At 46.5% G+C, this 57,671-nt stretch carries 54 protein-coding genes and 3 pseudogenes (1 of these 57 running past the window's edge); 32 read left to right on the forward strand and 25 right to left on the reverse strand.

Annotated elements, in window-relative coordinates; genetic code table 11:
• Positions 1-301: 301 nt before the first annotated feature.
• From psb34 to psbU, 4 genes and pseudogenes are all read right to left on the reverse strand, one after another.
• A complete protein-coding gene (gene psb34, locus RID09_RS26825) occupies positions 302-514 on the reverse strand; it encodes a photosystem II assembly protein Psb34 (RefSeq protein WP_446338974.1) in 213 nt (70 codons plus the stop codon).
• Positions 515-780: 266 nt separating this feature from the next.
• A pseudogene (locus RID09_RS26830) lies at positions 781-972 on the reverse strand (NAD(P)-binding domain-containing protein); the annotation flags it as partial.
• 125 nt (positions 973-1,097) lie between these two features.
• Positions 1,098-2,792, reverse strand: coding sequence for an L-aspartate oxidase (nadB, locus tag RID09_RS26835; protein WP_446338975.1), 1,695 nt, complete (start codon positions 2,790-2,792; stop codon positions 1,098-1,100).
• Between the two features lie 202 nt (positions 2,793-2,994).
• Entirely contained in the window at positions 2,995-3,450 is a 456-nt protein-coding gene (gene psbU, locus RID09_RS26840; protein WP_446338976.1) for a photosystem II complex extrinsic protein PsbU, read from the reverse strand.
• 229 nt (positions 3,451-3,679) lie between these two features.
• Between psbU and RID09_RS26845 the strand changes: the two genes are divergently transcribed.
• The 3 genes from RID09_RS26845 to RID09_RS26855 all read left to right on the forward strand — a co-directional run bounded on the left by RID09_RS26845 (position 3,680) and on the right by RID09_RS26855 (position 5,638).
• The gene (locus tag RID09_RS26845) at positions 3,680-4,318 is read left to right on the forward strand and encodes a peroxiredoxin (protein ID WP_446338977.1); all 639 of its coding nucleotides are present in this window, start codon (positions 3,680-3,682) and stop codon (positions 4,316-4,318) included.
• A gap of 50 nt (positions 4,319-4,368) precedes the next feature.
• Positions 4,369-4,584, forward strand: a complete 216-nt coding sequence (locus tag RID09_RS26850; RefSeq protein ID WP_446338978.1) for a hypothetical protein — start codon at positions 4,369-4,371, stop codon at positions 4,582-4,584.
• A 76-nt stretch (positions 4,585-4,660) separates the two neighbouring features.
• Positions 4,661-5,638, forward strand: a complete 978-nt coding sequence (locus RID09_RS26855; RefSeq protein WP_446338979.1) for a cysteine synthase A — start codon at positions 4,661-4,663, stop codon at positions 5,636-5,638.
• 94 nt (positions 5,639-5,732) lie between these two features.
• Here the strand turns inward: RID09_RS26855 and RID09_RS26860 are convergent, their stop codons facing one another.
• Positions 5,733-6,050 (reverse strand): DUF3082 domain-containing protein, encoded by a 318-nt coding sequence (locus RID09_RS26860; RefSeq protein ID WP_446338980.1) that lies wholly within the window; start codon positions 6,048-6,050, stop codon positions 5,733-5,735.
• A 145-nt stretch (positions 6,051-6,195) separates the two neighbouring features.
• Here RID09_RS26860 and RID09_RS26865 point away from each other — a divergent pair, with 145 nt between their 5' ends.
• On the forward strand, positions 6,196-8,667 hold the full coding sequence (locus RID09_RS26865) for a heavy metal translocating P-type ATPase (protein ID WP_446338981.1): 2,472 nt from the start codon (positions 6,196-6,198) through the stop codon (positions 8,665-8,667).
• On the opposite strand, the gene RID09_RS26870 is transcribed toward RID09_RS26865, so the two are convergent.
• The gene (locus RID09_RS26870; RefSeq protein ID WP_446338982.1) at positions 8,658-8,804 is read right to left on the reverse strand and encodes a hypothetical protein; all 147 of its coding nucleotides are present in this window, start codon (positions 8,802-8,804) and stop codon (positions 8,658-8,660) included. The genes RID09_RS26865 and RID09_RS26870 overlap by 10 nt on opposite strands.
• A gap of 418 nt (positions 8,805-9,222) precedes the next feature.
• Here RID09_RS26870 and RID09_RS26875 point away from each other — a divergent pair, with 418 nt between their 5' ends.
• Positions 9,223-9,708 (forward strand): IS200/IS605 family accessory protein TnpB-related protein, encoded by a 486-nt coding sequence (locus tag RID09_RS26875; RefSeq protein WP_446338983.1) that lies wholly within the window; start codon positions 9,223-9,225, stop codon positions 9,706-9,708.
• Between the two features lie 352 nt (positions 9,709-10,060).
• A complete protein-coding gene (locus RID09_RS26880) occupies positions 10,061-10,495 on the forward strand; it encodes an FHA domain-containing protein (protein WP_446338984.1) in 435 nt (144 codons plus the stop codon).
• 127 nt (positions 10,496-10,622) lie between these two features.
• Here RID09_RS26880 and RID09_RS26885 read toward each other — a convergent pair whose 3' ends face one another.
• A complete protein-coding gene (locus RID09_RS26885; RefSeq protein WP_006104062.1) occupies positions 10,623-10,970 on the reverse strand; it encodes a hypothetical protein in 348 nt (115 codons plus the stop codon).
• Positions 10,971-11,148: 178 nt separating this feature from the next.
• Here RID09_RS26885 and tmk point away from each other — a divergent pair, with 178 nt between their 5' ends.
• Both tmk and holB read left to right on the forward strand, forming a co-directional pair.
• Positions 11,149-11,814 carry a dTMP kinase gene (gene tmk, locus RID09_RS26890; RefSeq protein ID WP_446338985.1) on the forward strand — a complete coding sequence of 222 codons (666 nt, stop codon included), beginning with the start codon at positions 11,149-11,151 and terminating at the stop codon, positions 11,812-11,814.
• Between the two features lie 21 nt (positions 11,815-11,835).
• Positions 11,836-12,774 (forward strand): DNA polymerase III subunit delta', encoded by a 939-nt coding sequence (holB, locus tag RID09_RS26895; RefSeq protein WP_446338986.1) that lies wholly within the window; start codon positions 11,836-11,838, stop codon positions 12,772-12,774.
• Here the strand turns inward: holB and RID09_RS26900 are convergent.
• Positions 12,759-13,130, reverse strand: coding sequence for a hypothetical protein (locus tag RID09_RS26900; protein ID WP_446338987.1), 372 nt, complete (start codon positions 13,128-13,130; stop codon positions 12,759-12,761). The two genes, holB and RID09_RS26900, sit on opposite strands and share 16 nt — an antisense overlap.
• 342 nt (positions 13,131-13,472) lie before the next feature.
• Here RID09_RS26900 and gorA point away from each other — a divergent pair, with 342 nt between their 5' ends.
• Positions 13,473-14,810: a glutathione-disulfide reductase gene (gorA, locus tag RID09_RS26905; protein WP_446338988.1), complete on the forward strand. Its 1,338-nt coding sequence runs from the start codon at positions 13,473-13,475 to the stop codon at positions 14,808-14,810.
• 23 nt (positions 14,811-14,833) lie between these two features.
• Here gorA and RID09_RS26910 read toward each other — a convergent pair.
• Positions 14,834-15,760: pseudogene (locus RID09_RS26910) on the reverse strand (permease); the annotation flags it as partial.
• 480 nt (positions 15,761-16,240) lie between these two features.
• Positions 16,241-16,384 (reverse strand): hypothetical protein, encoded by a 144-nt coding sequence (locus RID09_RS26915; RefSeq protein WP_446338989.1) that lies wholly within the window; start codon positions 16,382-16,384, stop codon positions 16,241-16,243.
• Positions 16,385-16,779: 395 nt separating this feature from the next.
• Here RID09_RS26915 and rppA point away from each other — a divergent pair, with 395 nt between their 5' ends.
• The 6 genes from rppA to RID09_RS26945 all read left to right on the forward strand — a co-directional run bounded on the left by rppA (position 16,780) and on the right by RID09_RS26945 (position 23,332).
• Entirely contained in the window at positions 16,780-17,475 is a 696-nt protein-coding gene (gene rppA / locus RID09_RS26920) for a two-component system response regulator RppA (protein ID WP_446338990.1), read from the forward strand.
• A gap of 157 nt (positions 17,476-17,632) precedes the next feature.
• The gene (gene rppB, locus RID09_RS26925; RefSeq protein WP_446338991.1) at positions 17,633-19,027 is read left to right on the forward strand and encodes a two-component system sensor histidine kinase RppB; all 1,395 of its coding nucleotides are present in this window, start codon (positions 17,633-17,635) and stop codon (positions 19,025-19,027) included.
• A gap of 278 nt (positions 19,028-19,305) precedes the next feature.
• Positions 19,306-19,728, forward strand: coding sequence for a CsbD family protein (locus RID09_RS26930; protein WP_446338992.1), 423 nt, complete (start codon positions 19,306-19,308; stop codon positions 19,726-19,728).
• A 134-nt stretch (positions 19,729-19,862) separates the two neighbouring features.
• On the forward strand, positions 19,863-20,516 hold the full coding sequence (locus tag RID09_RS26935) for a Uma2 family endonuclease (RefSeq protein WP_446338993.1): 654 nt from the start codon (positions 19,863-19,865) through the stop codon (positions 20,514-20,516).
• A 153-nt stretch (positions 20,517-20,669) separates the two neighbouring features.
• Entirely contained in the window at positions 20,670-22,112 is a 1,443-nt protein-coding gene (locus RID09_RS26940; protein WP_446338994.1) for a hypothetical protein, read from the forward strand.
• A gap of 449 nt (positions 22,113-22,561) precedes the next feature.
• Entirely contained in the window at positions 22,562-23,332 is a 771-nt protein-coding gene (locus tag RID09_RS26945; protein ID WP_446338995.1) for a transporter, read from the forward strand.
• A 3-nt stretch (positions 23,333-23,335) separates the two neighbouring features.
• On the opposite strand, the gene RID09_RS26950 is transcribed toward RID09_RS26945, so the two are convergent.
• On the reverse strand, positions 23,336-23,473 hold the full coding sequence (locus RID09_RS26950) for a hypothetical protein (protein WP_446338996.1): 138 nt from the start codon (positions 23,471-23,473) through the stop codon (positions 23,336-23,338).
• 1,107 nt (positions 23,474-24,580) lie between these two features.
• On the opposite strand from RID09_RS26950, the gene RID09_RS26955 reads away from it, so the two are divergent.
• The 5 genes from RID09_RS26955 to RID09_RS26975 all read left to right on the forward strand — a co-directional run bounded on the left by RID09_RS26955 (position 24,581) and on the right by RID09_RS26975 (position 29,481).
• Positions 24,581-26,902 (forward strand): heavy metal translocating P-type ATPase, encoded by a 2,322-nt coding sequence (locus RID09_RS26955; protein WP_446338997.1) that lies wholly within the window; start codon positions 24,581-24,583, stop codon positions 26,900-26,902.
• A 116-nt stretch (positions 26,903-27,018) separates the two neighbouring features.
• On the forward strand, positions 27,019-27,255 hold the full coding sequence (locus RID09_RS26960) for a hypothetical protein (protein WP_446338998.1): 237 nt from the start codon (positions 27,019-27,021) through the stop codon (positions 27,253-27,255).
• A 523-nt stretch (positions 27,256-27,778) separates the two neighbouring features.
• Positions 27,779-28,441, forward strand: coding sequence for an acetoacetate decarboxylase family protein (locus RID09_RS26965; RefSeq protein WP_446338999.1), 663 nt, complete (start codon positions 27,779-27,781; stop codon positions 28,439-28,441).
• Between the two features lie 662 nt (positions 28,442-29,103).
• Complete coding sequence (locus RID09_RS26970; RefSeq protein WP_446339000.1) at positions 29,104-29,298, forward strand: hypothetical protein; 195 nt, start codon at positions 29,104-29,106, stop codon at positions 29,296-29,298.
• Between the two features lie 60 nt (positions 29,299-29,358).
• Complete coding sequence (locus tag RID09_RS26975; protein ID WP_446339001.1) at positions 29,359-29,481, forward strand: hypothetical protein; 123 nt, start codon at positions 29,359-29,361, stop codon at positions 29,479-29,481.
• 56 nt (positions 29,482-29,537) lie between these two features.
• On the opposite strand, the gene RID09_RS26980 is transcribed toward RID09_RS26975, so the two are convergent.
• Positions 29,538-31,172 carry a chemotaxis protein CheB gene (locus RID09_RS26980; RefSeq protein WP_446339002.1) on the reverse strand — a complete coding sequence of 545 codons (1,635 nt, stop codon included), beginning with the start codon at positions 31,170-31,172 and terminating at the stop codon, positions 29,538-29,540.
• 530 nt (positions 31,173-31,702) lie between these two features.
• Here RID09_RS26980 and RID09_RS26985 point away from each other — a divergent pair.
• From RID09_RS26985 to RID09_RS26995, 3 genes are all read left to right on the forward strand, one after another.
• Positions 31,703-33,700, forward strand: coding sequence for a glycoside hydrolase family 10 protein (locus RID09_RS26985; RefSeq protein ID WP_446339003.1), 1,998 nt, complete (start codon positions 31,703-31,705; stop codon positions 33,698-33,700).
• A gap of 49 nt (positions 33,701-33,749) precedes the next feature.
• A complete protein-coding gene (locus tag RID09_RS26990; protein ID WP_446339004.1) occupies positions 33,750-34,322 on the forward strand; it encodes a Uma2 family endonuclease in 573 nt (190 codons plus the stop codon).
• Positions 34,323-34,493: 171 nt separating this feature from the next.
• Complete coding sequence (locus RID09_RS26995) at positions 34,494-35,066, forward strand: Uma2 family endonuclease (RefSeq protein WP_446339005.1); 573 nt, start codon at positions 34,494-34,496, stop codon at positions 35,064-35,066.
• A gap of 31 nt (positions 35,067-35,097) precedes the next feature.
• Here RID09_RS26995 and RID09_RS27000 read toward each other — a convergent pair whose 3' ends face one another.
• Positions 35,098-36,192: a hypothetical protein gene (locus tag RID09_RS27000; RefSeq protein WP_446339006.1), complete on the reverse strand. Its 1,095-nt coding sequence runs from the start codon at positions 36,190-36,192 to the stop codon at positions 35,098-35,100.
• Between the two features lie 195 nt (positions 36,193-36,387).
• The gene (cobA, locus tag RID09_RS27005) at positions 36,388-37,998 is read right to left on the reverse strand and encodes a uroporphyrinogen-III C-methyltransferase (protein ID WP_446339007.1); all 1,611 of its coding nucleotides are present in this window, start codon (positions 37,996-37,998) and stop codon (positions 36,388-36,390) included.
• Between the two features lie 165 nt (positions 37,999-38,163).
• On the opposite strand from cobA, the gene RID09_RS27010 reads away from it, so the two are divergent.
• A complete protein-coding gene (locus RID09_RS27010; RefSeq protein ID WP_446339008.1) occupies positions 38,164-38,517 on the forward strand; it encodes a hypothetical protein in 354 nt (117 codons plus the stop codon).
• Between the two features lie 275 nt (positions 38,518-38,792).
• Here the strand turns inward: RID09_RS27010 and thiL are convergent, their stop codons facing one another.
• From thiL to RID09_RS27025, 3 genes are all read right to left on the reverse strand, one after another.
• A complete protein-coding gene (gene thiL / locus RID09_RS27015; protein ID WP_446339009.1) occupies positions 38,793-39,800 on the reverse strand; it encodes a thiamine-phosphate kinase in 1,008 nt (335 codons plus the stop codon).
• 20 nt (positions 39,801-39,820) lie between these two features.
• Positions 39,821-40,114 carry a hypothetical protein gene (locus RID09_RS27020; RefSeq protein WP_446339010.1) on the reverse strand — a complete coding sequence of 98 codons (294 nt, stop codon included), beginning with the start codon at positions 40,112-40,114 and terminating at the stop codon, positions 39,821-39,823.
• A 107-nt stretch (positions 40,115-40,221) separates the two neighbouring features.
• Positions 40,222-41,346 (reverse strand): peptidylprolyl isomerase, encoded by a 1,125-nt coding sequence (locus tag RID09_RS27025; RefSeq protein ID WP_446339011.1) that lies wholly within the window; start codon positions 41,344-41,346, stop codon positions 40,222-40,224.
• Positions 41,347-41,603: 257 nt separating this feature from the next.
• On the opposite strand from RID09_RS27025, the gene RID09_RS27030 reads away from it, so the two are divergent.
• The 4 genes from RID09_RS27030 to RID09_RS27045 all read left to right on the forward strand — a co-directional run bounded on the left by RID09_RS27030 (position 41,604) and on the right by RID09_RS27045 (position 44,822).
• Complete coding sequence (locus RID09_RS27030; RefSeq protein WP_446339012.1) at positions 41,604-42,845, forward strand: RNA-guided endonuclease InsQ/TnpB family protein; 1,242 nt, start codon at positions 41,604-41,606, stop codon at positions 42,843-42,845.
• A 243-nt stretch (positions 42,846-43,088) separates the two neighbouring features.
• Positions 43,089-43,646 carry an elongation factor P gene (gene efp / locus RID09_RS27035; protein WP_446339013.1) on the forward strand — a complete coding sequence of 186 codons (558 nt, stop codon included), beginning with the start codon at positions 43,089-43,091 and terminating at the stop codon, positions 43,644-43,646.
• A gap of 200 nt (positions 43,647-43,846) precedes the next feature.
• Positions 43,847-44,380, forward strand: a complete 534-nt coding sequence (gene accB, locus RID09_RS27040) for an acetyl-CoA carboxylase biotin carboxyl carrier protein (RefSeq protein WP_446339014.1) — start codon at positions 43,847-43,849, stop codon at positions 44,378-44,380.
• A gap of 88 nt (positions 44,381-44,468) precedes the next feature.
• Positions 44,469-44,822: an ArsR/SmtB family transcription factor gene (locus RID09_RS27045; RefSeq protein WP_446339015.1), complete on the forward strand. Its 354-nt coding sequence runs from the start codon at positions 44,469-44,471 to the stop codon at positions 44,820-44,822.
• Between the two features lie 105 nt (positions 44,823-44,927).
• Here the strand turns inward: RID09_RS27045 and RID09_RS27050 are convergent, their stop codons facing one another.
• Together RID09_RS27050 and RID09_RS27055 are read right to left on the reverse strand one after the other, a co-directional pair.
• Complete coding sequence (locus RID09_RS27050; protein ID WP_446339016.1) at positions 44,928-45,536, reverse strand: GerMN domain-containing protein; 609 nt, start codon at positions 45,534-45,536, stop codon at positions 44,928-44,930.
• 188 nt (positions 45,537-45,724) lie between these two features.
• Positions 45,725-46,513: an LmeA family phospholipid-binding protein gene (locus RID09_RS27055; protein WP_446339017.1), complete on the reverse strand. Its 789-nt coding sequence runs from the start codon at positions 46,511-46,513 to the stop codon at positions 45,725-45,727.
• A gap of 381 nt (positions 46,514-46,894) precedes the next feature.
• On the opposite strand from RID09_RS27055, the gene RID09_RS27060 reads away from it, so the two are divergent.
• Positions 46,895-48,406 carry an FAD-dependent oxidoreductase gene (locus RID09_RS27060; protein WP_446339018.1) on the forward strand — a complete coding sequence of 504 codons (1,512 nt, stop codon included), beginning with the start codon at positions 46,895-46,897 and terminating at the stop codon, positions 48,404-48,406.
• Positions 48,407-48,516: 110 nt separating this feature from the next.
• Here the strand turns inward: RID09_RS27060 and RID09_RS27065 are convergent, their stop codons facing one another.
• The 4 genes and pseudogenes from RID09_RS27065 to RID09_RS27080 form a co-directional block, all read right to left on the reverse strand.
• Complete coding sequence (locus RID09_RS27065; protein ID WP_446339019.1) at positions 48,517-49,044, reverse strand: hypothetical protein; 528 nt, start codon at positions 49,042-49,044, stop codon at positions 48,517-48,519.
• Between the two features lie 26 nt (positions 49,045-49,070).
• Complete coding sequence (locus RID09_RS27070) at positions 49,071-49,544, reverse strand: hypothetical protein (RefSeq protein ID WP_446339020.1); 474 nt, start codon at positions 49,542-49,544, stop codon at positions 49,071-49,073.
• A gap of 46 nt (positions 49,545-49,590) precedes the next feature.
• Positions 49,591-50,034 carry a hypothetical protein gene (locus RID09_RS27075; RefSeq protein WP_446339021.1) on the reverse strand — a complete coding sequence of 148 codons (444 nt, stop codon included), beginning with the start codon at positions 50,032-50,034 and terminating at the stop codon, positions 49,591-49,593.
• Positions 50,015-50,227, reverse strand: a pseudogene (locus RID09_RS27080) (Uma2 family endonuclease); the annotation flags it as partial. The pseudogene RID09_RS27080 and the gene RID09_RS27075, both read right to left, overlap by 20 nt.
• Positions 50,228-50,356: 129 nt before the next feature.
• On the opposite strand from RID09_RS27080, the gene RID09_RS27085 reads away from it, so the two are divergent.
• Entirely contained in the window at positions 50,357-51,529 is a 1,173-nt protein-coding gene (locus RID09_RS27085; RefSeq protein ID WP_446339022.1) for a GTPase, read from the forward strand.
• Positions 51,530-51,925: 396 nt separating this feature from the next.
• Here the strand turns inward: RID09_RS27085 and RID09_RS27090 are convergent, their stop codons facing one another.
• On the reverse strand, positions 51,926-54,367 hold the full coding sequence (locus RID09_RS27090; protein WP_446339023.1) for a putative PEP-binding protein: 2,442 nt from the start codon (positions 54,365-54,367) through the stop codon (positions 51,926-51,928).
• A gap of 238 nt (positions 54,368-54,605) precedes the next feature.
• Here RID09_RS27090 and RID09_RS27095 point away from each other — a divergent pair, with 238 nt between their 5' ends.
• Positions 54,606-55,049 (forward strand): SufE family protein, encoded by a 444-nt coding sequence (locus tag RID09_RS27095; protein WP_446339024.1) that lies wholly within the window; start codon positions 54,606-54,608, stop codon positions 55,047-55,049.
• A gap of 25 nt (positions 55,050-55,074) precedes the next feature.
• Here the strand turns inward: RID09_RS27095 and rlmN are convergent, their stop codons facing one another.
• Entirely contained in the window at positions 55,075-56,154 is a 1,080-nt protein-coding gene (gene rlmN, locus RID09_RS27100) for a 23S rRNA (adenine(2503)-C(2))-methyltransferase RlmN (RefSeq protein WP_446339025.1), read from the reverse strand.
• A gap of 327 nt (positions 56,155-56,481) precedes the next feature.
• Between rlmN and kaiC the strand changes: the two genes are divergently transcribed.
• Positions 56,482-57,671, forward strand: partial view of a circadian clock protein KaiC gene (gene kaiC / locus RID09_RS27105; protein WP_446339026.1) — the 5' portion only. The gene runs 505 nt beyond the window's last position; 1,190 of the gene's 1,695 nt are visible here — the first part of the coding sequence; its start codon is at positions 56,482-56,484; its stop codon lies off the right edge, out of view.

Raw genomic sequence — 57,671 nt, forward strand, 5'->3', positions numbered from 1 at the left:
CCATCATCAATACTCCATGTTTGTCTAAAAATGAACAAAAAAGCAACAGAAACGCAAGAATTGTTGGACTGATTGATTTTGTCGGAGTAAAATTTTTATTCCTTCCTAATGCTGTCCGTCAGGATCTGCGGAATGTAGGTTGCAACTGAGGCTCTCTTCTAGTCCTGCCGAAGCAAGGGTTTTCGTTATCCCAAATTCCAAGGGTTAGGAGGACTTAAAAAACTTTATTCGCTGGCGCTACCCGTAATAATTTTGGGATACAATCATCTTGGGTTAACGACAGGTGGATGAGGCGTTAATACTAGCTTACAGCCAGTGCTTTCAGAATTAGGACATTGACCAATAAAATCGCGCACGCCCCTTGAAAGGCATAGCGGCGCTGTTGTTCACTATTAGGATATTCAGAATAATATACAGGGGTTTCGATCGCGTAGTTGTTCAGTTGTCCATTTAATGCCTCTTGGCAACTGTCTGATAGGGCTACCTGTCGAATCGCATTAGCGTCCGCCAACATTAAACTGAAGTTCCCCCAGCCAAAAAATCAAAACTGCCTCACCGTGCGGCTTTCGGCGATTTTTAAGCCGCTCTACATGGGTACGATCGCTGAAACCTTGATGTAGCGTGGGTTTCCGTCGATCTCTTGTCTACTGCAAAAATAGCGCGATCGCACTATTTTTGCAAGGGCTACATGGGTACGATCTTTGAAGGGGTTGAGCGCTCAAACTACTACGGGATAAGGCTTTAGCCTTGGTGTAGTACATCCGCACGGGGGGAACTTCAGATTAAAATAACGCAATCGGCAGCCGCGATCGCATCCGCCGCTGAGTCAGTCGTTTGGGCGCCTGAAGTCCTCAGAGGTTCTAGCTTAGACAATGTGCGATTGTACGCCACGACTGGTATTTTCGCCTCCAGTAGCCGTTGCGCCATGGGTTGTCCCATTAATCCTGTACCGAGAAATCCGACCTTAACCATGCACTTGTCTTGGAGTTGACGACATCAAAACACTCTTTTTCAGTCTCACACCCATTCTTGCCTCTGACACCTATCTGTTGAGGGATTTCTCTATCTGTGAACATAAGACATAAGAAATAAGACATTTATCCTTTCCACCAACGCTCCCCTTGCACAAGGGTATGCATTTGCCAATTCGGATCAGGTTGGGGATAATCGAAGCGGTAATGTCCGCCGCGACTTTCTGTCCGAAACAGGGCGCTTTTCAAAATTAAGTAAGCTACATCTAATAAGTTAGATGTTTCTCCCCAAGTTCGCACCAGGTAATCGGCATTGGGGACATCAAGTTGAACCGTTTTCTGTGGCGTTAAATCCCGTAACTGTTGGCTTAAAGGCAATGTAGCAAATTCAGACTGCCAGACTTCCACCTGCTTTGTCGCACGCTCTAGCATCTGGGCGGATCGAGAAATCCCGGCACTTTGCCACACTAAGCGTTTTAACTGATCTTGCATCGCAACTATTTTATCCGTTTTAGTGGCTTCATCGGATAAGGTTAATGGGGAAATAGAAACAGGGAACTGAGAACCTGATTCCTGATGCAAGACAGATTGATCCGGTGTCAATTCCCCCAACTGAGCCCCAAACACAATACATTCCAATAACGAATTACTGGCTAGACGGTTGGCACCGTGAACACCCGTACTCGCCGTTTCACCCACGGCATATAAGTTAGGAATAGAGGTACAAGTCATTAAATCTGTAGCAATTCCCCCCATCCAATAGTGGGCGGCGGGGGTGACGGGAATCATATCCCGAAATACATCAATTCCCCATTGCTGACAAACCTGGATAATATTCGGAAATCGGTGGCGAATGCGATCATCGGGAATAGGTCGTAAATCTAAATAGACATGACTGGAGGCTGGATCAGGTTTAGTTTTCTGTAAATGACTATAAATCGCCCGACTCACCACATCTCTGGGCGCGAGCTCGCCATCGGGATGATACTCAAAAGCAAAACGGTGTCCCTGATCATCCACTAGATGCGCCCCTTCTCCCCGCACCGCTTCGCTGATCAGAAAATGAGGCGCTCCCGGTTTAGTTAAAGCTGTGGGATGAAATTGGACAAATTCCAAGTCTTTGAGAATCGCACCCGCCCGCCACGCGATCGCGACTCCATCTCCGGTACTCACATCGGGATTCGTCGTCTGGGCAAAAACTTGACCACCGCCTCCCGTAGCCAGAACAACCGCACCCGCCCGTATCCAACTGATTTGACCTTGATACATGAGTTGGACACCCTGACAATGACCCGTCTCAGGATTGAGCCATACAGACAAGGCAAACGCCTGCTGAAGCACCGTAATATTAGCTTGGCGCAAGACTAAGGCAGTCAGCGTACTCACCACCGCCCGCCCTGTGGTATCCGCTGCATGGAGAACCCGGGGACGAGAATGAGCCGCCTCTAAGGTTAACGCTAACTGCTCCCCCCGTCGATCAAACGTCACCCCCATCTCCACTAACGAGCGAATCCGATCTGGCGCTTGTTGAGCCAGAAACTTGACAGCATCAGCGTCACAAAGCCCTGCACCTGCCCGAAGTGTATCCTCAACATGCAACGTCGGTGAATCTCCTGGGGCAATAGCCGCCGCAATACCGCCCTGCGCCCAGTCACTGGCACCGATGGATAGAGTATCTTTGGTAATCAGTCCCACATTTAAGGTATCGGGTAGACAAAGGGCGGCATAAAGTCCAGCCGCACCAGCGCCTACGACGACAACATCAAACTGGGTCGGTTGATGGAGTGGCTGCGATTGAGAATTGTCGGGAACAGAAATCATAGTTAGTCAAAATATAGTCAAATAGTTTAGCAGACGTGGGAATCTTCATCACCCCAAGGGCAACGTAGAGACGTAGCATGGCGCGTCTCTACACCGGACAGGTTGTCATCCCTGTACCATCTACCATCTGCCTTTATGTGTAAAAAATCACCCACCCCCAACAGGAGTGGGTTGAACTAGGAATTTTCTGAATTATCCGAGTTTAGTAGACGCCAGGATTAAAGCGGTCGTCACCTTCGTTGTAAACGTCCGCTGTCTCGGTCACCGTAAAATTGTCCAGGTTATCTTTTAGGATCTGTTTTTGCCGCTCAGTCAATCCTGGAATCTCAAGCACTTCCTCTACATTGTCGTAGGGGGCATTTTGAATAATTAATGCCGCTACCGTCGGGAACAGCCCCCGATACTGCCGAAACGCTCGGATATGAGTATTGTTCAAATCAAGCTTTTGACCAAACTCCGTTTCCAGCTTGGCATCGGCTGGATTGCGTAGAGTTGTCTCGGCAAGTAACATCGGTGACCCATTCTCGATCGCGTTACTCAAAGACATGCCCGGAGTCCAGGACATTGGTGCTGCGATCGCGTTTTGGGAGAAACCCAACCATCCCCAGCAGCCCACTAACAGTCCCAATACCACTAACACACTAACCAATCGTTTCATTAACTCTCCTCCTTACTCAGACACATTGAAGACCGAGAGAGAACTGCCCCTCTCTTCGATTACTTTAACTTTTGTTTTCTATCCTCTCATCTTATCTGGCTCTACCTCAAGAGTTTAGGCGCTCATCCCCCCACAATTATGAAAAAAGCTAAAAGCCTACCGGAAAATCGGTGTTTTGTGGGAAAATTTAAAATTGTCTCTTTTGACGATAAGGATCAGGAAATTAGCTATGGCTCTGCGATTAGGCGATACCGTCCCCAACTTCACTCAATCCTCTAGTGAAGGCGACATCAACTTTTATGACTGGGCAGGGGATAGCTGGGTCGTGTTATTCTCCCACCCAGCTGACTATACACCCGTTTGCACCACAGAGTTAGGCGAGGTTGCCAAGCTCAAACCCGAATTCGACAAGCGCAATGCTAAAGTCATCGCCTTGAGTGTTGACGATGCGGATTCTCATCAGGGTTGGATTCAAGACATTAACGAAACCCAGAATACTACCGTCAACTACCCAGTATTGGCAGATGCTGATAAAAAAGTGTCTGATCTGTATGACATGATTCATCCCAACGCCAATGCTAGTGTTACGGTACGCACAGTCTTCGTCATTGATCCCCAGAAAAAACTGCGCCTGACCATCACCTATCCTCCCAGCACCGGTCGCAACTTTGACGAAATCTTACGGGTGATTGACTCCCTACAGTTGACGGATCACCATCAAGTGGCAACTCCCGTGAATTGGAAAGATGGGGATGACTGTGTGATTGTCCCCTCTCTCAAAGATCCCGAAGTCTTAAAAGAAAAATTCCCCAAAGGTTACACCGAAGTCAAGCCTTACCTGCGGATGACCCCTCAACCCAACAAGTAGAGACTTAAGGTGGGGAACGTCTCGGAGATGGGGTGTGTTCCAGACGTAGCATGCTACGTCTTTTAGCAGGGGGAGTTCCTCCTGTAGGGGCGGGTTTTACTGATAACGTTTTGGCACAAACCAATAACTTGACTAAACCCGCCCTTCTCGGTGAACAGGGAAAAATAGGGAAGATAGGGGAATTAATTCTTGCACTTGATCGGGGCGGGTTTAGTTACATCTGGGTAAGGGAAGAAACCATAACAGTGAAACCCGCCCCTACATAAAACTTTACATTACCCTATATTTCCAACCGGGAGAAATGTCAACTTAAAAATTAGAGCAGAATACTCAATTGAGCAAATGGATATTAAAGACGGCTTTGTCGGCACAGTAGGGAATACACCTCTAATTCGGTTAAATAGCTTCAGCGAAGAAACAGGCTGCGAAATCCTGGGAAAAGCTGAGTTTCTTAATCCTGGCGGTTCTGTCAAAGACCGCGCCGCCCTCTATATTATTCAAGATGCTGAAGAAAAAGGCTTACTCAAGCCCGGTGGTACAGTTGTTGAGGGAACGGCTGGTAATACGGGTATTGGTCTAGCGCATATTTGTAATGCTAAGGGATATAAGTGCCTAATTATCATTCCTGAAACTCAATCCCAAGAGAAAATGGATGCTTTGAGGACGCTAGGTGCTCAAGTGCGTCCGGTTCCGGCTGTGCCGTATAAAGACCCAAATAATTACGTTAAGCTATCTGGACGAATTGCCGAAGAGATGGAAAATGCGATTTGGGCAAATCAGTTTGATAATTTAGCGAATCGACTGGCACATTACGAAACCACAGGACCCGAAATTTGGCAACAAACCAACGGTAACGTTGATGCTTGGGTGGCGGCGACAGGGACAGGGGGAACATTCGCTGGGGTTTCCCTGTTCCTGAAAGAAAAAAATCCCCAAATTAAATCGATTGTGGCTGACCCCATGGGGAGTGGGTTGTACAGTTACGTGAAGACGGGGGAAATTACTACAGAGGGGAATTCGATTACGGAAGGGATTGGTAACAGCAGAATTACCGCCAATATGCAAGGGGTTCCCATTGACGATGCCATTCAAATTGATGACAAAGAAGCCGTGCGGGTGATTTATCAACTGCTGGAAAAGGATGGTTTGTTTATGGGCGGTTCTGTAGGAATTAATGTCGGTGCAGCCGTAGCCTTAGCGAAAGAAATCGGACCGGGGCACAGGATTGTTACGGTGCTTTGTGATAGCGGTTCCCGTTATCAATCGCGGCTTTATAATCGGGAGTGGCTGGCGCAAAAGGGTCTGTTACCTGAAAGTTAGTACATGATTAAATTTGTACGGTGATGCATTAACACGACCGGGCGTATGCCCCGTTTGTCCAGGGTTGTACAGCGTAACACCGTCAGGTAAAGTCTCATTTCGTCCCTTGGGTGAAGCGTTGCACAGTCAATTGGATGGCTAAAGCGACTAAACCAACAGCCACGAGACTAAAGACAGCCGTGGCGAGAGTACTGATACCAACAACTAAAGTACGAACCGCGATCGCAATATTAACCGCCGTCACATTCCCAGAGGGTAGAGGTTTATTCGCCAAGGATTGTGCAATAGCGGTTGTCAGCCAGTAACCTGCGATCGCGAAGGAACCCGATATCAAGGCTGAAGCCAAGCAGCGCCAGGGACTCGGTAACGTTTGATCGGTAGTCGTGGGTTGGTTATCGGGATTAGTCGTCATGAGTCTGATATCCTTTGTCATTGATCTTAGTACGAATGTCACCGAGGGTTCAGCCACGAGCCAATTATCCTTATTATCCTTATCATTGAAGAGAATTTACTAGAGCTCAGCCTTCAGGCATCCCCTGTCCGTATCCAAAACATCTATGCAAATTTCTCCAGAAAAAGCCGTCGATATCCCCACCCCAACAGTTGAGCAAATGACGCTAGATGTTGGGGGGATGAAATGTGCAGGCTGTGTCAGTGCGGTGGAACGACAGCTAGAACAGCAACCTGGGGTGATTTCTGCCCGGGTCAACTTGGTGACAGAAGTGGCGGTGGTTGAGTATGAAGTCGGTCAAGCTGATCCAGCCGCCCTAGCGGAAAAATTAACCGCGACAGGGTTTCCCTCCCAACCCCGTTATTCCCAAGCAGGAGAAACTTCACAAGAACACCTCACCCCGACTCAACGCCATGAACAACAGGCAAAGGAACAACTGCGGCAATTAATAATTGCGGGTGTTCTAGTCATTCTCTCGACCATCGGACATATCGGTCATTGGTTTAATGGACCAATGCTACCTGTGTTTAGCACGATCTGGTTTCACTGGGGACTGGCAACCTTAGCACTCCTTGGACCTGGACGTCCCATTATCAGCGATGGCTGGCGCGGATTGCGGCATCAAACCCCGAATATGAACACCTTGGTGGGACTGGGAACCTTGGCGGCTTATGGAGCTAGCTGTGCGGCATTCTTCTTGCCTCAATTAGGCTGGGAATGCTTCTTTGATGAACCAGTGATGTTACTCGGCTTTATCCTGCTAGGGCGTACCTTGGAACAACGGGCAAGGCGTCAGGCATCAGCTGCTTATGAATCATTATTGGCATTGAAGCCCAAGGTAGCCCGGTTAATTGGTAAATCCACACCCGCCGCCACAGAAGTGGGCATCGAAATTCCTGTGGAACAAGTTCGTGTGGGCGAATGGTTGCGCGTTTTGCCGGGAGAAAAAATACCCGTTGATGGCGAAGTGATGGCGGGTCAGTCGTCGGTAGATGAGTCAATGTTGACAGGGGAACCCTTACCTGTCCTCAAGCAACCCGGAGATCTGGTTACGGCTGGCACCTTGAATCAATCGGGTGCGATCGCGATTCAAGCGACGCGCATTGGACAGGAAACCACCTTAGCGCAAATTGTCGCCCTAGTGGAAGAGGCGCAAACGCGCAAAGCACCGGTGCAGAATTTAGCGGATACAGTCGCCGGATATTTTACTTATGGAGTATTGACAATAGCCATCCTCACCTTCCTGTTTTGGGATCTGGTTGGGACAAAAATCTGGACTCAGGTGTTAGGGGAAGGAGACTCGCTGATGGGTGATTCAATATCACCATTACTATTGAGCTTAAAATTAGCGATCGCGGTATTAGTGATTGCCTGTCCCTGTGCCTTGGGATTAGCCACCCCGACAGCAATTCTAGTCGGCACCAGCCTAGGGGCAGAACGGGGCTTATTGATTAAAGGAGGTGACATATTAGAACGAGTCCATCACCTCGATACCATTGTCTTTGACAAAACAGGTACTCTGACCCAAGGAAAACCCACTGTAACTGATTGTCTGTCTATTAGGGAATGGGCAGATGAAGAGTACACAGGAGGTGTACAGGAGAAATTATCCCCATCCCCATTCCCCATTCCCCATTCCCAACTCAAAACTCCACACTCAACACTTCTACAACTTGCCGCAGCAGCGGAACGAGGCACAACTCATCCCCTCGCAGAAGCGATTTGTACGGCGGCGGCACAACAACAACTCCCCCTATTAGCTGCCCAAGATTTTTATACCGAAGCTGGACTAGGAATATCTGCCCTCGTCGAAAATCAACGGGTATTACTGGGGAATGAAGACTGGTTACGTCAGCAAGGTGTGACCATTAATGATACCGCCCAAGCACAAGCCCAACACTTAGCGGCTGTGGGTAAAACCGTGGTGTATATCGCCGTGGATGGAGAATTGGCTGGACTCCTCGCTTTAACAGATTTACCCAAACCCGATGCTAAAACAACAGTCGAACAGCTACAGGCGATGGGACTGCGCGTGATGCTGCTAACCGGGGATCAACTGGATGCCGCAACAAACGTGGCACAACAGCTTGCCATTGATCCAGCCAATGTTATGGCAGGTATCCGTCCCGATGGGAAAGCTGCCGCGATCGCACAATTGCAAGCCCAGGGAAACTGCATCGCCATGGTTGGAGATGGAATTAACGATGGTCCAGCCTTAGCCCAAGCTGATGTTGGTATCGCCCTGCAAGCGGGAACAGATGTTGCCCGGGAAACGGCGGGAATTATTCTCATGCAACCTAGCGCTACCAGTCCCCAAGCTGGCGGCTTAATGGATATTGTCAAAGCCATCAAACTGTCTCGCGCTACCTTTAACAAAATTCGCCAAAATCTCTTCTGGGCTCTAGGATATAACACTTTGGGTATTCCCGTAGCGGCAGGTGTACTGTTACCTGGATTTGGTATCGCTCTCAATCCGGCTGTAGCGGGCGCCTTGATGGCATTTAGTTCAGTCACTGTCGTCAGTAACTCTTTGCTATTGCGTCGGGGTTGGAACTCCACCGGGGTGATTCACCAGTAGAGAGCATGTCCCCTTTGTCGGTTGGGTAGAGCGTAAGCGTTACCCAACAGGCTCACCCCCTGGCGTTGGGTTTCGTTCCCAGGACTAAACCGACAAACGTTTTGCACTGTTCCCCGTTGCCCGTTGCCCGTTCCCATAAATTACCCTTGCCAATGTAGTAGAATACGAAGTAATGGTAGTGCTTAGGTGATTCTTTTCAAGTCTCGCTAACAAAGCAGCGAAGGCTGGTAAGTGGGTTTTTAGATAGGGGTCAAGCATTTAAGCGCCATAGTTATGCAACTTATTGCTATCCTGTCTCCGTAAATGCTTCTTCCCGTACACCCCACCATAAAAACCAGAGCAAGCTATTGTTGTGATAGCCACATTGAGAAAGTTTTATCAATATGAATTCACAGCCGGCTTGTGGGGTCTTCTCGACCGGGATTGTAACGCAGCTATTAAGATAAACATAGAGGGGTTTTGAACTGTTGCGGGGAAAATTGTAGAAAATTGTAGATATATAGTAAAATCTAAGAAACTTCTGCCAATGGGGAGGGGTAAGCAGCAACACAAGCCTTGCTGGAAACTCTTACTTATCACCGTAATCGCTATGTGGAGAACTATCTGCACAATACCAGCCGACTAATAGCCAATAGGCTAAAACAGCTTGGGATCGCAACTTTAGTCATCGGCAAAAATGAAGGCTGGAAACAAGAGGTTAATCTGGGCAAACGGAATAATCAAAAGTTTGTTAATATTCCTCATGCCAAGTTAATCGACCAGATTACCTATAAGTGTGAATTAATAGGCATCAAGGTAGTCATTCAAGAGGAAAGTTATACTTCAAAAACATCAGCCTTAGACTTAGAGGCTCCCTATAAGCAATCAGCCTATTTGGGGAGACGAGTCAAAAGAGGTTTGTTTAAGTCAAGTGAGGGACGTTTGATTAATGCGGACATCAATGGAAGTATCCAAATTATCCGCAAGTATCTCCCAGAGGCATTCAGCGTCGAGGGAGTAGTGAGCTGCGCCGTGCCGCCAATACTGGTCAATCCAGTGTGAAAGACTGAACCCATAAGTTTCTACAAGTTCAGTCTACACGGTTATTGCATATTCCTCACTATAAAAAGCCAAAAGCACCGCCAATTAGCGGAACCCCAACGGAAGCCTATCGGCTCTTCCGTAGGGTCAGTGCCAAAGGATGTCACAAAATTGTAACATTGGAGTCTGTGCCATTATCTGCATTAATGCTTATGATGATTGAATGGGGGAAGACCAAATTGGAGGTCGGCAATTTAGGTCGTTTCTTCTTGATCCGTTAAAGAAAATGATTAAGCAGTTTGCTAATGTAAGAAAGCATAGACACAGCGACAGTGAATGAACTGCACTCTCTATCCCTATTTTTCGATGTTCAATGCCTGCAAAATCCTGTTCAAACCATCTGTTAATTATTGAAGACGAAAAAGGGCGCAAGGAATATACCTTGGAGGAACCCGTTTATTCCATAGGCAGAGATCCGGATGTGGATATTCGTCTGTTCTCACAATTTGTGTCTCGCCGACACGCTACTCTAGTGCGGCGAGAACGGGAGGACGGCAGTTTCTACTACCGTATTGTCGATGGTAACCTCAAAGGGAAAACCAGCGCCAATGGACTGGTAATTAACGGTCGTAAACTTCCAGCCCATGATCTTGAAGATGAGGACGAAGTCGTCTTCGGTCCTCAAGTTAGTGCCAAATATTACATACTCAAGCGCGACTCTGTTCCCACCGGACCTCCCGATGAGTTTGACATCACCCTGATTAGCCCAAATATGATGGGGGGAGATCCAGATGACTGGACACCCTGATTATTAGCCCAACTTTGATCAGGGAAGTCCAGATGATTGAAACCAGGGGATTGAAACGAAAGGAAACGAAACAAACCCAACCATGGAATAAAGGAAAACAAAATCTGACTACAGGGTAAGTCGGGATTTATCCAGCAACACTTTCTAAGAGTTGCCAATGGCGGTTTTGGGCAACCGCCTCTTGAACTTCATAAAACTTATCGTGGCAGTGGTTGTCTACCTGTAAAGGTAACTCTTCATTTTTGATCACGAAATTCATGCGAATTTCCTGATCGGTAGCCATCGATTTGTCAATCAAAACCTCCACTGTCACGAGTTTGGCAAAGGCAACATGACCGGGAATCTCCCGTGCCATGATATAGTCTCCCGTATCATAGATAATGTCAAAATCGCAGGATTGTAAAACCTCAATCAACGATGGCTGAAGGTGATCGGGAGAAACTGCAACCGTAAATGAACAAGTGTAGCGAGCCATATTTAACCCTAGGCGTCAGATAGCTAGACCTTCTTATCATATCGAACCTCTGTTAAGGCTCATGAGCAGAAGGCTAAAAAAAATAAACTGATGCTCAGTTGTTTATCAGCTACCAGTATCTTAGCGGCTGATCCGGATAAGATGATCAATAAATCAGATTAGGGGTGGAGAAGGGGAAATGCTGATCGTGTTTGAGGGGGTCGAAGGTAGCGGCAAAACCACCCAAATCAAGCGATCGCGGGATTGGTTCCTCACCAGTGGCGTACTAGACACCCTGGGTAATTGTGGTAAGCAGCCACCTGTGATCATCACCCGAGAACCCGGAGGAACCACCCTAGGAATAAAACTACGTCAACTCTTACTCCAAGAAAACTCCTCATCCCTACAACACCGAACCGAACTCCTACTCTATGCCGCTGATCGATCGCAGCATGTTGAAGAATTGTTACAGCCTCAGCTCACCGCCGGGGCGATTATTTTGTGCGATCGCTACACCGACTCAACGATTGCCTATCAGGGGTATGGGCGAGGAATTGATCTAGCCCTGATTGAGCAAATCAACCACATCGCCACAGGAGGAATAGAAAGTGATTTGACCTTGTGGTTAGATGTTGATGTCACAATTGGTTTACAGCGAGCTAAAGAACGGGGAGTCGCTGATCGCATGGAACAAGCGGAGTTAACCTTTCACCAGCGAGTACAGCAGGGTTTTGCCCAATTAGCCTCCCATCATCCCCAGCGAATTGTCAGGATTGACGCCAATCAAAGCCCTGACGCCGTACAACTAGATATTCAGACGGTTTTGCGTCAACGAATTGGACACAAGCATGTCATAGATGTTTGACATAAGACGAATGACGAACAAATGACCATAGTTGCACAAAAACAAGCGATCGCACTCTTAGAGGGGGCAATTACAGCCAACCGCATCGCCCCAGCTTATCTGTTTGCCGGTTCTCCTGGAGTCGGGCGGGGTCTGGTCGCCCGGTGGTTCATTGAACGGTTGTTTTGTCAAGATATCCCACCCCAGAAGCAACCATTAGTCAAGAAACGCCTACAACAGGGGAACCATCCCGATCTCCTCTGGATCGAACCCACCTATCTGCACAATGGCATTCGCTTATCCGCCAAGGAAGCGGCAGAAAAAGGACTCAAGCGCAAAACCCCCCCTCAAATTCGCCTGGAACAAATTCGAGAAATTAGCCAATTTTTAGGACGTTCTCCCCTAGAAGCCTCTCGTCAAATTGTGGTGCTCGAACAGACGGAAACCATGGCAGAATCAGCCGCAAATGGCTTGCTCAAGACGCTAGAAGAACCCGGAAACGCCACGTTAATTTTAATTGCTCCCAGTCCCGATGCCTTATTACCCACCTTAGTGTCCCGTTGTCAACGGATTCCCTTTTATCGATTAGCACAAGACGACATGGCACAGGTGCTACAGCAAACAGGTTATGAGCAGATTCTCCAAGAACCCTCTATATTAGCCATTGCCCAAGGAAGTCCCGGAGAAGCGATCGCGGCGTTTGAACAACTCCAAGCCATTCCCCCAGAATTACTGGCAAAGCTGAACCAATTGCCCAACTCATCCCGCATGGCGCTAGAACTTGCCAAGGAAATTGATCAAACCCTTGATCCCCAAGCTCAATTGTGGTTAGTGGACTATTTACAGCATAGCTACTGGCAACACCAATCCCATACCCAGATTATTCACCAATTAGAGCAAGCGCGAACCTACCTTCTCGGCTATGCTCAACCTCGATTGGTTTGGGAAGTGACGCTTTTAGAGTGTCAATCAGTTTCATGAGAATGTCCTGAATCGTCTTGGTGTCCATGTTCAGTTTCTGACCCTTGATGATGATCGCCCGATTCTGTAGCATCATTGGGGAGTAAAAATTGCAATTGTGAGCGAACTTCTGTGTGTCTAATTATTCCTCCCTGAAGTCCCGTCCATGACACCAAACCTGTAGAAATAACTGCCACGACTAACAAGGTTATGGAAAACCAGGATGGAGTATTCTTTGTCCCTCGGAACAAGCCAAATAAGCTGATTACTCCTAATATCTCTAAAGCAATGAGAGCTTGCTCGGCAATGTTTCTATGGGCGTGAATCAACGAATGGGGAACTTGAGGAAGAGCGCTAACCACTTCTTCCGCTTGCATCCCTGCCCAAAAAACGGGGATCGTAATTAGGGCAATGATAAAAAAGCACCAATAACTTGCTTTTTTCAAATCTTCACTATCTTTGGCTAGGGCATAAATTAGTAATAGTAAACCAAATATATTCCTTAAAAATTGATAGATTGATCACCTCGATTTCATCCTATGAGACTGTCCATAAGATTCAATCTACCTAAAGAAGTATAAAACGTTAATTTGTGTAAATTATCGAAGTATTCGTCTATACTTTACTGAATTACTCTCGGCGAGGTTAGCATTTACTTTACTGAGCAATAAAATGCTTTCCTGAAAGATAGCTATTGTATTTTTTTACAAGGTTTTGTTATGGACTGGGATTACGAACTTTTGGTTATTGGCGCGGGACCCGGTGGTTTAGCGGCGGCTGAAAGCGCGGCTGGATATGGCGTCCGGGTGGCGATCGCGGAGCAAGATCAAGTCGGTGGCACTTGTGTGGTACATGGTTGTATCCCCGAAAAACTAATGACTTATGCGGCTGGTTTCTCCAAAGTGTTTGAACGGGCGGATGAATATGGATGGGGTCATGTTTCGAGGAACTTTGATTGGTGTCAATTTATGGAAGCCAGAAACCGCGACATTCAGCATTTGTGCCAAAGGCATACCCAAAAGCTGGAAAAAGCTGGCGTTGAATTGCTCAAAGGACATGCTAAATTTTTAGATGCTCACACGGTAGATATTGATGGACATCCGTACAAGGCGAAGCATATTTTGATTGCGGTTGGTCGAAAAGCAATAAAACCCCAGGTTCCCGGAATTGAATATGCGATTACAACCCGGAAATTTCTCGAACTTAAGCATCAACCCAAACACCTGGCTATTATTGGCAGTAACTATATTGCTGTGAAACTGGCGGGGATTATGAATGGGTTGATCTCAAAAGTTACTCTAGTCATCGCAGAGGAGAAAATATTGCCCGGTTGTGATCAGGATTTGCGGACAACGGTTCAAGACGAGATGACTCGGTTGGGAATTAGAATCTGCACCAATAGCCAGGTTGAGAAAATTGAACGAGTGCAAGATTGTCTGAATTTAAGGTTATTGGGTAATAGTGAACCCGTAGAAGTGGAAACCGTTGTCTGGATTACCGATCGCGTTCCTAATTGGGATGGATTGGGTTTAGAGAAAGCTGGGGTTGAAGTCAAGCAGGGAGCGATCGCGGTTGATGAGTACAGCCGTACCAGTCAAGCTAATATTTTCGCTGTAGGTGATTGTACCGCTAGACCCCCATTTACCCCAGTTGCGATCGCGGCGGGTCGAGCTTTCGCCGATACAGAATTTGGTGATCATCCTCGAATTGTCGATTATGACTATGTTCCCTACGTTGTTTCTTCCCAACCTGAAGCCGCTACCGTCGGGTTAACTCAAGCTCAAGCACAAGCACAGTTGGGCGAATCGGTGCGTTGTTATCAAAAAACATTCCAATCCCTTTTAGATATGAGGGCAGAATCACCGGAAAAAACACTACTGAAGCTAGTAGTTGATAGCAACTCAGATCGGGTTTTAGGCGCTCAGATGGTAGGAGACTGTGCCTCCGAGATTATTCAGATGATTGCTTTAGCCATTAACGCCGGGGTGACTAAGGCAGATTTTAATCATGCAATTGGCATTCATCCTTCCATCGGTGAAGAATTTTTCTGTTTATAACCGTAGGGGTTTGGTCTCCAAACTAAAAAGACGCCCAGGATATAGGATGCCATTTTCCAGCCGTAGTATTTGGCATTAATCCGAATTATCGGGAACACGACTAAATCACTAAAAATAAACGCGATAACCCCAGCAAAACTCACCCCATTGGCATAGAGAACCGAAGCCAAAGGAATATTCCCCATAGAACCGATAAACGTAAAAAATGCCGCAACGGGTCCAACAATCGTATTTTCTAGAATCGCCAAAAATCCGGGATTCCCATCTTGTCCAGAACCAATAAACAGGAACTGAAAAAACGATCGCGGCACAAATACAGCAATAGCCCCCGCCACAGTAAAACCGATGGTTACGTCTTTCCAAACCATCTTCCATTCCATGAAATATTTACGAGCAACCTGTTTCCATCCCTGTAGAGTTTGAATCTTCTCCTTCCAGTCGGGAGGATCTTCCCCATCATTTTGCTCGCCTTCATCTTCCCGTTCCCGCAGTCGTTTGCGTACCTTTCTAATTAGCTTGGTGGGGCGCGTAAACCGCACAATCAACCACGTAAAAATAATCAGCAGAAGTCCGCCCAAATACTCGCCGACGACGAACTGCCAACCGAGGAAGACGGCGATGATAAATCCTAACTCAATTACTAAATTGGTTGAGGCGAGTAAGAAAGCCAGGGAAGGAACAAACCCGGCTCCTTTTTTAAATAAGGATTTCGTTGTCGCTAGGGCGGCAAAACTACAGGAACTAGAAATAAACCCGAAAAAGGTTCCCAAGGCGACGCTACCTTTTCCCGCTTCACCCATTGTCTTTTGCATACGTTCGCGGGTCACAAAAACCTGGATAGCGCTGCTAATGACATAACCCAAGATGAACGCCCATAACGCTTTCCAGAAAAAGCCGAGTGAGGTTAACACTGCCTCACTATACATTTGCCAAAAGCTTGCGTTGTTCATGATACTTAACTGATTTGATATTTTTTTGATTGTTAGGGTCTTATTCCAACGAATTAACTTGATGTCAATAAATTAGCTTATTGAAAAGATCTATCAATAGCTAGATGAATTGAAACGGCTTCAAGCTCTGTAAACTACCCTAAAGAAGGGGTTAAGGGATTACATCTAACTATCGGATGATTCTTGATTCTATCTACTACCGCTAAGCGCAGTAGAGGCAAGTTATGACTTGCCCCTACTGATATTGGTTCAGATTTTTAGGTGGCAAACTAGGGACTTTATCGCTATCCTACAGGTTATCGGAAAAAGGTTTTACTATCACACGCCCAATAATCCGAACAATTTTTCGCTTGGATGCTGAGAACTTTATAGGGATGTACAACACACTTTTTTTCAGGCTTTTTGTTAAAAAATCTGCATTTAGTACAGGAAAATTTAGGTTTTACAACTAATTTTAATTTTCACGGTAACGGTTGAACGTTAAGCCAACTTAGTTCGACGTAACATAACTGCATTAATCGCCACAATGACTGTAGAAAGACTCATTAATAATGCCCCGACTGCGGGAGACAATAAAATTCCCCAAGCGTAAGCGACTCCAGCCGCCAGTGGAATTGCAATCACGTTATTTTAACCACAGCTTTAGCCAGGGAATGTTCAGAGGATGTTTCTAATGCAGGGGCAATTGCCAGGGCGTCTGTTTCGCTTATGTCTTCTGTATAAATATAAAGAACCATTGCTGAAATTGGAATGAGAAGTAGAGGATGGGTAAGGTGAGGATTAAACTAATAAAAAAGCGGCGTTTTACCCAAGACAACAGTATCTAAGACATCCACTTGAGCTAAACTGAAAAACCGCGAACCCGAAAATCCGGCTAATTTTAAGGTGGACTCAGATTGCTGTCCTCTCGCTTTTCACTGTAGAAAGTTGCGGGTGCGATCGCGTCCAACTAGAGAATGAGCTGTAATATCTGACTAATGGTGGACAACGATTTCATTTTGATTTCATGAGTTGATGCTATGAGAATTTTTTTAGTCGAAGATGAACCCGATTTAGGCGCGGCGATTAAGCGGGCGTTGAATCAAGAGGCTTATATTGTAGATTGGGTTCTCGATGGCGTTGAAGCCTGGGAATACTTAGAATCAGACTGGATTCAATACACCTTGGCAATCTTTGATTGGCTATTACCCGGATTATCCGGATTAGACTTATGTAAACGGCTGCGATCGCAACAAAGTCCTCTGCCCATCTTAATGCTCACGGCAAAGGATCGGATGGAGGATAAAATAATGGGGCTAGATGCTGGCGCTGATGATTATCTAGTCAAACCCTTTGGTATGGAGGAACTCCTAGCGCGGTTGAGAGCATTGCAGAGGCGCTCACCTCATTTCCAAGCGCAACACCTCAAAATCGGCAACCTCACCTTAGATTACGGTACTCATACCGCTTATTGGCAAGACTCCCCAGGAAATCAGCAAACGATTCCCCTCACTCATAAAGAATTTCAGTTGTTGGAATATTTTATGAGACATCCTAACCAAATTGTCACCCGCGATCAGGTGCTCAATCAACTCTGGGAATTGGGTACAGAACCAATGAGTAATGTTGTGGCGGCGCAAATGCGACTGCTGAGACGGAAGCTGGCGCAGCAGGGTTGCGATCATTTGATTGAGACGGTTTATGGGGTGGGTTATCGTCTAAATGTTCCATCTTAGTGTCATTCGTCATTTGTGTGCTTCCTTGCTTACCTAGAAGGGCGGGTTTAGTCACATCCCGGTGCAAAAGAAACGATAATAGTAAAACCCGCCCCTACACCTCTACACCCCTGCACCCCCGCACCCCTACACCCCTGCACCCCATCTCCCTGATCAGATGAATCAAAATCAATTATTTCGCTCAACTCGGTGGCGACTGGCTGGTTGGTATGCTGGCGTTATGGGTTTAATTTTGGGCGTTTCGGGTTTCGGGGTGTATGAGGCGATTGCTCATGCTCATCGCGTTAGTGCTGATCAAGAGTTGAAATCAGTGGCGGGGATGTTGCATGATAGTTTAGAACCGACATTAAGACAACCGGGGCGTCTGGAAACAGCGGCAAAGCGACGTTTACCCAACCTCTGTTTAATGCGCGATCGCACGGTGGATAATCAGACTCAATCTACCTTGGGGGAGTTTTGTACAGCCGAGAGACATACTTCACCTGCTCATCGTTTGAGTGCGATTCATCAAGGCGATTACTTTATCCGCTTCTTCGATAAGTCTGGACAACTGATTGCTCAATCGGGATCACCACCGCAGCAATTGTCTACTGAGTTAATCCCTGAAAACGCCACAGAACAAAGCTTACTCACCCTTAAGGATACGTCAGGCGATCGCTACCGACACCTGGTTTTAGCCTTGGATACCCCAACTAATCAGCCTTGGGGATATCTCCAGGTGGGTCGTTCTTTAGCAGATTTTGATGATTATCTCGCTTCAGTCAGAATCCTGATGTTACTGGGGTTACCTTTAGCTATGTTGCTCGTCGGTGTCGCCGCTTGGTGGCTAGCCGAGTTAGCCATGCGCCCGATTTACCAATCCTACCAGCAGATTCAACAATTTACCGCCGATGCTGCTCACGAATTGCGGACACCCTTAGCGGCGATTCGAGCCACCGTTGAATCGGTTCTCCGACTGGCTTGTATCTCAGAAGCTGAGAGTCGCGAGACGTTGCAGGTTATTGAACGTCAAAATTATCGATTATCTCAACTGGTGAGTGATTTATTGCTGTTGTCTCGTTTAGATCGAAAAATTCAACACAATCAATGGCATCTTTGCTGTATGCAAGACTTGCTCAATGATATTGAAGAAGAACTCGCCGCCCTCGCTATGACCCAGCAGATTAAGTTAACCACAGATATTCAGGTTGATCAACCCATCCAGGTTTTAGGAGACGAAGAACAGCTTTATCGACTGATATTTAATATTGTCGTGAATGCGCTGCATTATACACCCGCCGGGGGTCAGGTTAAGGTTAGTCTGGATTGCCGGGATCAGTGGGTGTTGATTCACATCCAGGATACAGGAATTGGCATTGCACCCGAACATCAGAAGCACATTTTCGACCGATTTTATCGCATCAATAGCGATCGCGCCAGGGTGTCGGGAGGTTCAGGGTTAGGGTTATCGATTGCGCGTGCGATCGCCCAAGCTCATCAGGGTACTATTCAGGTGCACAGTGAATTAGGTAAGGGAAGCCAGTTTACAATTCGGTTACCCAAAAGCGTTTAACACCCAAAACTACCGCAAAATTTGCTTTTCCTTGGTTTCCCCCGTGCAAAAAAAGCGAAGCATCCTATGGCTTCCCCCATGGAACAAAAAGCGAAGCATCCACTGGTCTCCCCCTTTTTAAGGGGGACGGAAGGGGGATCTATAAGGGGGACGGAAGGGGGATCTATAAGGGAAGAGGGAGATCTAAATCGGCAATAAAAATTTATGTCTAATGAAGGAACCCGAATAATCAGCCACTCTGTTATAGTTTCAGAATGCCAAACCTTCAAAAAATAACCATGAAAACTAAATCCATGATCCAAAATACTCGAAAAGTCGTGATGAAACTCCTACCCGCACTCTTTTCTCTAGTGTTAGTGACATTAACTTGGACAGGCACATTTTTTAATGCAACGCCAACAGCCCATGCTTTAACCGTAAAAACGACACCGTTTATCCTTGCCGATAGTAACCCAGTTGATAAAGTATTCGGTTCTGGAACCAGCGACCAAATTCAAGGGAAAGCCAAAGAAGACATCGGCACCGTAGAACGAAATGTGGGCAAAGCCAAAGAAGACGTTAAAGGTGCAGCAAAGCAAGCTCAAGGGCGGGCGGAACAAGATACAGGTCGCCTTAAAAATCGCGCCGAAGATGCAGGTTCGGATATGGAAGAGGCTTCTCAAAATCTGGGAGATGCGATTAAGAGTTTGTTTGGGGAATAGTACCCTAGCCTAGCTAAACGAATTGGCTAAAAACTCCTGACTAAATGGTAAAATCGGCTAGTCAATAACCGCTTTGCTGACTTCAGTAGAAATGTCCTCAGAGGCGTTTCTACTGAATACGTTTATTTTTACTTATGACTTCTTTTTCCCCTATTGTTAAACCGATTAGTCAGATGAGACTAGCACCAGGCAGTGCTGTCACCATTCCTAACGTAAACTGGCAGGAATTTGAGTCTATTTTGGCAGAATTGGGAGAAAAACGTGCAGCAAGACTTGCTTACAGCCAGGGAACATTAGAAATTATGGTTCCTTTACCGGAGCATGAAAAACCGAAGGATATTATTTCAGATATAGTCAAGCTATTGCTCAAGGCTACAGGCAGACGGTATGAACCTTTTGGTTCAACTACCTTTAAAAAAGAAGGAGCCGCAGGCGTTGAACCGGATGCTTGTTTTTACATTCAAAATTATCAACAGATGATTGGTCGTCGCCGACTTGAACCCGATGATCCGCCACCTGATTTGGCAATCGAGTCAGATGTTACATCGAAAACAACATTAGATGCTTATCAAGGGATTGGCGTTCCCGAAGTCTGGGTTTATGATAGTGGGAAGTTGACACTTTATGTGTTAAGAGAAGGGAAGTATATACTATCAGATATTAGTCCGACGTTTCCAGAAATTCCGATCACTCAGGTTATCCCGGCTACCGTAAAACGGTCATGGCAAGTGGGACATGTTCAGGCGTTGGAGGAATTTGAAAGCGCAGTTATTAGAGGTAGTCGTTAACGTTACCCAATTTAAATGCATGACAGCTTATCATCGCTAATCAGGAAGATTTCATCTTGATTTCATATTTTTCTGTCAAACTAAGAAATATCCAGAAATCATTTTGGACAGAGAGTTGGATGAAATTTTAGACCTGTTCAGCAGATAGCTACTATGGGAAATCGATATATCAAACAACTTACCGCACTCGCGATCGCGACAACCTTAATCATCGGCTCTGCACCCAAGCCGATCATGGCACAGCAGCGCAACGCCGTAGCTCATCCCCGCACTCCCTACCGCCTCAGCTTCTATAACCGCCACAGACGCAGTTACCGAGTCGCTAGTGCGCTGCATTTTGCACATAGCAAGCTCCATGATGTTTTACTTTTAACTCCCTTCCAGCGTCATGGTGAGGAAGATACGAAGCTTTACCAGGAAGTTCTAGCGTTTTACCAAAATCCACCCCGGATTGAGCCAACGATGGAATTATATGCGCCTTATACAGCGCGTGCAACTTGGCGACTCTTCCGCACCATTGACTCCGTGCATTTACTCCACGAAATGACTGAGGATATCATGGCAGATTCAGATATTCCTTGGAATGAAAAAGAACAAGTACTCAAAGAGGCTTATGACTATTATAAATCCACCTATAAAGACATTGCATTGAGTCCCGCACCCCTAGATGTAACCATGCGTCGCGCTGGGGTAATGATGAAGCCCTATTTTAGCATAACTCGGAATTATTATCCGAAAAATAATAACTTTTTCTATGCCGCTCATTGGTGGCATCCGGCGATTTATGAGTCGATGATGATTGGCGGAAATGATCAGGAACAGGACAAGATGATCCAGAAAATGGAAGATTTGTTTAGTTCCCAAGTTGTTCCCAATCCCCCGATGCGGATGATATTAAGTCGAGAAGGCTCACCCCGTTACAGTCGTCTTTCTCCGGAAACGGCGAATGTTTTTGATAATTTACACATGCTCCATGGCATTACTTATGATATTTTTGCTTACGATGGGTGGACAATTGAGCAAAAACGGGCTGAATTGAATCGGGTTTTAGATGCGATGAGTTATCAGCCAGGGGATGAGAAATTAGTGCGGAAGTTTACCACACCTAAGCCTGATTTAAATCCGTTAGTTTATGATGATTGGATTAAAAGCTCAGATGGTGCGATGGCACAAATGATGATGGAAATGTTGGCAGAGATGATGCCAATGATGATGCAGCACCATGGGGGTATGGATTCCCAGATGGATCACGGTGAGATGGATTCGCAGATGGATCATAGTCAGATGGATTCAGATGGACATCATAGTGAGATGAGTCCTCAAATGCACCAGATGCATCAACAGTTAATGGCACAGTTGAAACTGAAACTGACTCCGGGAATACAATCGGGTGAAATGCCGGGTTCATTTATGGATGCGATGATGGAAATTATGCCAAATATGCCGATGTCTCCTGAGGCGATGGCACCGGGTAAAGTTAATCCAATGATGATAGAGGTAATGCTGAAAGGTTGGCAGGAAAAGTATGGCAATTTACCTGATGTTGAACCGCTTCCGATGGGGAGTGAGCCATCAGCACAAATATTTTTAGAGTAGGCTCTTTAGGTTCGCCGTTGTGCTGTATTCGCCATAAATGCTGATATCACCCACGACAAACTTTTAAGAGAGGTTCCGGTGGAACTAATACCAAATCTGCCTTTATTACTATTACCCCCTTTTGCCACGGCGATTGAAATCGCTGCTACACAAACAAAGTCCGCCTACGCGGACTAGGTTATAACGGGGGTAGCTAACCCGGATTTGGTATAAATGCTGATATCACCCACGACAAACTTTTAAGAGACGTTCCACCGGCACGTCTCTACAAAAGGGCGAATCAAGGCGACAATATCCCAGTTTTAACTGATATTTTGCACCTGTTTCAATAGATTGTGTTGAGTTTAGGCGAGATTCGTAAACCCCCAAGGCTTTGAGCAATGGTGCGTTACGCTTCGCTAAAACACCCTAAAGTTGGGTTTGAATTTATAGTATTAGGAGTGAGGAAAATGAAACATTCATTGCAGCCGCTTACGGGTTTAACTGTTATCGTTTTAACCATCGCAACATTTGGGCAATCAACCGCACAAGCCTCTGACCATTTCAACTTAGAAGAAGGATTACCGATTGAAGTTGAAGATGCTTATCCGGTTCCTTATCAAGGATTAGAAGTTCAGGGACAATTCCGATACGATCGCGCGGCGGATGGCGAGGATCAGTTTATCCTGGAACCGCGCTTGGAGTATGGATTTGCCCCCAACTGGCAAGGGAAAATTACTGTTCCCTTTGAATTTGGAGCAAAGGAGGATGGTATCGGGGATGTGGGTGTGGAAGTGTTTTATAATTTCAATACAGAAACCCTGAAAACACCTGCGTTTGCGGCGTCTTTGAGTGCGGATCTGCCGACGGGTAATGATAGTGCAGGAGTTGATCCGACGTTGAAGTTAATTGCGACGAAAACATTAGGAACCGGGGCAAATTTAGATCGCCTACATTTGAATGTGGCTTATGGTTTAAATGATCAGCGCCAAGATGGGGAACGCCGCGATCGCTTGTCTGGTGTTTTGGGGTATAGTCGCCGTCTAAATTCAGAAGCGCTGCTGCTGACGGATTTTGTTTATGAGCAGGAATTAGAGGAGGATAAGGAAGCGTTTCTGCTGGAGTTGGGGGTTCGCTATCAACTGACACCTCTGAATGTGTTATCGGTTGGGGTTGGGGTTGGTTTAAGTGAGGAGTCTCCTGATTTTCGGGTTACGGCTGGATTTCAACAATCATTGTGATGGTTAAGCACCATTCTCAATTAGGCGGTTAAAACATATCACCCAGCGATCGCGGGGAGATAACGTATAGTTAAGCACCATTCTCAATTGGGCGGTTAAAACCGCAGCTACACAAACTAAACCCGCCTGCGCGGGTTTCACAACTCTTGATTTTTCGGATAGTCCGCGTAGGCGAACTTCGTTTTTAGGGTTCCGCGAATTCCATTCGCCAGGGTTTGTTTGAGGTTCTTAATGAGTGTACTATTTCTCTTATGGTGCTGAGTATGGGAATTATTATCTGGTTTCAAACGCGATCGCATTCCCGGCGCTAATTTTTATCCCTCATAGGAATTCACGGAAATTCCAACATTTCAATAAAATAATTGTAGCGGCACGGCATTGCCGTGCCCTTTCAATTCCTGATAGGGATTCAGGGGGATTTCGACTTTTTTACGTATACATTAAATGAAGTACACAAAGTTTCAATCCCTGATAGGGATTCAGGGGGATTTCGACCTTCACCGCTTTATCAGCGCTTGCTTCGCCTTTTCCCAGTTTCAATCCCTGATAGGGATTCAGGGGGATTTCGACTGCCGACCTCTGAAACGCTTACTGTATTTAGTTTTCAAGGTACAATTCCGAGAGACTCCATTAAATATATCATTTCCAGCTTCAGCCGACAAGAGGTATCCAAAAACAAACCCATTCAAACCCAGTCCCAGTAAACCTTTCAGCGTTTCCGAGAACCTCTCTCTGAGGCAAATGTCCTCAAACCCAGATGAGACAAGGAATACAGCCGAAAAATCAGACTCGCCCAAAAAAACACCTACCCCCTCTCGGATTTAACCCCAAAACATTGACCTGATCATGCTTCAAACTCAACACATCAGGTTGCAGTACAACCATCCTAGCCCACCCCATCTCCTTGTTGCCATCTCCCTCATCTAAGTTTTCACGGGAAGCCTAGAAACCTGCATCGGGGAGAGTTTAGTCACATCTAGATGCAACCGAAAAGGTAGTAGTAAAACCCGCCCCTACACAATCTCCCACTCTCCCACTGCATCGGGGCGGGTTTAGTCACATCTAGGTGCAACCGAAAAGGTAGTTGTAAAACCCGCCCCTACACAATCCCCCTTGACTCTCCAGTCAACTGGAGACTTTATCCTATATATATAACACCCTTAAGACCTTAAAACCTGCCATCGCCCCTCCACACCCCCGCACCCCCGCCCGCCAAACTCCCCAAACTGTTACTATCAGGAGTCAACCATGGAAACTAGCCATCTACGACTACAAGGAATGGGTTGCGCCTCTTGCGCCACCACCATTGAACAAGCCATCCAAAACGTTCCTGGCGTTGTTGAGTGTAATGTTAACTTTGCCATGGAACAAGGTTCTGTAACCTATAATCCCAAGGCGACAAACTTAGACAGCATCCAAAAAGCCGTCGCCGATGCGGGATATGGGGCGCAACCCTTAGATACCACCCGAATGGGTGAAGACACCGATGCCGAAAAAGCCGCAAGGGAAGCCCATCAACGGGATCTCAGACGTAAAGTTATCGTCAGCGGCGTTATCAGCCTCATCCTCGTCGTCGGTTCACTTCCGGCGATGACAGGATTGCACATTCCCTACTTTCCCTCCTGGCTGCATAATGCTTGGGTACAACTGGTTTTAAGTACACCTGTACTCTTTTGGTGCGGTCAATCCTTCTTTGTCGGCGCATGGAAAGCCTTTAAACGCCATGGCGCGGATATGAATACTCTGGTGGCGCTGGGGACAGGTTCCGCCTATTTCTATTCTCTGTTTGTTACCCTTTTCCCTGGCTTTTTAATCACTCAAGGATTATCACCGGATGTGTATTATGAACCCGCCGCCGTGATTATTACCCTCATTTTATTGGGGCGACTGTTGGAAAATCGGGCGAAGGGTCAAACCTCAGAAGCGATTCGCAAGTTAATGGGATTACAAGCGAAAACAGCGCGGGTAATTCGTAAAGGTGAAGAAGTTGATATTCCCATTGAACAGGTTATCGTCGGTGATGTTATTGTCGTGCGCCCAGGGGAAAAGATTCCCGTCGATGGGCAAGTGGTTGATGGTGTATCTACCATCGATGAATCCATGGTAACCGGAGAACCCATCCCCGTGAAAAAACAAGCGGGAGATGAAGTGATTGGCGCTACGATTAATAAAACTGGGAGTTTCAAATTCCGCGCCTCACGAGTGGGAAAAGATACCGTATTGGCGCAAATTGTCAAATTAGTCCAAGAGGCGCAAGGGTCAAAAGCCCCGATTCAGAAACTCGCAGATCAAGTCACAGGCTGGTTTGTACCCGTTGTGATTGCCGTTGCGATCGCGACCTTTGTAATCTGGTTTAATATTATGGGTAATATTACCCTTGCCACGATTACCACCGTTGGGGTTTTAATTATCGCTTGTCCCTGTGCGTTAGGATTAGCTACCCCGACATCCATTATGGTTGGCACGGGATTAGGCGCAGAAAATGGCATTTTAATTAAAGGCGGAGAAAGTTTAGAACTCGCCCATAAACTTCAGGCAATTGTTCTGGATAAAACTGGCACGATTACCCAAGGCAAACCCAGTGTAACTGATTATGTAACCGTAAAAGGAACAGCGGATCATCATGAAATTAAACTCCTAAGATTAGCCGCCGCCGTGGAAAGACTTTCGGAACATCCTTTAGCCGAAGCCATCGTTGATTATGCCAAACTCCAAGGTGTTGAATTCCCCTTACCCGATGCCCAAAACTTTGAAGCCGTTGCGGGAATGGGGGTGCAAGGAAAAGTAGAAAATAACCTGATTCAAATTGGTACTCAACGCTGGATGGATGCACTAGAAATTAATACCCAATCCCTGCAAACCCAGAAACAAACCTGGGAAGCCGCGACAAAAACCACCGCTTGGATTGCCGTTGATGGTAAGGTTGAGGGATTAGTTGGCATAGCTGATGCTTTAAAACCCTCCTCTGTTGAGGCGGTAAAGAAACTGCAACGCCTGGGGTTGCAAGTGGTGATGCTCACAGGAGATAATCAACAAACAGCAGACGCGATCGCACGAGAAATGGGTATCCAGCACGTCTTTGCCGAAGTGCGCCCGGATCAGAAATCCGCCGTCATCCGATCTTTGCAAACCGAAGACATCAAGAAAACACCGAATTCAAAACCCAAAACCCAACATTCAAACCGTATTGTTGCCATGGTAGGCGATGGAATTAATGACGCCCCAGCCTTAGCCCAAGCGGATGTAGGAATCGCCATTGGCACCGGCACCGATGTCGCCATAGCCGCCAGTGATATTACCCTGATTTCCGGTGACTTAAATGGGGTTGTTACCGCGATTCAACTCAGCCACGCTACCATGCGAAATATTCGCCAAAATCTCTTCTTTGCCTTTATTTACAACACCGCCGGAATTCCCATCGCGGCAGGAATTCTTTACCCCTTATTTGGCGTATTACTGAATCCAATTATAGCCGGGGGAGCAATGGCGCTGAGTTCCATTTCCGTGGTCACTAATGCCTTAAGGCTGCGGAATTTTCAGCCCAAAATTATCACTCATCCTGCTAAGTAAGATACCCCCAATTATCAGTGAAATCCTGTATTGGCGACCCGATAATATCAATAAACAATCCGAATTTTCTCAACTTTATCGGGTCGCACTTTACTAATCTAGGAGGAATCAAAACAATGTTAACCAAACCCAAAACCTTAGCTTATCTGATTAGTTTAGGACTTCTATTCGGAGTCGCTGCCAATCCTGCTACGGCTGAAATGTCAGAACATCAGTCCCAGCAGACCAATCAATTCCGCCGAATTGAGCAATCATTACCGCTAAAAGTCGGTGTCACCCTAGGCGGTTTAGCGTTAATTGGGACAGAACTTTGGTGGTTTTTATTTAGCAAAAACAAAGCTAATAAAACCTAACCTAGCTGTGTAAAATTAAACCCAGGCGATTAAAGTCACGGAACCCTACTAACAAAGTCCGCTTGACAAGGAAATGAAAAAATTAAGGGGTGTGAAACTTTGAAACCCGCTAAGGCGGGTTTCGTTGGTTTAGCCTAGCTGACTATTCCAGACTAAAATCATAGTAAAAAATTGAGATAGGCAAGTGCCTCTTTCTGTAGGATAGTCATAGCCTATCCGTCTATATATCTGAAGGAAGAACAACCTAGAATCTGTTTGTATTCACGAATACAATCCAACTTAACATTAGAGTCCTACTTACAACTTTTGATAGAGGTTTGGTGCAGTCATAACAATTATTCTGGGCATAAAGATTCATCTAGATCAACCGATTTATCCGGATATCTGTGTAAATCTTTGTAAAGATTGCTCACATCCTTTTGCGTCAAGGTGCCAAAGTTTTTTAGCTCAAGACATAGTACCGTTTATTTATGTCCGACTACTTAGGTAAAACCTTTTCACTTTTGTAAAAAAGTTAGTTAAGATGGCATATCCTCCAGCTCCTTGGACACTGCAAGGCTACAGTATCCAGACCTTGCATTTGTTTGATATTGCAAAGGTGCGCTCGTTTGTTCCTTCTGAATTGGAAATTATTTCTGTTTTACCCGGTAAAACTCTTGGTGGAATTTACGCGGCGTTTTATGGTTTAGGTTCCACCTTAACCTATAGCGAGTTAATTATTGTCAGTGCTGTAACTCGTTATGGGGGTAAATTCGGTACTTGGATTTCCCACCTCTATGTTGATAATGCTGATTCGATGGAAGGGGGGCGAGAGATTTGGGGACTCCCCAAGGAACTCGCTCAATTTAGGTGGGAATTAGGGGAACGCTCTGGTGTAAACGTGCATCAAGGAGACCAGTTACTCTGTAGTATTAGCTACGATTGGCAACTTCCCCAATGGCGACAGCCGCTAAGTTTACCAAGTTTTAGCGCTCTCGGTTCTAACCTGCTCTCCTTTGAGGGTAAAGGTGAGATTGGGTTGTCTCTGATTGGTGTCAAGGTACAAATACCTGTACAAAGTCCTTTCTCTACCTTGGGTTTAGACCAACCTTTGCTGGGCTTTTATGGTAACCAATTGCGTCTAGTTGCAACTGCACCAGTCGTTATCGGAGAGAGATCTGTCCCCTTCAGTGAATCGCGACTATAAATTCTATCCAATCCACTTTTACAATCTTTTTTATTGTCCTGATGTAGAGATGTTGTCTACAACAGCGATACCAATTTATAATAACTAGGACAATGCCAAAACAAGTAACAATCGAACCACATCTAAGCTTTTGCGGCTTTATTGTAATTCATGAGCCAGACATTATAACCATCCATGAAACCTTTATTTAGCGGTAGTTTCCACCGCTGTATTGTCTATTACCTGATTTTCGCGATCGCGAAAAATTGAAAGAACACAAGAGGTTAAAGCAGTCTTATCCCGTAATGGGCAAGAGCGCTCACATTGACCAAAGCTTTTGAACTTACCTATTGGGTCATGCTGACCCCCAATCGCGATGAGCGTCTAGCGGTATTGGACGCGAGACTACTCTCAAGTTTGCCCAAGGAGGCGCAAAGGTAGTGGGGCGCGATCGCGGGTGTCGTCGCACTGGGAACACTCGCTGCCCTAGCTATGCCAGTATTTAGAGAGGGAGTATGAGGTCTTCTTTGACTTGTTCACGGTTTAAAAGAGAGTGGATTCTAATACCAAAAAGGTAACATCCTCCGCACCTCAAGAGGTCGGTTTTCCGATCATCACCCGACAACTATTCAACCCAAGAATTAGCCAATATAAGAATAGAGTTACACAGGTGAAGGTGGATTATGTTTCCATTCTGGAATTGGGATAATGCTTGCTGCGGTGGAGAACCTGTTTCTCGGAAAACCAGCTTAGAGCGTAAGCTCAAGTTTCTTAAGGCAATGCGTGGCGATCTAGAAATCAGATTAGCTGGACTCAATGCAGCAATTGGCACGATTGAGGAGCAATTAAACCAAGACGATACTGCACAGACTTTGTAAAAAGTCAAGGGTTACAGCAACAACTGTGATCCAACTCGCCACAATCAGGATGCGCTAAGGGTGCGTTACGCTACGGCGGCAAACGCACCCTATTTTGAAACTTCCAGCAATTCCAATATTGCGGGAACTGGCGGTGCAATTTTCTCAACTCAGGTAAACGCGATCGCAGAACGTACTGTTTAAGTTGAGGGATTTTTTATGATGTAGAGGTAAAATTGTCGTTAAAACCGCTAGATGAACTATTCCTCTGATTCTGTCATCACTAAGCTTACTAGAGTGGAGGCGATCGCATTCATCGGCACAACGAAATCTACCGCACCCGTTTGAATTGCCGCAGACGGCATCTCGAAAAACTCACAACTGTCCTCATCTTGGGCGATGACTTTACCACCCATCTTATGAATAGCCTTCACCCCCAAAGCACCATCGCTGCCAGTACCAGAAAGAACTACCGCGATCGCACGTTCTTTAAACGTAGCGGCTACTGACTGCAACAGGAGGTCGGCAGAGGGGCGATCAAAGTCCACAAATGCTGCCTGAGAGAAAGAGAAGGTACTATTCGGGTTGACTAGCAGGTGTTCAGTTGGGGGGGCAATGTAAGCTATCCCCGGTTTTATTGACTCTCCGGCTTCAGGCAGTTTGAGGGGTAAAGTCGTGGAACGGTTCACTACGTCACTTATCCAATTGGCAGAGGATTGAGAGTCTAGGTGCTGCACCACGACGAGCGCTGCCGGAAAATCCCCTGGTAAGGCAGCTAAGATATGGCTTAGGACTCTCAGTCCACCAGCTTTTGCCACCAGTACCACAATTTTAAAGGTCGTTAGCTCGTTTTCCTGGTTCGGGTTGGAGTCCTGGGTAGCGGCGGCAGATGCTGGCGTAGTCGGCAATTGGGCTTGAAAAAGTGCTTTGCGAATGATGTCAGCACGCTCTCGGGCTTCCTGCGCTTTCGCTTCAAAACGCTGGGCTGAAATGGAACGGTTATTATCGCGGGCTTTCGCTGCCATCTGACTCATCAGCTCTCCACGCTCCTCTAGAGAACGGATTGCCGTCCACAGCGCCTGCTCTTGAGTCTCGGATTGCCCCGCCACCAAACTACCTGCTGACCAAGCATGACCCACGCGACAACGGTATTTGAGCAAACCTCTCTCGTCTTGATAGTACAGCATACCGCCGCAGTCCGGACAAGCTAAGCTTGCAGGTGTTCCAAACTCACGCTCTCGCATAGCCGTCCCATTGAGTTCCACCACATCAGGTTCTATCTCTATCTCGTTCTCACTAAACATGGTTGTTGCTCCTTCCTCCGTTACCGATTCATGGGCTAGACGCACTAAAGTGGAGGCTATTGACGACAAGGGCAGAATATGGTCAACATCTACGTGTTTAATCGCGCTCTTCGGCATTCCCGAAAACAGGGCATCATCGGGATCTTGAACAATCGCCACACCGCCCAAACGTTTCACATCCATAAGCCCTACAGTACCATCGTCGAGGGCACCCGATAGCACCACACCAACGACTCGACGTCCATACGCCTTCGCTGCCGTGCGAAATAGGGGATCGACAGCCGGACGACAACCGTTCTCCTTCGGACCATACACTAAGCAAACATAGCCGCGTTTGACTAGCAGGTGGTAGTCCGGAGGGGCTACATAGATGTGCCCTTGTACGATCTCCTCACTCTCTGTAGCATGAGCCACTGGCAAGAGGCTTTTTCGGTTCAAAATATCCGGCAGAAAGCTTTTAACGTGGCGTGAAATATGAACGACAATGAAGATCACTGCTGGTAGATTCTCTGGCAAAGCAGCAACCAGTTGAGTCAACGCTTCCACTCCGCCTGCGGAGGATCCAACAACGATGATGTCATGACCTGGCATTTATTTTTTCTTCTAGAAGGTGGGGGAATATTTATTTGATGAATGCGAGGAGATGATAACCATTGTTGATATTTCCTACTACTGTTAAGTAGAATAACAAACTATTATTTTCCTCAACGTCTCCCCATGGTAAGAATGTTAACGACCCCCAAGCTTGCTTGCGCTACAGTGTGGACTTGCAGACTTCTCCCATCTAAAGTATGACCATAAATCCAACAAATCTTGATTAAATAACCGACAAAGACAGCGCAACAAGGCATTGTTTTATATAACTTGGGTCGGCTCGAAGACGCGGCTGCCAGCTATTATCATGCTGTGGACGTTATTGTCATTTGTAAGGGTTTGAGGTTTATTTACATAACTTAATATAGTTGAGTTTATTTCCACCAACCTACTTAGTACAAGATAGGCTGCCAAAATAATTGGGCGAGAGGCTGACGTTGATACCGATGTCCCGGATAATCAAGATAAGGCATCGAACCTTACCTATCAAACGCTTCGAGCATTCTCTCTCTAGGTGACGAATCCTAATGGCAGCATCAACTCCCCGTTTCCCCGATATCCAAAACCACTGGGCGCGTTCATTCATAGAAGGGTTAGCCCAGGCGGGTATGATTAGTGGCTTTCCCGATGGGCGTTTTCGTCCTGATGATCCCATGAGTCGGGCGCAGTTTGCTGCTTTGTTACAAAATGCTTTTTCTAAACCCAGTAAACGCCCTAATGTTCCTTTTGTCGATGTTCCCGCCAAACATTGGGCAACTGGCGCGATTGCTAAGGCGTATCAAACGGGGTTTATGTCGGGATATCCGGGAAATCGGTTTCGCCCAGAGGCGAGTATTGCCAGAGTGGAAGTGTTGGTATCCCTGATAGCGGGGTTGGAGATAAGTACCAGTGGATTAGCACAGGTGAAAGCCGCCCTACCGGAACTCTATCAAGATTTTAGCGACATTCCCAGCTATGCTATTGATCGGATTGCGATCGCAACCAATACCGATATGGTGGTGAATTACCCACAGGTCAAGCGGTTTAACCCCCTCAAAGCCGCCACTCGTGCGGATGTCGCCGCGTTTATTTACCAGGCTTTAGTCTATACCGGTCAACTCGACGCCATTGGCTCAGACTATATTATTGTGCGCCAGAAAACCGCGAAACTGAGCCATCAACGGGAGTTTCGTGGGGCGTGGATAGCTACCGTTTGGAACATTGATTGGCCCTCGCAACGGGGACTGTCTGTCGCCCAACAGCAACGGGAACTGCTGCAAATTATTGACCGCGCGGCTAATCTCAAGTTAAATGCTTTAATCTTACAAGTTCGACCCACAGGCGATGGGTTTTATGCCTCCCCGTTAGAACCGTGGACTGAATGGCTTACCGGAATTCAAGGTCAAGCCCCCGATCCTTATTATGACCCTTTAGAGTTTGCGATCGCGGCTTGTCATCAGCGCAATATTGAACTCCACGCCTGGTTTAACCCCTATCGCGCCAAAACCTCTTCCCAAAGTTCCACCAGTGTCGCCCCTCACATTACCATCACTCATCCCGAATATGTGTATCAATACGGCAATCAGAAGTGGATGGACCCTGGTGTCAAAGTGGTTCAAGATTTAACCTATAACGTAATTATGGATGTAGTGCGGCGCTATGACGTAGATGGCATTCACCTAGATGATTATTTTTATCCCTATCCCATCGCGGGTGAGAATTTCCCCGATGATAAAACATACAATGCTTATCGAGCCAAAGGCGGCACCCTTAGCCTAGGCGATTGGCGGCGGGAAAATGTCAATCAAATGGTTCAGCGCCTTTATACGGGGATTCGCGCCACAAAGAAACAGGTCAAATTTGGTATTAGTCCCTTTGGCATTTACCGTCCCGGACAACCTGCCCAAATAAAAGGTTTAGATCAATACGAATCCCTGTATGCTGACCCGAAAAAATGGTTAGCAGAGGGATGGATTGATTATATCGCCCCGCAATTGTACTGGCGTATTGACCCCCCAGCCCAAAGTTATCCCGTTCTTTTGGAATGGTGGACTGATAATAACCCGAAACAGCGACATATTTATCCCGGCAATCGGTTAAGTATGTTGGATGATAAAGACTGGTCTTTTTTGGAATATGAACGACAGGTTGATATTACCCGCAATCTCGCTCCTCAACTCTCGCTAGGCAATATTTTTTATAATATGAAAATATTTAATGAAAATCGTTTTGGGGTAGTTGAAAAGTTCCAAGCGTCTGTTTATAATCAACCCGCTTTGTCTCCAACCATGTTGTGGCTGAGTGATACACCGCCAGCGATTCCCGTTAGGGTGAGAGTCATTGGGAATAAGCTGATTTGGAGTGCAGCAGTTAATGCCAAAATTCGCTCCTGGACAATTTATCAGCAGCAAGGTAATAACTGGAGACTGCACAAAATTTTGCCAGAGGAGACAACCGAGGCTGAATTAGCAGCAGGAACCTATGCGGTTTGTGCTGTAGACAGACTGGCGAATGAAAGTTTAGGCGTAGTGGCGTCTATTCAATAATGCCGATGCTAAAGGATGTCACCGGAACGTCTCTACTAGAGGAAAGACCATGAATACTGTAACCTTAAATTTAGACACCATTCCCTTAACTGACGAACAATTCTATCAATTATGTCAAAATAATCGCGAGTTTAACTTTGAAACGACGGCGCAGGGAGAATTAATTATCATGCCACCCGTTGGCGGAGAAAGTGGGAATCGAGAATCTGAACTGATTGCTGATTTGGTCATCTGGAATCGGCAAACTCGCTTGGGTTATACCTTCAGTTCCTCCACAATATTTAAGTTACCCAATGGTGCGAAACGCTCCCCAGATGCGGCTTGGATTCGCCGAGAACCCTGGGAAGCGCTAACGCCTGAACAACGGCGCAAATTTCCCCCCATTGCACCCGATTTTGTCATCGAATTAAGGTCAGCCACAGAAGATTTGCAACCGTTACGTGACAAAATGCAAGAGTATATGGATGCTGGCGTGCAATTGGCATGGTTAATTAATCCCCAACAGCAACAAGTGGAAATTTATCGCTGGGGACAGCCAGTAGAAATACGAAATCTGCCGACAGAATTATCGGGTGAAACCCTATTACCGGGATTTAGCTTAACTTTATATGCCTATTTATAAAGCTAGGGAATTTTAAAGCTGATTTAAGCTAAGTAGGTTGGTGGAAATAAACTTAACTAGATTAAGTTATGTAAATAAGCATCAAACCCTTACTGTTCCCTGTTCCCTGTTCCCTGTTCCCTAATCTCCACCGCTAACTTTAATTGTGTCCACCTACTTAGGGAAAAGACCATGAATACTGTAACCTTAAATTTAGACACCATTCATTTAACCGACGAACAGTTCTATCAATTATGTCAAAATAATCGCGAGTTTAATTTTGAAACGACGGCGCAGGGAGAATTAATTATCATGCCACCTGTTGGCGGAGAAAGTGGAAATCGAGAAGCCGAATTAATTGTCGATTTGGGAATCTGGAATCGGCAAACTGCTCTGGGTTATACCTTCAGTTCCTCCACAATATTTAAGTTACCCAATGGCGCTAAACGTTCCCCAGATGCGGCTTGGATTCGCCGAGAACGCTGGGAAGCGCTCCCCCCTGAACAACGGCGCAAATTTCCCCCCATTGCACCCGATTTTGTCATCGAATTAAGGTCAGCCACAGACGATTTGCAACCGTTACGTGACAAAATGCAAGAGTATATGGATGCTGGAGTGCAATTGGCATGGTTAATTAATCCCCAACAGCAGCAAGTGGAAATTTATCGATTGGGACAGCCAGTAGAAATGCGAAATTTGCCGACAGAATTATCGGGGGAAAACCTATTACCGGGATTGAGATTGAGTTTATCCCCCTATTTGTAGATGATATTAAGTTAAACAGAGACCATAAACCTTAAAGTGTTTTGTCCTCTGGCTTCTGCTCCTTGGCTTTTACTCTCTTCCTTACTGTACTCGGCTTCTGCTTTGTGGTTTCTAGCTTCTGCTCTGGTGTAGTAGGCTTTGGCTCTTTAGCTTCTAGCTTCTGCTCTGGTGTAGTAGGCTTTGGCTCTTTAGCTTCTAGCTTCTGCTCTGGTGTAGTAGGCTTTGGCTCTTTAGCTTCTGGCTTCTGCTCTGGTGTAGTAGGCTTCTGCCTTTTTATAATAGGCTTTGGCTCTTTAGCTTCTGGATTGTGCCTTCCTGTACTAGGCTTGTACTTTGGCTTACTCTGCCGTTTCTCCTGCTGTACGGCTGTCTTGTCCGCCTTCGACGCCTTCAAAAACTTAGGTGCTTTCTCCAATGGCGGCGCTAACAGAGCATCGAACTCAAAAAGACTTCTATCAGGTAAAAATTTAGCCTTGACTTGAATAAATGCAGGATGTCCCTGTTCCTCTTTTGTGAGTGTCGGATTGAATCGGAACGGCTTAACCGGAGAATCTTTCCACATCATCGGTAGGTGAGACGCCTTCATAAATCTCACCTTTTGCGCCGGTTCAGCTTTCTTGATATAGTCTAGGCGATCGTCATTGAAATTCCGGAAAATCGAGACAACGGGTCCTCGACACACAGGAATGAATTGCCACAAGCCACGGAGCTGAAACTCGAAGTCTTGCAATTGTGCTGCAACGCCATCGGGTTCTCCTTTCGAGAATCCTACCAACTGAAAAGAAAGCTGGTGCGGCTTGTTGCGTTGCGGAAAGTGGGTCACTCTTGGGTAAACGATTAATCGTTGAGTCGGCTCTCCCGTGTTCTTTATTTCCAGTTTCAGAGCGTTGAAAGCCCTGCGTAATCGAGATGTATAGAAGAGTGGATAATCTTTACCAGCGATAGTAAGCATAGCACGTCCCTCGTCCGACACGCTGACTTCACCGAGGACGATTCCAATCGCTTGGAAGATACTTCCCTCATTTTCCGATTCCCTTTTGTTCTGCTCAGGGGCGTCAGTTGTTTCAGTTGTTTCAGTTGTTTCAGGTGTTGCTGTCGTCTGTTCGAGTTCTGTCTCTGTCATCATGGCTGCTGCTGGCTTTTTTGTTCAGGGTAGCATTAGAAGCTATATTCCGTAGCAAATTGCTGCACGTTGGTTCCGTTAAAACCGACTTAAATTCTTATCCCGTCGTCTTTAGACGAATGTAAACGGTTCGCTAGGGGATTTGAATCTATGGCGAATTGTTGCGATTGGTGCGGCTGCGGTTTCTATGAATGCGACTTATTTTTGATTGACCCATTGTACTATGGCTTGGGTTAACCCTTCTAAAGTATACTGTTGAGCCTCTACATCCACTCGTCCCAACAGTTGTTGACAGGTTTTGGACGTTTGGGGACCAATGGAAGCAATACAGACATTTTTCAAAAGCGAGAGTGGCTCATTGCTCGTTTTTTCTAAAAGCTGATAAAAATTTTTGACGGTTTTAGAACTGGCAAATGTAATAATATCGACGGTACGATTTTGCAACGCTGCCCAAGCTGGGGGGGCTATTTCCCCTGGACAAGTTGATTGATACGCCGCAACTTCCACCATAGTAGCACCTTGGGCAGTTAATTCTTGGACTAAAACCTCTCGTCCCCCAGTTTCCACACGCGGGAACAGGATATTTTGCTCAGCCAGGGGTTCAGGAAAATGTTCAACCAGGGAATCGGCGACAAAATCCGGGGGAATAAAATCTGGGTTTAATCCTCGTTCTTTTAAACTCATCGCCGTTTTCTTCCCCACAACGGCAATTTTGACTCCGGATAACGCACGGCTATCTTTTCCTAGCGTAAGCAGTCGTTCAAAAAAGTAATTGACGCCGTTACTTGAGGTGAGAATTAACCAATCGAAATCGGATAAGTGGGTAATTGCTTTATCCAAAGCATCCCAACTCGACGGCGGCGTAATCAACAAGGCGGGCATTTCAATCACTGTAGCGCCTTCATGTTCTAACAAGTCCCGAAATGTACTCGAGTGTTCCGCAGAACGAGTAACTAAGATTGTTTGACCCTGAAGCATCTGTTGGCAACCACTTCTACTGATGTCTTCGCCTATTATCTCGTGCTTTGTCCATTCTGTATTCAACTGTTGGGGCGATTGCAGATAATCTCGTAATCCTACTACTTCTCCCACGACAATGACTACAGGAGACAGCGAGACACCCGCCGTTTGCCTCACAATACTGGACAATGTTCCCACCCAAACCTGTTGCTGAGTCCGTCCACAAGCCCGAATCACAGCCACAGGGGTTTGATAGGATTTGCCATAACGCTGTAACTGCTCAACGATTGTCGCTAAATGACGCCCACCCATTAGAATAACCAGGGTATCAATTCGTGCCAATGCTTCCCAGTCTAATGCTTCGGGCTGATGGGCACTGAGGACGGCAAAACAGCGACTTAAAACCGCATCAGTCAGGGGAATATTTGCCAGTAACGGTGCAGCGAGGGCAGAGGAAATCCCTGGTACGACTTCAAAGGCGCAACCTGCATCGGTTAACGCTTGAATTTCCGACGTCGCCCGACCAAAGATAAAGGGATCACCACTTTTTAAACGGACTACCTGCTTCCCTTGTTGACATTGTTTGACCAACAATTGATTAATTTCCGCTTGTGGAGTTGAGGGACGCCCCCCCCGCTTTCCCACATCAAACTGGCGGCAATTTGCCGGGACTAATTGTAAAAGTTGAGAGTCTACTAAAGCGTCATAGACTAACACTTCCGCTTGAGTGAGAAGCTGTTGCCCTTGTCGGGTGAGGTATGCCATGCTTCCGGGTCCAGCACCGACGAGATAGACTTTACCCAAAGGGCGGCGATAAAGCACATTTTTAGAAGGATTGAGGTGAACCATTCTCCAATTTTAAACTGTTTTTGGGTATACATCCCTCTTAAGTATAATTTCGTTTCTAACCTAGGTCATAAATAAACAGTTACCAACAATCCTACATGAGGGGGAATGTATTTCTTTTAATCTAAAGGGTATAATAAGCTGTCAAACTAAAAGGAAACCAACATTATGCAATTTATCCGCGAAAAACTCTTTTGTGCACGCCCATTGCGTTTTTTAATTGCCGCTTCACTTTGTACATTTTTGTTTTTATCAAACGCTTTGCCGGCGGCGGCTGTGGGTGGCTCTGACAAAGGTGGCACAACCCTAGATCAAATCGTCGAGAAAGCTGAGCAAGTCGTGAAACAAGAACCTCGTTCTATGCAAGAGGTACAAGCTGAGGCGAATAAAAATACGAATTCCGTTCAAGGCTCAGCTAATAAAGAAAAGATGGAGAAAGCCGAAAATTCTATGTCAGGACCTCCCATGGCAAAACAAGCTAACGAATTAGTAAAAGAGATCAAAGATTCCGATTATGATTAGAGCCTCACTGCATAGTTAATAGATTCCCTCGCTAGCTTCAAAGACTATAGCGAGGGATAGAATGTCCGGTTCAATACTTACACCCTTGCTGAAGGCAAGACTTCAGAACAGAAGGCTCCAGGGTATAGGTAAAAGGAAATACGGTGTTTTGGCAAACAATCGGGTTTACTTATTACCTTCTCTACAAAAAGCTTCTAAAAGAGTTTATATGAGCGCACAGTTTCCCATTATAAAATATATAGTATCAAAAACTAAGTGAATTGTCTAGATTTTGATCAAAAATGCTGAAATCCCCGACTCAGGGTTAATAATTCATCCGCATAAATTCCCGTGCTATCTCTGAGACAAACCTCCGTACCGGATGTAATGTAACCAATAATTGCTGATCCGGCTGGCAATTTCTTGACCAATTCCTGCGCCAAGGGTTGAGGTAGACATACCACCAGTTCAAAGTCTTCACCCCCATACAAAACCCAATCCCAGACTTGTTCAGGAGAAGCCAGCTCAGGCAATACTGAGGGAATGGGAATAGCATCCCGTTCCACAACAGCCCCCACTCCACTCGCCCGACAGATTTGGGCGATCGCATCGGCAAGTCCATCGCTGCTATCCATTGCTGTTAGGGGGATTGGGGATTGGGAGGCTAAAATTTCCCAGAGTTGGGGTAAGATATCGAACCTCGGCTGAGGGCGTTGGTGGGCTTGGATGAGACGCGATCGCTCTTTTTCACTCAACTCTTTCCCGAATTCTGGATTCAGTAATAATTCCAACCCGACTCGTGCTGCACCATGCACTCCCGTCACCACGATTGCATCTCCGACTTGAGCCTGACAACGTCGCATGACGCGCTCTCGTAAGACTTGACCGAATGCGGTAATTGACACCGTAATCACCGGGGAATGACAAACATCACCCCCGACAATGGGCGTATTATACAACTGTAAACACTCAGACATGCCTTGGTAGAGTCGTTCAACCCAACTCACCGCCACATCACCCGGAAGACTCAAACCAACAGTAATCCCCAGAGGCGATGAACCCATTGCGGCTAAATCCGATAAATTCGCCGCCGCCCCACGCCAACCCACATCTTCCGCCGAAGTCGTGCGATCGCTAAAATGGATTCCATCCACCAACACATCCGTTGTCACCACTAATAACTGCCCAGGTTCTGGACTCGGCATAACCGCCGCATCATCACCCACAATATCTGAGGGACAAAAGCGCTGTAATCGTTTTAAAACACCCTGTTCGCCAATATCTCTAATCACATCATTAGTCATTTGTCAATTTATTGGTTTCATCATTCATTGCGCCGATGCAGTTTAGGAAAGCGATAGTAGGTATCTCCATCCGCATCAACTTCTGGGACAGCATTAAACACCTGAACTTGGTGTTCCAAATACTGCTGTGCGATTTCGGGTTCAACTCTAGCCGTCGCAGCTAACTGAATCAGAGAAATACAGCTATTTTCAGCTTCTAATAACTGATAAAAGCTTTCCTCTAGCTGATTTTGTTGGCTGCGGGTGGCTCTTTGCAGGAACAAGATACCTAAGACACCTAAAGTGATGACCAATAGCAAATCAATAATTGGCATATTCAAGGAACAGGGAATGGGGAACGCAGAACAACTGGAGTACCTCCGATAACCTGCAATTGATCCCACGCTCACCTTTCGGGTTGAGACGTGGGATCAATTGCTATTTAAGCTAAATTATCAGCACCCTGAACGACTTTAGCTGACTCAATGATATCGCCAAGTTCCAGCTTATCTAATACATCTTTCCCCTCGACAACATAACCAAAGACAGCATAACGCCCATCCATGAGATTAAAGCCGGGAGGGGTTAACTCAGTATCAAACTTAAAGAAAAAGAACTGAGAAGAACCACCATTGGGGTCATCTCCTGGACGCGCCATGGCGACAGCACCGTAAGCGGAGAAAGGAAGCACGGGTTCATCTAAGTAAATCCCCGCCTGTTCTAAGGTCATACCATAGATAGGTTCCTCATCTCCCCTAACTAACACCTCCAAGGGAATAGCCCGATATTCCCCTGTTTTGGGTTCGATAAACCCAGCTTCAGGTCCGGGTGGATCACCGGTTTGGACGTAGAGCTCGTCTGTGCGAGTAATTGCCAGACCATCATAGAAACCCCGTTGCACCAAATCAACAAAGTTACCCGCCGTAACCGGGGCGCTATAACCATCGACGACTAGGGTTATATCACCTTTATTCGTCGCTATCTCTACCGTGGCGCGACCTTTGAGTTGAGGCAAATTGCTGTACTCTGAGGGAACGTCAAAGGGAAATCCCTTGACCATCATTTGTTCGAGTTCGCCCACTTTGTCAAGGATTTTGCCTCGCTCAATCCAGATGGCTTCTTTATCCTTGGCTTCAACCGCTTCTCGGAGTGAAACGATATCATCTCTCATGGCAGTAATGATCGCTTCAGCTTGCGGTTTTTGCTCCTCTGGGATGTCAGCCAGCACTTTTTCTGGGCGATTGCTCAAAATGACATCCGCTTGAGTAATATCCCGATTAATCGGACTCCAGCGTTTTCCTCGTAACTGAGTGGCAATATCTTCTAGACTCGCTTGCACATCCCGCACCGCTTGGTTATCAATGGGCAGAGCATACCGCAACAGGGCTTTGCCATCTGTAATCGCATTCCCTTGCGCCAAGCGACTTTCTCGGACAGGTTGATCATTGCCAAAACTCCACCAGGCGCCGCTTAAACCTACGGAGAGTGTCACCAGTAGCAGCGCCACAAAACTGGTTTTGATCAGGCGTTGGCACCAATCGAGCTTGAGAATTTTTAAAGGTCGCATAAACATATTGCCTAAGGCTGAATACCATTAGGGTTGAGGCTAACTTACAGTATGGAAACAGACATTCTTCATATTGCCATAAGCGGTGTCCGTGCCAAAACTGCACGAGTGCGATATCTCCTGTGCACGCCTGTCGAACCCCTGCTCTGTGAATTGACCGGAAAGTTGGGTTTCAAGCCCCGTCCTTCTAGGACGGATTTTTCCGGTTAGAGTTTATTATCCAGGGTAGGATAATTGAGGAGACACACTTGATGGGCATGAAATCAAGGTATCAGTATCGTATCTATCCCACCCCTGGTCAGCGTCAATCATTGGCGCGGCTATTTGGGTGTGTCCGGGTAGTGTGGAATGATGCCTTAGCCTTGTGTAAACAGGCTGATAAACTGCCCAAAAACAGTGAGTTACAGAAGACTTGCATTACTCAGGCTAAGACAACCCAGGCTAGGGAGTGGTTGACTCAAGTTAGCAACATTCCTCTCCAACAGTCGGTTGCCGATCTGGGTGTGGCATTCAACAATTTCTTCTGTTCCCGTTCCGGTAAGCGCAAGGGAAAAAAGGTAAACCCGCCACGGTTCAAACGGAAAACCAATCGCCAAACCGCAAGGTTCACCAGGGGAGGGTTTAAGGTCAAAGCGGCTAAGGTCTACCTTGCCAAGATTGGAGACCTCAAGGTCAAATGGTCGCGTTCCCTTCCCAGTGAACCCAGCTCGGTTACGGTGATAAAGGACTGTGCTGGTCGGTACTTCCTCAGCTTTGTCGTTGAGGTACAACCGGAAATCAAGCCAGCTAGATTCCCCTCGGTTGGGATCGACCTAGGGCTGAAAACCTTTGGATGCTGCAGCAACGGGGACAAGGAATATAGCCCCGACTATTCCCCCCTGTACCGGAAGTTAAAGCGCTCTTCACGACGGTTAGCGAAGCGGGAACGGGGAAGCAAAGGACGGGAACGGATGAGGGTCAAGGTTGCCAAGCTGAATACCCAGATAAGGGATAAGCGAAAGGATTTTTTGCATAAGCTGTCTTCTGAGATAGTCAACGAAAACCAAGTTGTTGTCTTAGAAGACTTGAATGTTAGCGCAATGGTAAAAAACCGCAAGTTATCAAGGGCGATATCCCAAGCGGGATGGCGCGAATTCCGGTCAATGTGTGAGGCAAAGTGCAGCAAATACAACCGGGATTTTCGGGTCATCAGCCGATGGGAACCCACCAGCCAAGTCTGTTCTAAATGTGGCTACCGATGGGGAAAGATAGACCTATCGGTGAGGCGGATCATTTGTATCAACTGCGGTGCAGAACACGATCGCGACGATAATGCCTCGGTGAACATTGAGCAGGTTGGGTTGAGACAGGTCGGGGTAGGGCATACCCACGACAATAAATGGACAGGGAGCGCGTGTAAGACCTCAAAGGAGGCAGTGTGTGAGGAGCTGTCAACCCGTCGAAGGTGCAGGCAATCATTCATTGATTGGCTCACTGGTAGGGAATCACCGTCCTTGTAGGGCGGTGAGGATGTCAATAGGGCTATGTTCCTCAACAAGGGTAAAATGAAGTGCCGATTGTTATGGGTGTAGTAGTTCACTGAGGTCTTGCGTTACACTGACTAACTAATTTCCGTATTTTTTCAGGAAATTAGAAGCTGTAGATTAGTTTATTGATAGGAAAGCGGCATACCCCGCCCCGCTTTCCTCTCCGGCGAAACCATCAAAGGCGTAAGCAGGAGTCTCCAGCGGGAAAGAGGACTAATGATTTCAAGTAATGACTTTCGCACGGGTGTCACGATTGAGTTGGAAGGATCGGTGTGGCGGGTGGTGGAGTTTCTCCACGTTAAGCCCGGAAAAGGTTCGGCGTTTGTCCGCACCAAGCTGAAAAATGTCCAAACTGGGAATGTGGTGGAAAAAACTTTTAGGGCGGCGGAAACAGTACCCCAGGCTACCCTGGAAAAACGCACCATGCAGCATACCTACAAAGATGCCGACCAATTTGTCTTCATGGATATGGAAACCTTTGAGGAAAATCGTCTCAATGAAGACCAAATTGGCGATCGCGTCAAGTATCTCACCGAAGGGATGGAAGTCAATGTGGTGACTTGGAATGACCAAGTACTAGAAGTGGAGTTGCCAAACTCCGTGGTGCTCGAAGTTGTGGAGACTGATCCGGGTGTCAAAGGTGATACCGCGACAGGTGGCACTAAACCGGCTACGGTTGCTACAGGAGCGCAAGTGATGGTACCGCTATTTATTTCCGTCGGCGAGCGGATTAAAATCGATACTCGTAACGATTCGTATCTTGGTCGCGAGTAAATGGATCGGAACCAATCAATCAACAGTATTATCGGGTGTTGGGTTTCAAGGGGTGGGGTTTTGGCTGGTTGAACCGCAATATAAGGCGGATACCAAACACCCATGAAAGCCCCGCTCAAATCCTGTCAATCCTGCCTGAGGATCATGTAAAACAAACAAGCGTGAATCTTCTTTAGAATTCCTACTCTCTAAATTTAGTTGTGCCACTAGACTTCAACCAAATCCGTGAACTGCTAACCGCGATCGCTCAAACTGATATTGCGGAAGTAACGTTAAAAAGTGCTGATTTTGAACTGACGGTACGCAAAGGATTGTCCGCCAGCCCTCCTATCGACTCGACGGTGAGTCGAACAGATCCCGCCGTGGCTTCCAGCTTGGGAACGGCTGTGGCTGGAGTCGCTCCCCCAACGCCCCCCGCTCTTATACCCGAGGTAGCACCGTCTGGGTCCCCAGCAACAGCTTCAGCTACACCGTCTGCAAAAGTAGAGTCACAATGGGAAGAGGTGAAGTCGCCCATGGTTGGCACATTTTATCGGGCACCATCGCCAGATGATGCTCCTTATGTCGAAGTTGGCGATCGGGTTCGCGTCGGTCAAACGATCTGTATCATTGAAGCGATGAAGCTGATGAATGAACTCGAAGCCGAGATATCAGGACAAGTGATAGAAATTTTGGTCGAAAACGGCGATCCGATTGAATATGGTCAACCGTTAATGAGGATTAATCCAGGGTAAATGAGCAGGAGTGATGATTACTCTATTGTTATAAATTGACAAAAAATAGGCTAAAATTTGATGATCACCTAAATTTCGGGTTAGACCGATGCCAAGACTAAAAGCTGTCCCCCAAGAGGTCGTCCAACAAGTTTCTGAGTATTTTAGTATTTTAAGCGAGCCCATGCGCCTGCGCCTGCTGAATTTACTCCGCGAAGGTGAAAAATGTGTCCAAGAATTGGTAGAAGCTACAGAAACGAGTCAGGCAAATGTCTCTAAGCACCTAAAAGTGATGCTTCAGGCGGGAATACTCAGCCGCCGCACTGAAGGCACATCTGCCTACTATAAGGTGGAAGATGAGCTGATTTTTGAGCTATGTAATTTAGTATGCGATCGCCTCGCTACCCGCATCGAACAGCAAGCCCGCCATTTTCGCAACTTCAGCTTAACCAATAAAGGTTGACTTCTCCCTGGTATAGCATTTTCGGAACTTTAGCTTAACCAATAAAGGGTAAGTATTCCTTAAAAACGACGAACCCCACCGTCAACTTCAATTCTCTCCGACTATTTAGAGTGGAAAGTTTGTCTCAAAATCTTGGCGAGTCATTGGTTGATCGACGATCAACCCTTCACCTCCTAAGACTTCTAGGGGTTTTCCTCCCACATCAATCCAGACCTGAGCATCCGGATCTAAACTAGTGGCTGTGTAGATAATTTGTCCGAGGCGGCTTTGCATGGAAGCACTGCCACCCCCTGTGGTAAAGTCTTCAGATAGATCCAGATGCACTCCGTCAGATTTGACAGACAGATTCCGTAGCTGAGTTTCTTCGGGAATTGCTGATGCAATTGCTTCCTCCTCAGGTCCAGCCAGTAATTGCTGGAATGCCATCTCTAACGCTTCAGAGGGGTTATCCGCATTTTCGACAGTGATGGAACTGGGAACCAGTTCAATTTGATTATTGACATCATCAACCCAATACACTTGAACCTTTTGTTCTGTCGCTGGCGGCGTGTCTTGGGGCGATTGGGAGAGGGTAGGAACTTCGGATTGGGGGGGTGAGGCGGTAGTCCTGTTCCACGCCCACCAAGCGCCTCCAGCACCGGCGGCTAACATTACGACGGAAACACCAGCAACCAAACTTGTGGGAATACGACGTGTGTCTTGTGGATTTTGCATACTTATTACCTTTCTAATCGTTCAAGGTTTTGTCGGATTAGGAAAAAATGTGATAGGTCTTCTAGTCTTTGACGTTTGAACTTGGAGGGTGGGTGCGAGTTAAGTTATCAGTTTTTGCCAAATCTTATCGGTAAAACCCGCCTCTACCCGATAACAGACGTTGCATAGGTTTCTTGTTAACCGACGTTCTAGTCCCCTGGTGGTACATCAGCTCGCACAAATGCTGCTACCTGTAGATCCTGATTATCTATCTCTAATTGTAAGAGTCTGACAGTAATACCAGCATCTTCCAAGCTACGGAGATTGACGCTTTCGCTTAATCTCCTGGCGAACCCTTCAACTAAGCGAGACGGAAGCGCTTGACCATCCACGGTAACCTTTGGTTCAATCAGTTGCAAACGATTTCCGGCTTCAATCCCCAATCCGGATTCCACAACGATGGCTAGGGATTGACGATTCCCTTCCACCGCATCCACTTGGAAACGCAGGCGATTATTTCCCAGCAACTCTAATTGAGGATTGAGAAACTGGTAACGCTGTGCGGTATCTCCCGATAGACGACTACCCAGTTGTTGCAATTTTGCCGTTACTCGTGCAGACTGAAGCATCTGGTTGAGATCTGATTCGGTGAAAACCAAACGCACCCCTGCTTGTAACGGTTGACGCAATGATGCTAAGGGAGAGGTTTGACCCTCCTGTCTTAAACGTTTTATATCCAGATTAATCGGATCAGTTTCTACCTCCAGAGCATCAATCCGAATTTCTGGCGTCAACCATAACCCTCGACCGGCGATACGGACTTGTTCGAGTTTCCCTTGCAAAGCTCGGTAATTCGGTGTATTGTCAATCCGAACATCGAGCTGTTCGACTTTCTGCAATTGAGAACTCAGGACATTTTCCACCACGCGATCGATGATTAAGCCCGGAGGGGAAACCAGCGTGAGTAACCCTGATAGGAGAATGCTCAAAATTTCCATGATTTAGTGGAGTAGGTTGGTCAGTTGAATGGTCGATAAGCCATGAATTATTATGGACAACAAGATAGTATAAATTAACTTCGAGTTCCCTCCCTTGACAAGGGGAAGGTTAGGGAGGGGTCTTTCCCCTAGTTAATTAACCAACAGGATCATCTATTCCACCATCTTAGCTGTGCTACGCCATTCTTTATTGCTCCCCCTGCTTTTAGCACCCAGCCAACAGGCTGATTCCCACCGGGGTGATGATCATTCGACTCAAACCTGATACCTGATCATTTGAGCTAAGAAACATCAATTGTCTTTTCTTCCACCCGCAGATAGATGAAGACTAGTCCTAGTCCTCAATTACAGTAGGACAATACCGCATAATTTTATAAACCCATGACTTTAATTGCTGGAAAACCCACTTCATTTTGGATTGATTCAACCCCAACCTCTACATTTTCTCCCTTTATCAATAATCTAGTCGTCGATGTGGCGATTGTGGGTGGGGGAATGGCTGGATTAACCGCTGCAACACTCTTAAAACGTGCGGGTAAAACCGTTGCTGTGATTGAATCTCAACGAGTTGCCATGGGGGTAAGTGGTCATACAACGGCAAAGATAACTTCGCTGCACCAGTTAATCTATGCCGATCTAATTCAGCAATTCGGGGAAGACAAAGCTCGCCTTTATGGAGAGTCTAACCAGGCGGCGATTGAGCAGGTGGCTCAACTGGTCAAAGATGAACAGATTGATTGCGATTTTAGCCGTCAAAGTGCCTACACCTTTGCCGATTCTCCAGAAAATTTGAGTAAAATTGAAGCCGAAGTGGAAGCGGCGGTAAAATTGGGACTTCCTGCTTCTTTTGTGAAAGATACCTCACTCCCCTTTCCGATTGCGGGAGCGGTTAAATTTGAAAATCAAGCGCAGTTTCACGCCCGGAAATATTTGCTCCATCTGGCTAGAACGATTCCGGGTAATGGTAGCTATTTATTTGATGATACGCGAGTTGAAGGCGTTGATGAAGATAGCCCTTGTCAAGTTAAAACGACTCGGGGGGTACTTAAAGCCAAAGATGTTATTGTCACGACAAATTTACCCATTCTGGATCAGGGACTCTTCTTTGCTAAAGCTTATCCGAAACGTTCTTATATTGTCGCCGCTTCGATTGATCCAGCCAAAGCACCCGATGGGATGTTTATTGGTGTCGGTGAGCATTATCGATCGCTGCGGACGACGCCCTACAATAATGGTGTACTCTTACTGATTGGTGGTGAGAGTCATAAAACGGGTACAGTCAGCCAGACAGAGGAACGATATTTGCGTTTAGAAGAGTATGGTCGCACCTATTTTGGCATTGATACCTTCGAGTATCGCTGGTCAACCCAGGATATGGTGTCTTTTGATAAGTTACCCTACATTGGCAAATTGACCCCGGTAAACAATCATATTTACGTCGCCACGGGATTTAGTCTCTGGGGTATGACTAAGAGTACCCTATCGGGGATGATCCTGTCTGATCTGATTTTAGGACAATCCAATCCCTGGGCAAATCTTTATGACGCTACTCGCGCCACTCCCTTTATCTCGGAAACCTCGCTCAAAGAGAACCTGGATGTGGGTAAGCATTGGATTGGCGATCGCTTGAAGGGATTAGATAACTCCTCTTTCGCTGATGTTAGCAAAGGGGAAGGGAAACTGCTCACCCTTGATGGGAACAAAGTCGCCGCTTACCGGGATGAAAAGGGTTCAATTCATGCGGTTTCCGCCGTTTGTCCTCACTTAGGCTGTATTGTTAACTGGAATAGCGCTGAGAAGAGTTGGGATTGTCCCTGTCACGGTTCCCGTTTTAGCTGTGATGGACAAATTCTCCACGGACCTGCGGTTAAGGAGATGGAACGGGTTAAATAACTCAGTTGGGATGAGGTGTATCCCAATTGTGCGTAGTGGGAGCATCTTGCTCCCCTTAGTTAGTCTGAGTTTCTATCTTTCATTATGGGTTTAGCCTATTTTAAAGCAACTCAATCACTTAATCCAATCTTAAGTTTTTTACTTTCCAGGGATTGCCGTGCTACTTCAGCTAGCCCCTCAAAATCTTGGAAAATTTCTTCATAGGCAGGATCATCTCTAAGCCGACGCCAAAATTTAATAAATCTCAGCCCACAATTATACAGTGCCGGAGCTAATTCATCGCGTAAAATCCTGACCATTGGGACAGAATCACCTGAGAGGAGTACATAATCACCTTCTGGATCTAGTCTTAGATAGCCGTAATAACGAAAATATGTGACAACAATGTGTTTCTCAGCTACTAAGTCTGGAATAAATTGGAAGCAAAGATTATGGACAGTGGCTTCCAATTCATCTTCGACACGGATATCAGGCTGCCCCGGAGAACTGATAACAACTGCTCCGTTAAGAACTTCCCCATAATAGTTTCCATCCTCCAGCAGTTCTAAGCGAAAGGTGTCAAAATTCGCGTTTATTTCTTCCTCACTCACGCATAAATCCCTGTTAATGTTCACACAAAAAGTGACCTCGACAGTCATGATGTCCTCTGCTTACTTTTTCTTGCCTACGGCTTCACATCACTACCTACCGCAGTTAGTAGTCGCTTCAACTGATCCACGTCGGTCACGCTATCCAGTAGGAGTACAAGATCATCTACCCCACCGACATCATCCAGCAGCTTCACTAAATCATTCACGCCGCCGAGGTTATTCAGCAGCGAATCCAGCACGTTTTTATCAAGTTTACCTGCCAGCTCATCAATCTTATTAATAACTGCATCAAGGTCTGCTGCATCGTGGAAGTACTTCTTCAGTCCAGGATGATCTCCAGGCAAACCAGAGCTACTCAGAAAAGCTTTAATGCGATCTCCCTGTACTGCTGTCGCGCCTGATGGAATACACGGACTATTACACAAAGTAAGCACCTTGCGTACATCAGGGTCTATGTTGGCATAGACGCGCCATAGCTCTGGGTTATCTTTAAAGAATTGCTGCGTCTCAGGGGTGAGCTTCTTCTTCTTTTGCCTTAATTTTGACAAACGCTTCCTGTACACCTTTAGCAGCAGCTTGGAATGACTCCTGCCCTCAAGTCACTAGATCCTTGACACCGTTCGACACAGCCTGCACTAAAGACTGTGCCGCACTTAACAAGGGTACTCCAGTAATTCCTCCTAGCAATCCCAGCACCGCTTCGCTCAGTTGCACTGCCTGGTTAACCAAACTGGTAACAGTAGACTGCACCGCCTGACTGAAACCCTGTACCGCACTCAACATTTGCGGTAAAATCGTGTGACCCATTTGGGCGTGGGCACTCTTGACTATATTTGGATCATCTTTGTGTGCCCATAGCCATTGCACAGACTGCACCAATTGCGGTACAAACTTGACAACCGCAGCAATCATCCCTACGGGGGAGAATGCTAGCAACACCGTGCCTACTTTTTTCAGGGGTTCGATAACCGGAGCGAATGTCGTCTTAATTTGCCCCCAGGCTTCTGAAGCTTTGGTCTTTAACCACAATCTTGCCATCTAAGCGGGCGCAGACACCGTAATTAGTGGCGACAAGCATCGTTTCTCGCAATCGCCCCGTCACTTCTAAACTGTCGCTCAACGCGGCGGCTAATCTTGGTTGATCAATATTATCTCCTGGTTCATCCGGTAAGGGGAAATCATCGGGTAGCTTCTCCCAGGTAATTTTAGTTTTGGCTGTTACCGTTGTCATCAGGTATCCTCTCCCTATCCGTAAGCCCTATTGTAGATAAACATAGAGCGCGATCGCATGACTTGATACACTAATAAAACAGTGGATAGCGTGTTTCTATCCCAGACAACGACCAAGGAATGACTGGGAATGGCAGAGGATTTTTCAGTTGATCAGCTTTTGGATAAAATGAGCGAAGCCTACGAAGATGCCGGAAAGGACACCGGACAGTGTAATGTATTGGTAATTGGCAAAACGGGTGTGGGCAAAAGTACACTGATTAATGCTATTTTCCAGTCTCGTCTAGCCGAAACGGGGGTTGGTTATCCGGTTACCCAAACCATCCGACGCTACCGGAAAAAAGGCTGTCCGATTACGGTTTATGATACACCCGGACTCGAACTCAATCCAGAACAGATTCAACAGGTGCGCTTAGATGTAGCAGAACTCATTGAAACGCAACGGTTACAAGCGGCTAAAGAACATATTCATGTAATTTGGTACTGTTTAGAACATGAGGCGGGACGGTTTGATCAAGTTGAAGCAGAATGGCTGAATAGGCTAAATCTACAAGATGTACCAATTATTTTAGTCTTAACCCAAACTTTAACCCGAAAGCGCAGTGAGTTTCAAGTCTTCTTGGATAGTAAAAATTTACCTGTTTGTCAGGTTGTGGCGGTTCTCGCTGAGCCTAAACCCATCGATGATGATTATACGATTAAAGTCCATGGTTTAGATCATCTGGTTGAAGTAACGGCTAACCTTCTGTCTACCGAAGCACGCAAGGCTTTTCTCAGAGAACAGACGCGCAATATTACCTTAAAATCCAGTGAGGCGTTTAAATATGTGAGTGGATATGTAGCGGGTTCTGCATTAATCGGTGCATCTCCGATTCCCTTTTCTGATGCACCGATATTAGTCACCATGCAAACTGTGATGCTGGCGAATATCACGGCTATCTTTGGCTTACCCTTTGACCGTGCCTTTACCAGCACCGTACTCTCGACGATTGTCGGGGTTGGCGGCGTGGCAACCGTTGGCAGAGCGATCGCGGCGAACTTACTTAAAATGATACCCGGTGCTGGGACAATTGTGGGGGGTGCAATCTCCGCCTCCACCGCCGCCGCACTAACCTTGGCACTGGGTTTAGCTTATATCGAGTCTCTTAAATATTACCTGAAACGTAAGCTGGAGGGAAACGAAATTCCTCTATCTGAACTGGCAAAAATTATTCTTGAACAATATAAATTTTATGCCAAAACGGGTCAAAGAACCCTGAAAGATGAAACCGTGACACCCCCTCGTCAAATCGATATTGAATAACTAATAAGCATATCCGTAAACATCAATTATAGCAATCGCCATAGCGGTTAGGACGCATCTTATGGTAGAGACGTTGCATGCAACGTCTCTACAACAGTTCGGAAAGTCCTAATCGATGTGTCTACTACTATACCAGGCAATGGCAATCGCTTTTTCACACCCACCTTTCAGTTTGGCTTTAAGAATGGCATTGGCACTGTCTTGAATACTGGCTGATTGAGCGCTCTTTCTTGACCTTGAATGTCGTTAAAGGGTTTATAGGAGCGCACATTTTCCCATGATATAAAAATACCTGAAAAGGCAACAAAAGTCAAGGGATGAATCGATTTTTTTCGGATATAATGTATGAAGTTATAGAATTGGTCTATCAGACCTGTAGTTATTGGGAAGGTAGAATTACTCTTGTAAAGAGCGCCGTGCAGCGGCTAAAAGTAACCGTTGTTCTGCGCGAGCGATCGCGTGATAAGTCGCTGCGACATCATTCACATCCACAGAAATAGACTGAATCCCCCATTCCACCAAAGATGTAACTAATTCCGGATACTGGGCTGGGGCTTGACCACATATTGCACAAGGGATACCCGCCACATTTGCCATATCAATCAATTGCTTAATCGCTCCCATGACAGCGGGATGACGTCCATCTAAACTTGAACCCAACTCCCCCAAATTGCGATCGGCGGCTAATAACAATTGCGTCAGATCATTCGTCCCAATCGAGATTCCCTGCACACCCGCCTTAACATAATCCGGCAGTAAAAACAGTACCGATGGAACTTCTGCCATAATCCAAAGTTGAAAGTGATGATTATCCATTAATCCCGCTTGTTCCACCCGACGGCGACAAAAGGTAAACTCTTCAACTGTTCGTACAAAAGGCAAGATGAGCTGAACATTACTATACCCCTGAGCATAAAGCTGGTGTAACGCCGCCAGTTCCAAATCAAAACTCGTCGGATCATGTAAATAGCGATAAGTCCCCCGTCGCCCCAACATCCCATTCACCACGGGTAACGTCGAACCCGTCATATCCGACTTATCCCCATGGATCAATTCCGCTTCGCCCCAATCCAGAGAGCGATAAAATACAGGTCGTGGCATCAACGCCGCCGCAAACTCCCTGATTAATTGAGCAAGGCGGGTAACTAACTCCTGTTTGCGCCCCTGTCGCAACCATTCCTGGGGGGGTTGATTATCCAACACCTCCAAAATCATCAATTCCGATCGCAATAAGCCAATTCCATCAATCGGTAAATCCCGAATTCGTTCCAGAGATTGAGTTTGGCTGAGATTCACCAACAATTGAGTAGCAATGGGAAATCGGTTATACTCCCTCTGTGATGGGGCATCAGCAAGAGTTTTCCGCTTCTGAGACGTGACATCGGCTGCTTCTACCTGTTCTGCGGCATCCCTGGCTAAACGTTGAATTTCGCCGCGATCGCCATCCACCAACAGTACCTCCCCAGTTTTTACCAATTGGGTAATCCCAGGGACACTAACCACCGCCGGAATCCCCAATTCCCTAGCCACAATTGCCCCATGACTCGTCATTCCCCCCTGTTCTGTTACCACACCGGCGGCTTGTTTTAACATCGGTAACCAATCGGGAGCAATCGTTTGAGTCACTAAAATCCGATCCGGGGGGATAGCCTGCCAATCTGGCTCCTCCCCAACCATCACTTGTGCCACGGCTGTTACTTGTCCAGACGCCGCCGGTAATCCTCGCAGTGGCTGAGGTTGGGATAGGAAGGGTTGAGAGGAAGAAGCAGACTGAGGGCGAAATTGAGTCACGTACAGTTGAGATTCTGGAGTGTTTGGAATTTTACAAAGAGTCCAGTCAAAAGAAAAGGGGGGATTGAATTGCGTTTGCAGTTTTCCGGATAACGCCATAATCTGTTGCCAAGCGTTATCGTCCAAAACAAACTGCTGCTGTTCTCCTTGAGTGAGGGGATAAGCTTGCACGGCATGTCCTGTCGGTTTGGGGTTAAGATAATAAGCCAGGGTTTTATTTCCCCGTAACGCGAGCAGAACGTGATGGGTAGGAATTGCGATTTGATAGGTATCTGGTAATACTTTGCCCTGAGTAATCGCCATACCCAGTCCCCAAACGGCTTGGATTTGCCAGATATCGGATTGCGCTTGGAGGACACCAGAAGCAACCGTTTCATAGATCGGTTGTACCAGAACCGCTAAATTAATCTGATCTAGTCCCATCCCAACACGTTGCCAGTAAAATAGGCTTTTGGCTCGAAACAGTTCTGCCCACACCTGCTTTAAGGTATGGATCAGAGCATCCGGGTGTTTGCGGCAATAATGAGATGCTAAAAGTTCTGGAATTGGCGCAGACTCTACCCAATCCTCGCGGTTAACCTGATGGGTGGACATCTGAAGGTGCGATCGCACATCGGGAAATGATACAGATGGCTGTAAAATCAGGGCTGGGGCGTCTAGAGTTTCAACCCCATCGAGAATCTGCGATCGCCAACCTTCTGGTACAGTGGCAGAGGTAATCCCTTGGCGAATATGTTGGGCAACCTGTTGCAACTGACGGGGATTATCAACATTCACGTATAACGAGGATTGAGGTAAATCGGCTAACAACGGTTCAGATTGACTCAAAGAAGCGATTACTTGCCAAAACGCGATCGCTGGAATGACAAAACCAGGAATAACCGGATAACCTTGTTGCCACAGTTGACTCAAGCCGAAGGCTTTCTCTCCCACAAGGGAACGTTGTGATGGTTGAATCTGATCCAGCCAGTAGAGATTGTCCACAATTTGCTTTGGAATACCACTCGCGGTTAAGTGATCTAGAATAACGGAAACTCGATTAGCCAACAGTGTTGAGTGTGTAGGGGCAGGTTTAGGGAATCTCTTGTCGCTATTGATGATAACGTTTGTGCAAAACCCGCCCTAACCAAGTAGGGGCGGGTTTCACTACTATCGTTTTTGACCTCACCCAGATGTAACTAAACCCGCCCTGACTAAGGATTGACTTCTGTTTTCTGGGTTGCATGAGTAGAATGGCATAAGTCTTGTTAGGATAAATGTGAACAGTAGGTCTTGAATACTGGGTATGTCATCAACCTCAACCCCTTTACCCGATTCCCTCGCCAAAATTGTGCAGCGATTTAAGCGACGGACGAATCCTAAACAACGGTATGAACAGCTTCTGTTGTATGCCAAGAAGCTTCAGGATATGCCAGAAGCGGACAAAACGCCGGAAAATAAAGTACAAGGCTGCGTCTCTCAGGTTTACATCAGTGCCAACCTAGAAGATGGAAAGGTATGGTATCAAGGGGATTCAGATGCCCAGTTAGTCAAAGGGCTAGTCGCGCTGTTGATTGAAGGGTTGAATGGACTTCCCCCAGATGAAATTATCAACGTTTCCCCAGAGTTTATCCAAGAAACGGGGTTAAATGTCAGCTTAACCCCCTCTCGTGCTAATGGCTTTTATAATATTTTCCAGACGATGAAGAAAAAAGCCCTGGGATTTAAACTGGCGACGAATCCTAGTTAGCGAATTACCCTCTGCCTTTCTTTTATCAAACCGTAGAAGCCCTTAATTGTCCACAAGCGGCGTCTTTTTCTAAACCGCGAGGACGACGCACGCTGACGGCAATGTTATGCTGTTCTAAGGTCTCAACAAAGGCTTGAATCCGGCGGGGACTAGGACGCTGATAATCCACTTCGCTGATGGGATTGTAGGGAATCAAATTAACGTGACTCTGAAACCCGCGTAGGTGTTGAGCTAATTCTATTCCATGTTCGGGCTGGTCATTGAGTCCTGCCAATAGGATATATTCAAAGGTGACTCGGCGTCCGGTTATCTTGACATAATCCCGACATTCCTGTAGTAAATCGGCTAAAGGATAGTGTTTAGCACTGGGAATCAGTTGTTCGCGCAGTTGCTGATTAGAAGCGTGGAGACTGACGGCAAATGTCAGTTGCAGTTTATGCTCTGCCAGTTGACGGATGCGATCGCGAATGCCTACGGTGGAGATAGTTAGCGATCGCATACCGATGCCAATATCCTGATTGAGGGATTGCACCGCAGCGAGAACCGTCTCTAAATTGAGTAAGGGTTCTCCCATACCCATAAATACAACATTACTCACCCGTTGCCCAAAATCTTCCTGAACCGTCAAAACTTGATCAACAATCTCATGACGTTGGAGATTCCGGGTAAATCCGCCTTTCCCCGTCGCGCAAAAGTCACACGCCATGGGACAACCGACTTGGGAGGAGACACAAACCGTTAACCGATTAGCGGTGGGAATCCCCACTGTTTCGATAATATTGCCATCTGCCAACCGCAGCAAATATTTAACCGTGCGATCGGGAGCCTGAGAGCGATAATGTAAAGTAGAGCGACCAATGGGGACATCAACTAAAGCCTCTCGCCATGACTTGGAAAAGACCGAAATCTCACTTAGCGATCGCGCCCCTTTTTGATAAATCCAGTTATGAAGCTGGCGCCCCCGATAGGCGGGTTGTCCTTGCTGTTGTACCCACTGGGTTAACTCAGCGAAACTTGCCCCTAATAGGGGTGTATTGGTTACATCTTGCTGACTATTTTCTGGGGAGACGGGAGAATGGGGGGACGGGGTGACGGGATAAGCCATAAGTCTGATGATTCTTTGATTCCACAGATTGTTTATTTTGTCAAGAACATTAGCGGGAATAGAAATGAGAGTGAAGCCGTCGGGTTTAGATCTGATTCTACCGCCTCAGTAGGAGTTGGAGTGGGGAACCGTCGGGATAAAATTAATAAAGAATAAATTAACTCAATTATTGCTCTAATCAAAAGATAGCCAAATTCTCTCTAAGTTAGGTTGGTGAAAATAAATCCTACTATATTAATTGATGTAAATCTTCCTCAAACCCTTCCATAAGACGTAGCTTGCTTCTCGCTCCCTTGATTATGACATAAGACGAATGACACAAGACGAATGACAAAAAAAACCAAACTGATCAAATGTCCAACTGGCATCCAAGGACTTGATGAAATTACCAATGGCGGATTACCTCAAGGGCGTCCCACATTAGTTTGCGGTCAAGCAGGCTGTGGTAAGACACTCATGGCAATGGAATTTCTGGTACGCGGCGCCATGGAGTACGAGGAACCGGGTGTTTTCATGTCCTTTGAAGAGTCGCCAGAGGAACTGACGGAGAATGTCGCCTCCCTCGGTTGGGATTTACCAGCATTAGCCGATCAAAAGAAGCTAGCGATTCATTATGTGCATATTGATCGTACTCAGATTCAGGAAACAGGTGAATATGATCTCGAAGCCTTATTTATTCGTCTCGGCTATGCCATTGACTCAATTAACGCCAAGCGAGTTGCCTTAGACAGCTTAGAGGCTTTGTTTGCCGGATTGCAAAATAATGCGATCGTGCGTTCTGAATTGCGGCGACTGTTTCTTTGGCTTAAGAAAAAAGGAGTGACGGCGATTATTACGGGTGAAAGTGGTCAAAATACCCTCACCCGTCAAAGTTTAGAAGAATACGTTTCTGATTGTGTCATCTTCCTCAATCAACGGATTATCAATGAACTGGCAACACGACGGTTACATATTGTCAAATATCGCGGTTCCAGACACGGTACAAATGAATATCCCTTCTTAATTGAAGAAGACGGCATTTCTGTATTACCCCTTACCTCTGTGGGGCTAGATTATCAGGTATCCAATGAGCGAATATCCACCGGTGTTGATCGCTTAGATACCATGCTGGGAGGTGAAGGATATTTTCGTGGGAGCAGTATTTTGATTTCCGGTACAGCGGGAACAGGAAAGAGTTCGCTTTGCGCCCATTTCGCCGAGGCAACTTGCTTGCGAGGAGAACGATGTCTCTACTTTGCATTCGAGGAATCGGCTAGTCAGATTATCCGCAATATGCGATCAATTGGCATTGATTTGGAGCCATCTGTACATAAGGGTTTATTAAAAATTAAAGCGATGCGTCCCACCTTTTATGGGTTAGAGACTCATCTAGTCAAAATTCATCATTTTGTCAATGATTTTAAACCCACCGTTGTCATCATCGATCCCATATCAAATCTGACGGATATCGGCAACTCTATGCAAGTGAAATCATTTATGATGCGTCTGATTGATTTCTTTAAAACGCACCAAATTAC

Source organism: Coleofasciculus sp. G1-WW12-02, assembly GCF_040219735.1.
Taxonomy (GTDB): domain Bacteria; phylum Cyanobacteriota; class Cyanobacteriia; order Cyanobacteriales; family Coleofasciculaceae; genus Coleofasciculus.

Bases quoted from the DNA above. Each gene is read 5' to 3' on its own strand.
- psb34 (WP_446338974.1), bottom strand. From the start codon at position 514: ATGTTGGCGGACGCTAATGCGATTCGACAGGTAGCCCTATCAGACAGT.
- cobA (WP_446339007.1), bottom strand. From the start codon at position 37,998: ATGGTTCACCTCAATCCTTCTAAAAATGTGCTTTATCGCCGCCCTTTG.
- RID09_RS27060 (WP_446339018.1), top strand. From the start codon at position 46,895: ATGACTTTAATTGCTGGAAAACCCACTTCATTTTGGATTGATTCAACC.
- RID09_RS26935 (WP_446338993.1), top strand. From the start codon at position 19,863: ATGACTTCTTTTTCCCCTATTGTTAAACCGATTAGTCAGATGAGACTA.
- RID09_RS26995 (WP_446339005.1), top strand. From the start codon at position 34,494: ATGAATACTGTAACCTTAAATTTAGACACCATTCATTTAACCGACGAA.
- nadB (WP_446338975.1), bottom strand. From the start codon at position 2,792: ATGATTTCTGTTCCCGACAATTCTCAATCGCAGCCACTCCATCAACCG.
- RID09_RS26970 (WP_446339000.1), top strand. From the start codon at position 29,104: ATGTTTCCATTCTGGAATTGGGATAATGCTTGCTGCGGTGGAGAACCT.
- RID09_RS27000 (WP_446339006.1), bottom strand. From the start codon at position 36,192: ATGATGACAGAGACAGAACTCGAACAGACGACAGCAACACCTGAAACA.
- RID09_RS26940 (WP_446338994.1), top strand. From the start codon at position 20,670: ATGGGAAATCGATATATCAAACAACTTACCGCACTCGCGATCGCGACA.
- gorA (WP_446338988.1), top strand. From the start codon at position 13,473: ATGGACTGGGATTACGAACTTTTGGTTATTGGCGCGGGACCCGGTGGT.
- RID09_RS27095 (WP_446339024.1), top strand. From the start codon at position 54,606: ATGTCATCAACCTCAACCCCTTTACCCGATTCCCTCGCCAAAATTGTG.
- psbU (WP_446338976.1), bottom strand. From the start codon at position 3,450: ATGAAACGATTGGTTAGTGTGTTAGTGGTATTGGGACTGTTAGTGGGC.
- RID09_RS26870 (WP_446338982.1), bottom strand. From the start codon at position 8,804: ATGGGAACGGGCAACGGGCAACGGGGAACAGTGCAAAACGTTTGTCGG.
- RID09_RS27050 (WP_446339016.1), bottom strand. From the start codon at position 45,536: ATGCAAAATCCACAAGACACACGTCGTATTCCCACAAGTTTGGTTGCT.
- RID09_RS26850 (WP_446338978.1), top strand. From the start codon at position 4,369: ATGCTACGTCTTTTAGCAGGGGGAGTTCCTCCTGTAGGGGCGGGTTTT.
- RID09_RS27055 (WP_446339017.1), bottom strand. From the start codon at position 46,513: ATGGAAATTTTGAGCATTCTCCTATCAGGGTTACTCACGCTGGTTTCC.
- RID09_RS26885 (WP_006104062.1), bottom strand. From the start codon at position 10,970: ATGGCTCGCTACACTTGTTCATTTACGGTTGCAGTTTCTCCCGATCAC.
- RID09_RS27065 (WP_446339019.1), bottom strand. From the start codon at position 49,044: ATGACTGTCGAGGTCACTTTTTGTGTGAACATTAACAGGGATTTATGC.
- RID09_RS26990 (WP_446339004.1), top strand. From the start codon at position 33,750: ATGAATACTGTAACCTTAAATTTAGACACCATTCCCTTAACTGACGAA.
- RID09_RS27020 (WP_446339010.1), bottom strand. From the start codon at position 40,114: ATGCCAATTATTGATTTGCTATTGGTCATCACTTTAGGTGTCTTAGGT.
- RID09_RS26865 (WP_446338981.1), top strand. From the start codon at position 6,196: ATGCAAATTTCTCCAGAAAAAGCCGTCGATATCCCCACCCCAACAGTT.
- RID09_RS26985 (WP_446339003.1), top strand. From the start codon at position 31,703: ATGGCAGCATCAACTCCCCGTTTCCCCGATATCCAAAACCACTGGGCG.
- RID09_RS26965 (WP_446338999.1), top strand. From the start codon at position 27,779: ATGGCATATCCTCCAGCTCCTTGGACACTGCAAGGCTACAGTATCCAG.
- RID09_RS27075 (WP_446339021.1), bottom strand. From the start codon at position 50,034: ATGGCAAGATTGTGGTTAAAGACCAAAGCTTCAGAAGCCTGGGGGCAA.
- RID09_RS26955 (WP_446338997.1), top strand. From the start codon at position 24,581: ATGGAAACTAGCCATCTACGACTACAAGGAATGGGTTGCGCCTCTTGC.
- RID09_RS26945 (WP_446338995.1), top strand. From the start codon at position 22,562: ATGAAACATTCATTGCAGCCGCTTACGGGTTTAACTGTTATCGTTTTA.
- RID09_RS26860 (WP_446338980.1), bottom strand. From the start codon at position 6,050: ATGACGACTAATCCCGATAACCAACCCACGACTACCGATCAAACGTTA.
- rppB (WP_446338991.1), top strand. From the start codon at position 17,633: ATGAATCAAAATCAATTATTTCGCTCAACTCGGTGGCGACTGGCTGGT.
- RID09_RS27010 (WP_446339008.1), top strand. From the start codon at position 38,164: ATGCAATTTATCCGCGAAAAACTCTTTTGTGCACGCCCATTGCGTTTT.
- RID09_RS27025 (WP_446339011.1), bottom strand. From the start codon at position 41,346: ATGCGACCTTTAAAAATTCTCAAGCTCGATTGGTGCCAACGCCTGATC.
- RID09_RS26930 (WP_446338992.1), top strand. From the start codon at position 19,306: ATGAAAACTAAATCCATGATCCAAAATACTCGAAAAGTCGTGATGAAA.
- rppA (WP_446338990.1), top strand. From the start codon at position 16,780: ATGAGAATTTTTTTAGTCGAAGATGAACCCGATTTAGGCGCGGCGATT.
- holB (WP_446338986.1), top strand. From the start codon at position 11,836: ATGACCATAGTTGCACAAAAACAAGCGATCGCACTCTTAGAGGGGGCA.
- RID09_RS26980 (WP_446339002.1), bottom strand. From the start codon at position 31,172: ATGCCAGGTCATGACATCATCGTTGTTGGATCCTCCGCAGGCGGAGTG.
- RID09_RS26845 (WP_446338977.1), top strand. From the start codon at position 3,680: ATGGCTCTGCGATTAGGCGATACCGTCCCCAACTTCACTCAATCCTCT.
- RID09_RS26960 (WP_446338998.1), top strand. From the start codon at position 27,019: ATGTTAACCAAACCCAAAACCTTAGCTTATCTGATTAGTTTAGGACTT.
- RID09_RS27045 (WP_446339015.1), top strand. From the start codon at position 44,469: ATGCCAAGACTAAAAGCTGTCCCCCAAGAGGTCGTCCAACAAGTTTCT.
- RID09_RS26900 (WP_446338987.1), bottom strand. From the start codon at position 13,130: ATGCAAGCGGAAGAAGTGGTTAGCGCTCTTCCTCAAGTTCCCCATTCG.
- RID09_RS27030 (WP_446339012.1), top strand. From the start codon at position 41,604: ATGAAATCAAGGTATCAGTATCGTATCTATCCCACCCCTGGTCAGCGT.
- rlmN (WP_446339025.1), bottom strand. From the start codon at position 56,154: ATGGCTTATCCCGTCACCCCGTCCCCCCATTCTCCCGTCTCCCCAGAA.
- tmk (WP_446338985.1), top strand. From the start codon at position 11,149: ATGCTGATCGTGTTTGAGGGGGTCGAAGGTAGCGGCAAAACCACCCAA.
- thiL (WP_446339009.1), bottom strand. From the start codon at position 39,800: ATGACTAATGATGTGATTAGAGATATTGGCGAACAGGGTGTTTTAAAA.
- RID09_RS26855 (WP_446338979.1), top strand. From the start codon at position 4,661: ATGGATATTAAAGACGGCTTTGTCGGCACAGTAGGGAATACACCTCTA.
- RID09_RS26880 (WP_446338984.1), top strand. From the start codon at position 10,061: ATGCCTGCAAAATCCTGTTCAAACCATCTGTTAATTATTGAAGACGAA.
- efp (WP_446339013.1), top strand. From the start codon at position 43,089: ATGATTTCAAGTAATGACTTTCGCACGGGTGTCACGATTGAGTTGGAA.
- RID09_RS27085 (WP_446339022.1), top strand. From the start codon at position 50,357: ATGGCAGAGGATTTTTCAGTTGATCAGCTTTTGGATAAAATGAGCGAA.